This window comes from Vibrio sp., assembly GCF_038138445.1.
Taxonomy (GTDB): domain Bacteria; phylum Pseudomonadota; class Gammaproteobacteria; order Enterobacterales; family Vibrionaceae; genus Vibrio.
The window spans coordinates 1-42,578 of sequence record NZ_JAYQDQ010000029.1 but is presented as its reverse complement, the minus strand read 5'-3'; the positions used below and the strand labels follow the sequence as shown (position 1 = coordinate 42,578).

The following is a 42,578-nucleotide window of genomic DNA, read 5'->3' as shown; positions in this document are numbered from 1 at the left end:
ATACCGAATTTAAAAGGAAATGATTAGATGGGGTTTACCGCCAGCTTACTTTTGAATTGATCAAGATGGCCGCTTATGATCCCGCAGTAGAGCGTATTTTTGTTCACCCTGTGATTAAAGAGAAGCTCTGCGCCGACGAAATTCAAGAGCAGCGTGAATGGTTAAGGAAGGTTAGACCATGGTGGGGACACCATTACCACATGCATGTGAGGTTAAAATGTCCTTATGAAAATACCTCTTGCCGTCCTCAAGCAGCGCCACCAGAGGGCGATGGATGTGGGGCAGAGTTAATCAGTTGGCGTCCTCAACCTAAGCCCAAAGCATCGCAAAAAGCGAGCAAAAAAAAGCCCAAAGTGATGCCTGAGCAATGCCGGAAAATGCTAAACAATATCTAGATAAAAAGAAGCCGCTTGATTAGTCAGCGGCTTTTATTAATCCAATCAGGCTATGCTAGCCCTTGAATGATGACGAACTTTTCCAACAGCTGCTCGTCTGTTTCTACATGATTAGGATCTGTGATAATACATTTTGTGATTGGACATACTGACTGACAAGTCGGCTTTTCATAATGGCCTTTACATTCAGTGCAAAGATCGGGATCGATCTCAAAGATAGTGTCTCCCATCGAAATTGCCCCATTAGGGCATTCGGGATCGCACATATCACAGTTAATACACTTGTCGGTAATTAACAGTGCCATTGTTATTTGCCTGTTGGGTTGCGTGTGTCCTGACCACTATTGAGGTTACGCATCAGAAGTCCGTATTCTAAGTCCATATCTTGTGGTACAGGGATAAAGACAAAGTGGCCATTGCCTTTTGCATCGTCAACAGGTTGGGATTTTCTGTTTTCCATTGCTTCAAGAGTAAAAACAACATTGCCTTTTGGCGTCATAAGCTCAAGGCTGTCACCCAAGAGAAATTTATTCTTCACTTCAACTTCAGCAAGGTCGCCGCGACGTTTCCCTGTGAACTCTCCGACAAACTGTTGAGTATCAGAAATGGAATAACCGTAATCATAGTTTTGATAAGTATCATGGGTGTGACGGCGAAGGAAGCCTTCGGTATAACCACGATGAGCCAGACTTTCTAGGGTTCCCATCAGGCTTTGATCAAAGGGTTTTCCAGCAACAGCATCATCAATGGCTTTACGATAGACTTGAGCGGTGCGTGCACAGTAGTAGAAAGATTTAGTGCGGCCTTCAATTTTAAGTGAGTGTACGCCCATTTTTGCAAGGCGTTCAACGTGTTGAACCGCGCGCAGATCTTTGGAGTTCATGATATAGGTGCCATGCTCGTCTTCGAATGCGGCCATTTTCTCTTCAGGTTTGTGGCTTTCTGAGAGAAGTACTACCTCATCGGTTGGTTGACCCAAACCTAAGGTTGCTTGAGGTGCTTCATTTTGAACCTCAATTGTTTGCGCTTGCGCTGGGTCGAACTCTTCTACAATTTGTCCTGAGTCGTCTTCTTTGCCTTTTTCGACTTTGTATTCCCAGCGGCAGGCATTTGTGCAGGTGCCTTGGTTAGGATCTCTCTTATTCATGTAGCCTGATAGTAAGCAGCGTCCTGAGTAGGCCATGCAAAGTGCACCATGAACAAACACTTCTAGCTCGGTTTCAGGGCAATGTTGGCGAATTTCTTCGATTTCTTCTAGAGAAAGCTCGCGAGAGACAATGACGCGTTCAACCCCATTGGCAGCCCAGAACTTAACCGTTGCCCAGTTTACAGCGTTAGCTTGCACTGAGAGGTGAATAGGCATGTCAGGAAAGGACTCACGTACCATCATGATCAAGCCTGGATCTGACATGATCAGAGCATCAGGCCCCATTTCAACGACCGGCTTGAGATCTCGGATAAAAGTCTTGAGCTTAGAGTTATGCGGTTGGATATTACAGACCACGTAAAGTTTTTTGCCCAGAGCATGAGCTTCATCGATACCTATTTTCAGGTTTTCGTGGTTGAACTCGTTGTTACGTACACGCAAGCTATAACGAGGTTGCCCTGCATATACGGCATCTGCTCCATAGGCAAAAGCGTAACGCATGTTTTTTAAACTGCCCGCAGGGGACAATAGCTCTGGTACAAATGCTTTCTCAGTTGTCATGTTTTCATTCTCTCAGTCTGATCTCAAGTCAGGTCCATTCCACCTAATGGAATTGGGGCGAAAATTCTACGCTAAAACGTGACTTGTGACTAGGAAAAAGTCCATGAGGTAAATGTGGTAATTACCAGCGGGTACTTAACTAGGTTAAGTACCCGAGGAAAGTTTAGGCGTTTGCGTGAGGCAAACCACCAAGAGATTGGTACAAATTAGGAAGGAAAGCGCTAAGTTCACCGCACATTAGTGAGAAATCGGCATCAAATCGAGCTGCTTGGTCTTCTCTTGGAATATCATCATTTTGATCTTTCAGCTCATCAGAAAACTTAAGGCGTTTGATACTACCATCCTCGGCAAGAAGGAATTCGATTCGCTCTTGCCACCATAAAGCGAGCTTGGTGACGACTTTGTCAGCCTCGATATGGCTGCGGATCTCATCAGCAGTGAGTTCTTGTTTTTTACAGCGAATAACGCCACCTTCTTCAAGAACGGACTTTAGCTCTGCTTCATCAAGCATTTCCATCCCAGCAGGGGTATCACCTGTTTTGACCCATTCGGTCAATGTGGTTTCTAGCGCTTTTTCGGGAATGGCGGGTACAACTGGTAAACTGCCCATGGTTTTGCGCAGTAGTGCCAATACATCTTCCGCTTTTTTATAGCTGCTTGCATCGACCAATATGAAGCCTTCTTTGGGTAAGATAAGCACATAAGTATGGCTACTGCGGCTGAAAGCTCTTGGTAGCAGATCCATGACAATATCTTCTTTTAGGTTATCTTTCTCTTTTTTCTTAAGGGGTCTTCCCTCCTGTGCTTCCATGGCTTCAACTTTGGCACTCAGTGAGTCTTTGATTACAGAAGCGGGCAACATTTTTTCTTCTCTCTTTGCACAGATCAGGATGCGGTTTTCACTAACATGAGTCATCATGTCTCCATGCTTGCCCATAGCTGTCACCCAGCCGAATTTTTGTTTGTCCTGACTGCCACAAGGAGTAAAACGAAATTCACTCAGTTGTTTTTCCAATTCATCTGCTTGGAATTTTATATCTCGATTAAAACGGTAAACTAGACAGTTTTTAAACCACATACGCTTTCTCTATACCTAGGGTCTGTTGATCTTAAACTTTGGTTGCTCATCATAAAGACTTTTAGCGAGCTTGTCCCATTGCAACAACTCATCATTAAGATGAAACTTATATTAAAATTTGTTTTCAAGGGTCACAAAAGTGTCATAATTGATAGTGATAATGCCTTGGTCAATGCACGATTAAATTCCACTTACTCAAAGGTAATTCAATTATGTCGAGAAGGATTCTTGTTGTTGAAGACGAAGCGCCAATTCGCGAAATGCTTTGCTTTGTCCTTGAACAGAAAGGTTATCATGCGGTTGAAGCTGAAGATTATGATAGCGCAGTAACCAAGCTTTCCGAGCCTTTCCCAGATTTAGTTCTTCTAGACTGGATGCTGCCTGGTGGAAGTGGGATTAATTTTATTAAGCATATGAAGCGCGAAGAGCTGACTCGTAATATTCCAGTTGTGATGCTTACCGCTCGTGGCGAAGAAGAAGATAAGGTGCGTGGTTTGGAAGTTGGTGCTGATGACTACATTACAAAACCATTTTCTCCCAAAGAATTGGTTGCGCGTCTTAAAGCTGTGATTCGTCGAGTGACTCCAACTGCTTTGGAAGATGTGATTGATGTGCAAGGGTTGAGACTTGATCCTGTGTCTCACCGAGTGACGGCCAACGACCAAGCACTAGAAATGGGGCCAACAGAGTTTAAAATGCTGCACTTTTTCATGACCCACCAAGAGCGCGTCTATAGCCGTGAGCAGCTGCTGAATAACGTTTGGGGCACTAATGTTTACGTCGAGGACAGAACCGTGGATGTCCATATCCGCCGTCTGAGAAAAGCGCTTGAAGGTGCAGGACATGATAGGTTAGTTCAAACGGTGCGCGGTGCAGGCTATCGCTTTTCGACTAAAGCCTGAATCAAGTTTACCATCAGGAGAGGTAAGTGGTTGAACGGTTAACATGGAAAAAGCTAGCCAAAGAGCTAGTTTTTTTTTACACCCCTTGGGTCATTGTCGGATGGATCTTTGGCTATATGTCATGGCTTTTGTTGGCTGCAACCATATTGCAGCTCGTATGGCATTTACACAATCAAATGCGTCTTTCAGCGTGGCTATGGGATGAAAAGCGTTTAACTCCCCCTTCTGGCACCGGCCATTGGGAGTTTTTGTTTAACGGTATTTATCGTTTGCAGCAACGTCATCGGAGTAAACGCAAAGAACTGAGTAGCTTGATCCGCCGCTTCCGTAATGGCGCAGAATCGCTTCCTGATGCCGTGGTTGTTTTTCGTGGTGAGGGGAATATCGTATGGTGTAACAAGTTAGCTCAGCATCTACTTGGTTTTCGTTGGCCAGATGACTCTGGACAGCCGATTTCTAATCTACTCCGCACACCAGATTTTATTAAATACCTCAGTAAAAACGACTTTTCTCAGCCTTTAGAAATGCGCTCTCCACTCAATGTCGAACGTATGCTTGAACTTCGTATTGTGCCCTATACCGAAGGAGAGCATTTGATGGTGGTTCGTGATGTTTCTCAATTAAAACAATTGGAAGGAATGAGGCGTAACTTCTTTGCCAATGTATCCCATGAACTACGCACGCCCATGACGGTGTTACAAGGGTATCTGGAAATGACCGAAGACCCTGATATGGTCGTTGGCCCTATGTGGACCAAAGCGCATGGTGTTATGACTGAGCAGCTTAATCGCATGAATGGTTTGGTTAATCAGTTATTAACCTTGTCCAAAATTGAAGCCGCGCCTATGCATGAGCTGGAAGATGTGGTGAATGTTCCAGCTATGTTGGATGTGCTTGAAAAAGAAGCTCAGAGCCTGAGTGGCGAGCAGCAGCATAAGCTTAATTTCGACGTCGAAAGTGGCTTATTCGTGCTGGGTGATGAGGACCAGTTACGTAGCGCGATTTCTAATCTGGTTTATAACGCTGTGAAATACACCCCTGCTGGTGCTGATGTAAAAGTTCGCTGGTATTTATCTGCTCAAGGCGCGTGTCTAGAAGTTGAAGACAGTGGTGAAGGCATTGAGCCTCAACATTTGCACAGGTTGACTGAGCGTTTTTATCGAGTGGATAAAGCACGTTCAAGAGATACCGGAGGAAGTGGACTTGGTCTGGCGATTGTCAAACATGCCCTGACCCATCACGATTCTCATTTGGAAGTTCAGTCTGCAGTCGGAGTGGGGAGTAAGTTTTCGTTTATTTTGCCTCAACGCTTAGTGGTGGATAGATGAGGCTCGTCGCTTCCTGTGTATTACTTTTTATCGCTTTTTCTGGTTTTGCTCAAGAAACAAAGGCGCGCCATGAACACTATCACAAAGTGGCAAGCCTAAGCGGAAGCTTGACTACGGTTGGCTCAGATACGCTAGCGGGTATCACCACTTTGTGGGTCGAACAATTTAAACATTTATATCCCAGTGTTAATGGAGAAGTGCAGGCATCAGGCTCTGCTACAGCGCCTCCTGCTTTGACGGAAGGGACAGCGCAGTTTGGGCCTATGAGTCGACCCATGCGCCAGCGAGAAATTGAAGCCTTTGAACGTGAACATGGTTACAAACCAACTGAGCTTCGTATTGCGATTGATGCTGTTGGTGTGTTTGTTCACCGAGACAATCCAATCGCTGGGCTTAATTTTAAGCAGCTAGACAGTATTTTCTCTACGACTCTTCGTTGTGGGGCCACTCAGTCAGTATCCACATGGGCTGATTTAGGACTCAATTATCAATGGGCAAAGCGTAGTATGCAGCTGTTTGGCCGAAACTCTGTATCTGGTACCTATGGTTATTTCAAAAAAGCGGCTTTGTGTGGCGGTGATTTCAAAAATAATGTCAATGAACAGCCTGGCTCTGCATCCGTTGTTCAAGCGACTTCTTCCGCTATCAATACGATTGGTTATTCGGGAGTTGGTTATCAAGTATCTGGGGCAAAGCTTGTTCCTATCGCGAGGCAAGGCCAAGATTATGTTTATCCAAGCGAAAGTAATATTTTATCTGGGCGGTACCCTTTGTCACGTTATCTCTACCTCTACGTTAATAAGAATCCGTCGAGGCCTTTATCTAACATCATGAAAGAATTCATTCTTTTTATCTACTCTGAGCAAGGGCAGAGTATAGTGAAAAAAGCGGGTTATGTTCCCGTATCGGCTAATATGGCCATTGATGAGTTAAACAAAGTGGGAATTACGAGCGTTAACTAACTGTTTGACTTATTTGGTTTAAAAATGGAGATCCCAACCTGCATTACGCCAGTGCTTTTGTTCTGTTGTGAGGTCTGCATGTAGTAACTTATTGTTATTTATCCAATTTCTATCTTGTGAACTCAAGGTCCAAGTTGGGCCATCGGTATTGAGTTCCAATACTGGGAGTGGTTCGTTGCTGCGCTGGCCGTGGAGTATAATGGCAAGGCGCAAGATGCGAATTAAGCTAACCACATGTTTCTTCTTAAACAGGGTAAACTCTTCCATCTCATGTAACTTGAGAGCCTTACGCTGAAAGCGTACCAAATTGGCAAGTATGGTTTGTTGCTCACGGTTAAAGCCAGGCATATAGGTATGGCGAAGTATATAAGCTGAATGTCGATGAAAGGCTTGTAAACTGATACTCAAACCGACTTCGTGAAGTAATGCCCCCCATTCGAGTAAATCAAACAGCTCTGAATGTTGCTTAATACCAAGATCTTGGTGTATTTGTTGCAGAAACTGAGTGGCCTGCTTTCTTATTCTATCTGCATGCTCTAGATCTACCGCATGTTTACTGGCGAGGTTTTCAGTGGTCCTCATACGAATATCTGATCGTTGGAAACTGTCCTCCATTTGAAACAAAAGGCCTTCTCGCAAAGCGCCTTCTGATACGTGGAGTTCATTGACTCTAAGACTCGCGAGTATTGCTGCTAAAATGGCCACACCCGCTGGAAAAACTGATTGGCGCTCTGCAGTGAGTCCCACTAGATTGATATCATTGATTCGATTCCATTGGCAAAGTACATCGATCAATTTATCCAATCGTTTTGAGGTGATCAATCCATCATCAAAGCCCATACCAATCAGTACTTCTCGAATCGCTTTAATAGTGCCTGATGAACCAAAGGCGATATCCCAACCCTTTTTCTTGTAGTGATAGCCAATGGATTCTATCTTCTGCTCCGCGCCCAGTATGGCTCTAGCGAAGTTTTTCGGTGATAGCTTGCCCTTGGAAAAATACTGCTTTGTATAACTGACACACCCCATTTGTTTACTATTGACTAGCTCGGGCTCAAAACCTCGGCCAATAATAATTTCGGTACTCCCACCGCCAATATCGACTACGAGTTTTGAATCTGATTCGGGTTGGGTATGGGCAACGCCGAGATAAATTAATCTTGCTTCTTCGACCCCAGGAATAATTTCAATGGGAAATGGCAGCACTTCGCGTGCCCGCAGAAGAAAAAGATGAGCATTACTTGCTTGACGTAATGTATGGGTTGCAGCAATACGCACACTATCTTGATCAAAGCCATGCAAACGCTCAGCGAACATAGCTAGACAATCAAGTCCTCTTTCGATGGCATCATCATCGAGGTATTTCTGTCCTTTTAAGCCAGCGCCTAATCTTACCCTTTGTCTGTGGCGACTAATAAGCTGTAGCCCCTGTTCGACTACGCGAGCGACCACCATATGGAAGCTGTTTGAGCCAAGATCGATAGCGGCAATGTCACGAATCTGCGAGGACTTCTTCATGAATAAGGACTTGCTCCCTACGTTTTCTGGTCTGTTTTTCTACTTCTTTAAGATAGTCGTATATGGCGATTTGCGAACGGATTTTCTTGCGATTACCGCGTGGTACATATTTATTACTCATTTCTTTGTCTATGAGTCGTGCTTTTACGGTATCGGTAAAATGAATGTTGATTATATCAATAATGCGCCGTTTGAGCCTTGGATCGCGAACAGGAGCAGCGACTTCAATTCTGTAGTCTATGTTTCGCGTCATCCAATCTGCTGAAGAAATGAAGACTTTATGAGCACCATTATTGTGGAATATTAGTACTCTAGGGTGTTCTAAAAAACGGTCAACTATGCTGATGATGCGAATATTTTCGCTCACACCTTTTACACCAGGAACCAAGGAGCACATGCCTCGAATCACCATTTTGATTTTGACTCCGGCACTACTTGCCTCATAAAGCTTATTGATAAGGGCTTTATCGACCAAGTTGTTGACTTTGAGTGTAATGGCCGCTCGCTTACCTGCTTTAGCGTTAGTTATTTCTTCATCTATATGGTGATAAAGCTTTATTCTTGAGTTTCGAGGAGAGACGATAAGGTGTTCAAACTTTACTGGGCGATACGGATTTTCTATATAAGCAAACACATTTTGTACTTCATGGGTAATTTCGGGGTCTGCGGTCAACAAAGAGAAATCAGTATAGATGCGAGCGGTTTTTTCGTGGAAATTGCCAGTGCCAATGTGAGCGTATCGAACAATGTTGTTGTTTTCTCTTCGGCTGATGAGAAGCAGCTTAGAGTGAATCTTCAGTCCAGGAGTACCAAAAAGAACTTGAACTCCTGCTTCTGTTAACACTTTTGACCACTCAATATTAGCTTCTTCATCAAAGCGAGCTTGTAGCTCGACAACGACGGATACTTGCTTACCATTGTGCACGGCATCGATCAGAGAGTTCATTAAACGAGAATCTTTGGCTACTCGATAAATATTAATTTTAATACTTAATACTTTGGGATCGAATGAAGCCTGACGAACCAGTTCTGTAATGTGTTCAAATGTGTGGTAGGGGTAGTAAAGCAATATGTCCCGTTGTTTGATGGCGTCAAATTTGTTGGCATATCCATCGAAGTCTGAGCACTGTAATGGTGGTAACGGGCGGTTTTCGAGGTAATCTCGACCTACGTTTGGAAAATCGATAAAGTCTTTAAAGTTATGATATCGGCCCCCTGGGATGAGACTGTCGTAATTGGAAATTTTAAGCTTGTCGCACAGAAATGCGAGCATGGTTTGAGGCATCCCCATTTCGTAAATAAAACGTACCGGCATTGCGGTTAGGCGCTGACTGACTCCTTCGGACATCTGCTCAAGCAAGCTATGCTCAACCTCATGACTTAAATCATACTCAGCATCGCGAGTCATTTTCATCGCGTAACCTTTGAGCTCATCGTAGTCAAAGAAGCCATAGAAAAGCTCATCCAGGCAGTATCTGATGATATTGTCCAACAGAATAATGGTTTTTCGACCTCGACCTTTATCTTCAGGTACCATAACGAAGCGGGGTAAGTGACCGGTGGGAATTTCAATCAATGCATATTGGCTATGCTCGGCTTTTTTAAGGTCAACGGTCAGGTAGGTGTATTCATCTTTGAGAAACTCGAGTACATCAATGTCATCTCTTAAAAGAAGCGGAGTAATATGGGGCTGGACTTGTTTTCGAAAGTAATCGCGTACCCATATCTGCTGTGGTTCGCTGAGCTGAGTTTCGTTGATGAGGAAAATTTGACGTCGTGCCATCTCCCGAATAAGTTCTGAGTATAAATCGTTGAATTTATCATTAAGTTTAAGCGCTTTGCTTTGCATCTTAGTTAGCAAGTGTTTTGAATTGCCATTGCCCCCACGCTCTTGGTTGATTAAGATGCGTCTCTTAACATCGGCAAAGCGTACTTTGTAAAACTCATCCAAGTTGTTGGAAAAAATACCTAGAAATCGAATCCGTTCGATGAGTGGTACTTTTTTATCTCCGGCTTCTTGTAAGACACGTTCATTGAAAGAAAGCCAACTGAGTTCCTTTTCAATATACAGCTTTTCTGTGCTCATGATTTTTCCTATTGACCGACTGACGAAGTTGACTTGTGGAGTCATACTCTGAAGGAGTGCAACTTAAGGAGATGCAGAGTCTGCCTTAATTGAGTTAATGCATTGTTTTCAGTTGTTTAATCCGCTATGTAATATAATTGTCACCTAATCGAAATATTATACATCTGGGGACTTCTAGATAAGTGAGTGAAATGGCCAAAGCCGATTTTTCATTGCGAGAACGTGATCGCAAGCGACTAATTAAAGACAGGTTTGCTCGTTGGTTGGTATCAGCTGGCGGAATCACTGTGTTAGCGGCTCTGGTTTTGCTATTTGTTTATCTTTTGGCAGTGGTTTTACCTTTATTCTCTGACGCTAAACTGACGCCAAATGTATCGATTGAGTCGATAACAACCGAAAAACCTGTAATTATTGGTGTCAGTGACAGTGGAGAGCATGCTTATCTTGTATCAAAGTTGGGCTATGTGGACTTTTGGTCTTTAGGCAATAGCTCGATAACACCAAGCCAAACAGTTGAATTAGGTAGCCGTTACCGTTTTCATCGCTCAAATCGTTTTGCTCATGGGTGGTTAGGGGCGGCAAGTGCTTCTGGGGAAGTGTTGTTGTACAAACCCCATTTAAGTACTGCTATTAAAAACGAGAAACGCGTATTTTCACCTAAAGTTGAGCGTATTTCCCAATCTTTCGACCTTAAATTTTCTGACGGGCCTTCTCTCAAGAGCTTTGATTACGCAATAGATTCTAATGTGACCTTAGCTGGTTATTATGACGACCATCGAGTTCGAGTTCGCTGGCAAGATAGTGAGCAAGATGTACATTCATATCAGTTTTCTCAGCCATTTGAGCACTTGGAACAACTTATTATCACACCTGATGGTAATACTCTCTATCTTCGTTCTGGTTCAGAGTTGGTTATTGCTAAAAAAGAGGCTAAGGGCTTTAGTGTTCGAGAAGTTGTTGACCTCAATCTTGGTCAAGATAAAGCTGTGGTTGAAAATATAAACCTTCTTTCTGGTGGCCACTCTTTGCTTGTGACTTATCAAGGTGGTTTGGTGGCACAATGGTTTGATACTGTGAGCAATGGTCAGCGAATCTTGACTCACATTCGAGATTTTCAATTAGCTTCTCAGCTGACGTTTTTGCTTCCGGACACATACCGCAAAGGTTTTTACAGTTTTTATGCGAATGGGACGGTACAAAGTCATTATACAACCAGTGAAAAACTGGTTATTTTCCAGCGTATTTATGACAAATCGCCGCAACTTGCTGCCATGTCCAATAATGAACACTATTTATTAACCTTATCTGATAATGAATTACGATTGGCTTATGTTGATAATGCCTTCCCTGAGGTGTCATGGTCTTCTCTTTGGCAAAAAGTATGGTACGAGAGTTACCCAGAGCCGGATTATGTTTGGCAAACCTCATCGGCTGATGATGAATTCGAAGCCAAGTTTAGTCTAGTTCCTATTGCGTTTGGGACACTCAAGGCTGCAGCTTTTGCTATGATGTTTGCAGTGCCCATAGCTGTGTTAGGGGCTATTTATACCGCTTATTTCATGACACCGGCGATGCGCCGAGTGGTTAAGCCTTCGATTGAGCTGATGGAAGCTCTACCTACAGTGATTATCGGTTTTCTTGCAGGCCTTTGGTTTGCTCCTATGGTCGAAAGTCACCTTTCTGCAGTGGTTGCATTAATCTTGCTGCTGCCTTTATCGACCATAGTGGTTGCTGGGCTATGGAACTGGCTTCCTCGTGTATGGGTTTCAAGATTACCTAATGGGTTACATGTCTTAATCTTAATGCCGTTAATGGTCTTGCTTACTGCTTTTATATGGAGTCAGAGCACCAATATCGAGTGGTGGCTATTTGATGGTGATGTTCGGGTTTATCTTGCAGAGCGAGGAATTGGTTTTGATCAACGCAATGCTTTGGTGGTGGGTTTTGCTATGGGATTTGCCGTTATTCCAACGATTTTTACGATTGCTGAAGATGCCATTTTCTCCGTGCCTAAACATTTGTCTGATGGTTCTTTAGCACTGGGAGCTACCCCTTGGCAAACTTTGATTTATGTTGTGTTATTGACTGCCAGTCCGGGTATTTTCTCTGCAATTATGATGGGACTTGGTAGGGCTGTGGGTGAAACCATGATTGTTCTAATGGCAACGGGCAATACGCCGATAATGGATTGGAATATTCTTGAAGGTATGCGTACTTTGTCAGCCACTATAGCTGTTGAAATGCCAGAATCAGAGGTGGGAAGTTCTCATTTTAGAATTCTATTTTTAGCTGCTTTGATTTTATTAGTGTTTACCTTTGTTGTGAATTCACTAGCTGAGTGGGTTCGCCAGAGGTTGAGAGAAAAGTACCGTGCGCTATAAATGCTTTCAGTTAGGGGTATTTGATGGAATTTAAGTGGTTCAGATCTGGCTCTCCATGGATATGGCTAACTGGTGGTGCCGTTAGTGTGAGCTTGCTATCTGTACTTGGTTTATTGCTATTTATTGGCTGGAAAGGTTTATCTTATTTTTGGCCTTCACCACTATATCAGTGGACCAATAAGCAAGGCGAGGTTATTGTCGGGCAGCTTTACGCTCGTGAATCAGTATCGATTAGCCATTTGAAGCAGATGAAAGTAGATTTGCCGCTTGATATAGAAAAGGAAAGTGATATTGAGAGGTTGGATATTAAGATAGCCAACCGCGATATTTATCCCGCCGATTTTATTTCTGTTATGACGAAAGACCTACTTGAGCCATCAATACCCAAAATGTGGGCAGTGATTGAACGTACCCAAGGTGGCGATTTTTACGGTAAGCCGACAGGTTACTTTACTCCAGCAGGGAAGAGTGAGGCGAACTTAACTGTTGAAGAGACAATCAAGCAAGCTCTGATATTTGCCAATGCTCAGAGAATGAAAATCGAACGTTTAGTTGAAAAGCAGATTCGAGTGATCAGCGCTCAGTACAATAAGCTCAAGTTAGAGAAAAAAAAGCGTCAAATAAATGGTCAGCTTGATAGTGAATTTGTTAAACGTTACGACAATCAGTCTCGAATATTTCGCCGGCAACTCATGGAAATGGAGACCGAGTTAGATACGCTGAGGCAGGAGTTAGAACAGCAAGGTCTCATTGTTGAAGACATGAAAGGTAATGATTACCAAATTTCACTTAGTGAGATACTGGATGTTTGGTATCCCAACCAAATGTCTATATGGCAAAAAACTCACCATTGGTTCAATCAAGTATGGAAGTTTTTGACTACTGATCCCAGAGAATCCAACTCTGAGGGCGGCGTGTTTCCCGCTATTTTCGGTACTGTTCTACTGGTTTTAATCATGTCGATTATCGTCATGCCGTTAGGTGTTATTGCCGCAATTTATTTGCATGAATACGCCAAGAACAATACTCTAACTCGTTTAATTCGAGTCGCTGTGATTAATCTCGCGGGTGTGCCATCGATTGTTTATGGGGTATTTGGTTTAGGTTTTTTTGTGTATACCCTTGGGGGCTCAATTGATGATTTGTTTTACTCGGAAAAACTTCCTGCTCCAACATTTGGCACGCCAGGCTTGTTATGGTCGGCATTGACACTTGCTGTATTAACACTTCCGGTTGTTATTGTTTCAACTGAAGAAGGGCTTACCAGAATTCCTAATTCAGTACGCAACGGATCATTAGCGCTTGGGGCCACTCAGTTTGAGACTATATGGAGAATTGTACTCCCCATGGCGAGCCCTGCGATTATTACTGGGCTTATCTTAGCTGTGGCTCGGGCGGCAGGGGAAGTGGCTCCTTTAATGCTAGTGGGCGCTGTGAAATTGGCTTCAAGCTTACCTCTTGATAGCCAGTTCCCATTTTTACATTTGGATCGAAAGTTCATGCATTTAGGCTTCCATATCTATGATGTTGGCTTCCAAACGACTAACATAGAAAGTGCAAGACCCTTGGTTTATGCCACGTCGTTTTTGCTGGTGTGCGTGATTGTTGGATTGAATTTAACCGCGATCAGTATTCGTAATCGTTTGCGCGAGAAATACCGAACTTTAGGGCAAGATTAAAATATGTTTTCAGTTGATCAAACTTTGGGCTATCCAACACCGCTTGACGTAAATAACCTCACTGATGAACAGACCGCAATTAGTATTGAAAAGCTAAATCTATTTTATCAGAGTACTCAGGCGCTTATGGATATTTCTATGCGGATCCCTAAAGGCCAAGTGACGGCATTTATTGGTCCTTCTGGGTGTGGCAAGTCGACCTTATTACGTTGTATTAACCGAATGAATGATCTGGTAGAAGGATGTCGCGTGGAAGGGCAGGTGAAACTGCATGGTAGCAATATCTATCATTCGCAAGTGGATGTGCCTACCTTGCGTAGGCGAGTTGGAATGGTGTTTCAGCGGCCTAATCCTTTCCCCAAGTCTATTTATGAAAATGTGGTTTACGGTTTGCGCCTGCAAGGAGTTAAAAATAGTCGTAGTTTGGATGATGCTGCGGAAGCATCTCTTCGCGCTGCCGCCTTGTGGGATGAAGTTAAAGATCGTCTTCATGAGAATGCATTTGGCTTATCAGGCGGACAGCAACAACGTTTAGTGATTGCCAGAGCAATAGCGATTGAGCCAGAGGTTATACTTCTTGATGAACCTACATCGGCATTGGATCCGATATCAACATTGACCATTGAAGAGTTGATCAGTGAGCTTAAGACAAAATATACAGTCGTTATAGTCACTCACAACATGCAACAAGCAGCAAGAGTGAGTGATCACACTGCTTTTATTCATATGGGAAAGTTGGTCGAGTATGCTGATACGGATTCAATTTTTACCTCACCGCGCCAAAAACAAACGGAAGATTATATTACTGGTCGTTATGGGTAATATTGGAGTGAAACTATTGTCATGAACTTTGGACGTCACATATCAGGTCAATTTAATGTTGAGCTAGAATCTATTCGCACCCATGTTCTTACTATGGGGGGATTGGTGGAGCAGCAACTTTCATTTGCGATGCAAGCTTTGCATAAAGAAGACATTGAGCTTGCGCGTAAAGTTGTCCGAGAAGATCACAAAGTTAATGCAATGGAAGTTTCTATTGATGAAGCTTGCACTCGTATTATTGCCAAGCGTCAGCCTACAGCGAAAGATTTACGTTTGATCATGGCGATCATCAAAACCATCACTGACCTTGAACGCATTGGTGATGTGGCAACGCGCATGGCTTATGTTGCCATTGAAAGCCCTTCATCGAAAGAGCGCCAGTTTCAAATATCCCTTGAGCCTCTTTGTCGTCAGGCCATTGACATGTTGCATCAGGCTCTTGATGCTTTTGCGCGCATGGATGTAGAGTCTGCTGCTCAAGTACATAAATTGGATGATAAAATCGATGCCGAGTACGAAGCGGTGATTCGCCAGTTAATGACTTATATGATGGAAGATCCGAAAAATATTCCTCATATACTTCAAGTCATGTGGTCTGCTCGCGCGATTGAACGTGTGGGCGATCGCTGCCAAAATATTTGTGAGTACATTATTTACTTTGTTAAAGGTAAAGATGTACGTCATCTGGGTGACCAAAGCATTGATGATGCCTTACGTTAGATAACACAGAGCGCTAGTATTTAGCTGGTACAAAGGTTTGTGCTTCTATGGGAGAGCGGTCATAGCCAGCTTTTTTTAGTTCAGGTAATACTATTTCGGGATAGTTAATACTCTGATAGTCAATTTGATTAAGCAGATGGCTAATACAATTTAATCTGGCTTGTTTCTTATTGTCTGATGGCACTACCCACCATGGACAATGTCCAGTATCTGTGTGAGCGAACATCTTATCTTTGGCTTGTGAATATTCTGCCCAGCGCTGGCGTGATTCAAGATCCATTGGACTAAACTTCCAACGTTTGATGGGAGTATGAATTCTTTCGAGGAAGCGTTTTTCTTGTTCTTCATCAGAAACCGAAAACCAATATTTGATTAAGATAATCCCAGAACGCTGCAACATATGCTCAAATTCAGGGCAAGAACGCAGAAATTCCGTATACTGCTCTTCGGTGCAAAAATTCATTACACGCTCAACTCCAGCCCTGTTATACCAACTTCGATCAAAGAGGACGATTTCTCCTGCAGAGGGCAAATGAGCAACATAACGTTGGAAGTACCATTGTGTTTTTTCTTTTTCAGTCGGTGTGGGCAGGGCCGCGATACGGCATACACGTGGGTTTAGCTTTTCAGTGATGCGTTTTATCACGCCCCCTTTGCCAGCAGCGTCACGACCTTCAAAAATAACAACGACTTTTAGCCCTTCTTGCTTGACCCACTCTTGAAGCTTCACCAATTCGGTTTGAAGTCTAGAGAGCTCTTTTTTATAGAGTTTTTTATTCATTTTATCTTCGCCCATGAGGTTTCCTTTTCAGTCAAGGCTATCACTTTGAGCATGGGTAGAAGAGAGTCGAAACTAAGAACTGAGAGCTTTTACTACCTTTTCAATCGCGAGCGAATTAGTGATAGGAATAACAAAATCATCTAGGCTTTGCTGACCCATTTGGGCATTGCTTGAGAAATTTTGCATTTTACTGGTGCGGGTGGACTTTCCAGATAAATGGACTTCGGTTATTTGAGTTTTATCGACGATCGTGTTGACATTTTCTGCGTTTAGTCCCGAACCTGCAATAATGGTCAGTCTTCCTTTGGCGAGCGTTACCATGTCGCATAATGTATCAAGACCTTGTTCAACGTTGGCGCTTAAACCTGATGTTAGAACTCGTTCGCAGCCAAGTTCAGCAATATCATTGATAGCTTGTCGATAATCCACGCATTGATCGATGGCGCGATGAAAAGTAACCTCTAACTCGTGATGCTTGGCTTTATTGATCAGTCGACGGCTATGTTCCATATTTATATGTCCTTTAGAGTTTAAGACGCCAAATACCACGCCGTTCATTCCGGTATGTGCTGCGGCTTCTATATCCATTAGCATGCTTTCAATATCATCTTGGTCGTAGAGAAAGTCTCCTTGACGAGGGCGTATCATGGCAAAAACAGGAACAGACGATAGTTTAGCTGCTTGCTTCATCATGCCATAGCTTGGGGTTAATCCACCAAGAGCCAAAGAGGAACATAGCTCGATGCGTGTTGCGCCGCCTTCTATTGCATTGTGGAGAGATTCAAGATTATCGATACAAACTTCAACAACATAGCTCATGGTTACTGACTCAAACTCAAAATTGAGTCACCATGATAAATGAAGCGCAAGGAATTTATTAGGGTAAAAATAGCGAAATGAGTTTTCCCCAAAGCAGACGTAGTCATGAGGAGAGGACGTGTTAACTCAAAGTATCACTGACTTAAGTCAACACGGCCATATTATAGAGAAGTAAGAATACTTAGGCTGCGTCGTCTTGAGCTGGAGCCTCATTGATTTCTTCGACCGACTCTACCGCTTTTTTCTTTGCCGCTGGTTTGCGTTTAGCACCAAGGGCGAATAGCAGATCTTCTTTGTGTTGTGCCAAGAACATGGCTAAGTCTTCTTGCTTAGCTTCATCTTCTAGCAATTCGCTTTTACCTAATAGCTCAAAAAGCTCATCAGCCATATCAAGCATTTTGTCATAGGCATCAGCTTCCGCTTTAGAGGTAAAAGTCATTTTTTCTTCTCCATTACGTTCTACCACGTACTTGACGATTACAGCCATGGTTGGTCCTCTAGCTCAAAAAATTAGTTGGATTATTTACTGTCTTTTTATACAGCCTTTACTCTATTAAGTCCAGATTGGATGTGAGTTTAAAGCTTAAAACTATCTACTTTGCTGCCATGAATGACAAAAATCAATAAAGGACTTTAGTAGAGGGCTTTGATATTTTTCTTTGTGCAGCAAAAGCCAAAAACGCCTTTTCATATCCAGAGGGGGTGTTAACTCAACGACTCGACCATTATGTATGGCGGGCTGCGCAGAAAGGCGGGATAGGCAGCTTAGTCCTAAGCCTGCCGAAACACTATTAATCAGTGCTTCCGTTGTATTGAGCTGAAAGCTTTCCTGCCAGTGCTCGAGTCTTGGCGCTATGGTGCGAAGAAAAAACTCTCGCGAGCCTGACCCCGGCTCGCGCAAAGCCCATTCACTTCCTTCTAATGCATCTAAAGAGATTTGTTTTTTCTTCACCAGAGGTGAGTCAGGGGAGCAAATGACACACATTTCATCTTGGCTAAACTGATTTGAAATTAATAAAGGATGACTTGTTTTTCCCTCGATTAGCGCAATATCGAGTTCATAATCGATGAGTTTTTCACAAATCAAAGCAGAGTTAGATATAAAAAGGCTCTGAGATTTGTGCATAGTTTGCTTGCGAAAATCACTTAATAAATAAGGAGCGACTTGATTACCAATTGTATCACTGGCTCCAATACGTAGTTCCCCAGTTAGAGTTTTACCTCCATCAAACAGCTGATTAATATCCTGAGCACGATGCAGTAACTCATCAGCGAGAGGTAAGAGTTTTTGTCCTTCTTGGTTGAGAATGAGGCGGTTATTAACACGATCAAATAAAGAATGGCCAATCTGTTTTTCAAGCTCTGAAAGGGCCATACTCACCGCCGCCTTTGACAAAAACAGCGCCTCCGAGGCTGCGGTAAGCGTGTCATGCTGAGTAATGGATATAAATACTTTCAGTTGCTTAAGAGAAATATTGGCGGCCATAAGGTCTTGTTAATTTAATCTGAACATGTGTTTTAAATAATCAGATATAATCGAACAGATATCAAGAGTATTATGCCTAAAGAGATACAAAGTAAGATAGTGAGGCAATGATGATAAAAGCGACAAAAGCAAAAGTGATGGGAGCCCCCACACCAATGGCAGGATTAGCGCTAGGGATTGCCAGTTTAGGGTGGTGCTGGGAGAATTTTGCACCTTTGCATGGTTATGGTCAGCTGTTTAGTGCATGTATCGCAACAGTATTACTGGTGGTATTAGCAGTGAAATTTCTTTTTCACGGTCATTTGCTTGGGCAAGATCTTGCGCACCCAGTCGTCGGCAGTGTAGTACCTACCTTTGCAATGGCGACCATGGTGGTGTCGAATTCTCTTGGCCACTTTTCCCCCATGCTTGGTGACATGCTCTGGCTTGCAGCTGTCGGTTTACATATTATTTTTCTTGTCAGTTTTGTTTACCACAGAGCAAAAGAGTTTGAGCTACATCATATGGTGCCGAGTTGGTTCGTTCCACCAGTAGGCATAATCGTTGCTGATGTGTCTTTTTCGGGGAACCCAGATTTATTGTTCATTGCTAATGGCACTTTAATATTTGGTATGCTCGCCTATGCTGTCATGTTGCCTATGATGATTTATCGCTTTATGTTTACTCATCAAGTACCCGATGCAGCTAAACCAACGCTTGCGATTATGGCGGCTCCTGCCAGTCTTTCGCTAGCCGGTTATTTAACCGTGGTGTCTCAACCTTCACCAGTGATTGTGGGGCTGCTATTTGGTATTGGAGTGTTAATGACCGCCATTATTTATCTCGCTTTCTTTAAGTTATTGAGACTGCCTTTTAGCCCTGGTTATGCTGCTTTTACTTTCCCTATGGCAATAGGAGCAACCGCGTTATTTAAGCTTGCCAATTGGATGCAAACATCTGGATTAGATAGTCAGTATGTGCATCAAATTTATACGCTAGCAGGCTTTGAGTTATTGGTTGCAACAGGTATTATTGCTTATGTGGCAATCAGGTACTTTAACTTTTATCAACCTCATAAAGTGATAGTGCGTAATGCATAACCTTTTGGTGGATTGATTTGTGTTTAATACTCAAGAAAGTAATGCACTTATGCTAATCTGAAGCCAATTGCGGCAATGATAGTGTGAGTGCGCTTTGTTTACTGTCTACCATTCCAACCAAGTTGATGTTTTAAAATCCCTGCTTGTCGAATTGGTTCGCTTGAACCCTTTAGATAACCCCTTTGAACAAGAACAGATTTTGGTTCAGAGCCCTGGTATGTCCCAGTGGCTGAAAATAGAGTTAGCTAAAGAATTCGGTGTTGCGGCAAATATCACTTTTCCTCTCCCCGCAACTTTTATATGGGATATGTTTACCCAAGTTCTGACTGATGTCCCTCAGCGCAGCGCATTTAACAAAGAGGCGATGACTTGGAAGTTAATGCAAACGCTTCCTCGGTTGCTAGATAATGCAGAGTTTTCTGCCTTAAAACACTATCTGCAAGGTGATGACGATCAGAGCAAACTTTATCAGCTCGCGGAGAAAATTGCTGACATCTATGATGGCTACCTAGTTTATCGACCAGAATGGATTGCCAGTTGGGAATTGGAACAAGAGGTGCTGGAGCTACAAGGAGAGCACAATTGGCAGCCGATTTTATGGCGAGCTTTATATGAGCACACCACTTCTTTAGGTCAATCTCCCTATCATAGAGCGAATCTCTATCAGGATTTTATTTCTAGGTTAGAAAATAGTAATCATCATTTTGAACAGTTGCCTAAGCGTTTGTTTGTCTTTGGTATCACGTCTTTGCCACCGCGCTATATGGACGCGCTTAAAGCCATGGGTAAGCACATTGATGTGCATTTAATGTTTACTAATCCTTGTCGTTACTACTGGGGCGAAGTTCGTGATCGAAAGTATCTTGCCCGCCTTGCTGCTCGGCACCGCCAACATTTGGTGTGGAAAGAAGACCACTCTGAACTTGAAGGTGAAACGCATCAGCTTAAAGGGGATATTGATCAGAACTTAGATGACGAGCTTCACACCAATGCTATTGGCAATAGCTTGCTTGCCTCTATGGGGAAACTTGGCAGAGACAATATGTTTTTGCTATCACAGCTCGACTCTCATGAAATTGAAGCCTTTGTGGATATCGATAGAGACTCTCTGCTACATAATGTGCAGGCGGACATTCTCAATCTTGAAGAGCAGCAAAATGATCAATTGATTGATTCTAGTGCCCACAAGCACAGGGTTGAGCCTCAAGATGACTCTATCAGTTTACATGTTTGCCACAGTGCAATGCGAGAAGTCGAGGTGTTGCATGATCAATTACTGTCTATGTTTGATCGACAGCCGAGTTTAAAACCACGCGACATTATCGTTATGGTGGCGGATATCAATGCCTATAGTCCAGCGATTCAAGCTGTATTTGGTAATGCGCCGGGAGAGCGGTTTATTCCTTATTCGATCTCAGATAGAACCGCAGATCAAGAAAGTCCTATTTTGCACTCTTTCATGCAAGTAGTGAACTTACCCAACACCCGTTGTCTTGCCTCAGAGCTACTCGAGCTTTTGGAAACTCCCGCCATACTTGCTCGGTTCGGTCTTAGTGCTGAGGAGTTTGTGCAAGCTAAACTCTGGGTAGAGGAGTCGGGTATTCGCTGGGGACTAAACCTCAGTACTGGAGAAGAATTCGATTTGCCTCAAACGGCGCAAAATACATGGCAATTCGGTATCCAGCGTATGTTACTTGGGTATGCAATGTCTGAGTCTGCTGGATTACTAGAAACTCAGAGTGGTTTGCTTGCCCCTTACAATCAAGTTCAAGGCATGAATGCCGAGCTTGCGGGAAAATTGGCTCACTTTATTCAAACCGTTAGTGATTATCGCAGCAAGTTGTCTGTATCTCAGCCTATTGAAAAATGGCGTGAAGTATTGACCTTGGCCTTGGATGATTTCTTTGCGGTAGATATCGAGGGAGAAGCGGCGCTTAAGTCAATTCGTGATACCTTATCTGGGTTACATGAGCAGATTAAAGAGGCAGCCTATCAGCAAGACTTGACGCCAAATATTGTCTCACAGTACCTCAAAAAGAAGCTTTCAACGACTCGAGTCAGCCAGCGTTTTCTTGCAGGGCAGGTCAACTTTTGTACATTGATGCCAATGCGATCAATTCCGTTTCACATCGTATGCCTATTAGGTATGAATGATGGCGTATATCCGCGGACCGTCGCGCCAGAAGGTTTTGATCTTATGAATGGTAGGGCTCGACCCGGTGACCGTTCGCGCCGTGATGATGATAGGTATCTTTTTCTAGAGGCTTTGTTGTCTGCACAGCAAAAGCTTTACATCAGTTATGTTGGTCGCTCAATTCAAGATAACACTGAACGAGTACCCTCAGTTTTGGTCTCCGAGCTGATGGAATATTGCCAACACAACTATTGCTTGGCGGGAGATGAAGGCTTGGACTCCGATCAATCTGGCCAACAATTGCTGGCATGGATACAACGTCTACATCCCATGGTGCCTTTTAGCGTGAATGCGTTTACCAATGGTAATGTTAGCTATGCCAAAGAATGGCTTCCAGCTGTTAATCGTCAAGGCCATAGTAGCGGTGAGTTTAATCGTCAGTTAAGTGATTATTTGCTTGATGCTGTCTATCCGTTAGATTTGAATTTAGTTGAATTACAACGATTTTGGCGATTGCCGGTGCAATACTTCTTTAATCGGCGTTTAAAAGTGGTGTTTGAGCCCCCTTTACCCGTAACCCAAGACGATGAACCTTTTGCCCTTAATGGCCTAGAAAGCTATCAAATGCGAGACAGTTTGCTTGAAGTTTTACTTGAGGCGCAACATAAAGGGGATCTCGAGCAACAAGTTATTATCGACGATTTTATTGCAGAGCAAAGAGCTCAGGGAAAATTACCAGTGGGCGCTTTTGGAGATATTGAGTTTGAAACCAATCGGGTCCAAGCGCAGGAATTAGTTGAAAAGCTAGCTTGGCTTTGTTGTGATGAAAAAGAAGATCATGAAGTAAAGTTGTCGTTTGACGTATTAGGTGAGGGACGAGTTGTTGAACTTAGTGGTTGGTTAACACAAAACTATCGTTCAGGTTTGGTGCGCTTTCGCAGTGGTCGCATAAGAGCTCAAGATTACTTATCCGCTTGGATAGATCATCTAGCTATCAATGCTATGGGCCAAAACCAGCCGACCCATCTGCTTGGTTATGATCGTAAAGAGGGTGTCGTACACTTAAGCTTTCCTTCAATCGCTGACACTTCAATGGCTCAATCTCATCTTGGTGAGTTGATTCGACTGTATTATCAAGGAATGACCACGCCCTTAGCTTATTTTCCAAATACCGCCTTAGCTTGTGTCGAAGCAGGCTTTAGTCGAGGCAATTGGTCTGAAAACCAAGAAAAGTCGTTTAAGAAGATGGCGGAGGTGTTCAACGATGGCTATTTCAACAAAGGTGAAGGTGCGAATACTTATATTAATAGGATTTGGCCCCAGTGGAGTGATGAGCTTGCAAGTCAAGTGTTGGAGTTAGCGGCTTTGGTTATCCAAGCTCCGAGATTAGCTGTACAAGCCGATGACGAGAAGTAACCGGTTAAGGTGTTTAATAATGTCAATTATCACGAGCCTGAGCGGCTTTTTTATGTGCAAGTTAAGGGTGGAAAATAGTGACATCTAGACCGGTAGCAACATCGCTTAATACCATGACTTTTCCACTCCATGGCGCTCGCTTAATTGAGGCATCTGCAGGAACCGGAAAAACTTTTACTATAGCTGGCTTATACCTACGGCTACTTCTTGGTCATGGTAGCGCAGAGACCAAACATCAACAGCCATTGACTGTAGACCAAATATTAGTGGTCACTTTTACCGAAGCGGCAACGGCTGAGCTGCGCGATCGTATTCGAGCTCGTATTCATGATGCGAGGCTCGCGTTTTCGAGAGGAAAAAGCACTGATCCTGTTATCGCACCCTTATTGAATCAAGTAGACGGCCATCGCCAAGCTGCGGAGATTCTTTTGCAAGCCGAAAGACAAATGGATGAAGCGGCGGTTTTTACCATTCACGGTTTTTGCCAGAGAATGCTCACTCAAAATGCATTTGAATCGGGCAGTCGTTTTGACAACGAATTTATTACTGATGAAAGCCGGCTTAAAGCTCAGGTAGTCGCGGATTATTGGCGGCGTAATTTTTATCCATTACCGCTGAATTTAGCGGGAGAGGTTCGCCGTCTTTGGGGCAATCCTAGTGAGTTATTAAGGAAAATTAGCCCATATTTGACTGGTTCTCCACTCCGAATTTCTGTGCCTGTTATGCAAGGGAGTTTAGCTGAACTCCATGCTGAAAATGTTAATAAGCTTAATAAGCTTAAAGCACTTTGGTTGTCTGGTAAGGACGATTACCTCACTCTAATTAGTGACTCAGGAATTAATAAACGCAGCTACAGTAAAAAATCTTTGCCTGCATGGCTTGAAGCGGTCGATGCTTGGGCATCTACAGACACAACTGGCTACGATTATCCCGATAAGCTGGAAAAGTTTGCCCAAAATATTTTGCAAGAAAAAACTCCGAGTGGTGATGTGCCTTGCCACCCCGTATTTGTTGCGATAGAGCAATTTCTCTCCAATCCCATCAGTTTAGAAGCGCCGATATTAGCCCATGCAATAGACCAATGTCGTGACATGCTGAGCAAAGCCAAGCAGCAGAAACAGTGGTTGTCGTTTGATGATCTACTGACTCAGCTTTCGGCCGCGATAGATGATGACGATACTGAACAGCTTGCTTCGCGGATACGAACATTATATCCGGTTGCGATGATCGATGAGTTTCAAGATACTGACCCGTTGCAGTATAGTATTTTCAGTCGTATTTATCTGAATGAACCACAATGTGGTTTGTTTATGATTGGTGATCCTAAACAGGCGATATATGGTTTTCGAGGGGCTGATATTTTTACTTATATCAAGGCTCGTAACCAGGTGTCATCTCATTTTACTTTGGGAACAAACTGGCGTTCAAGTAAAGATATGGTCACTGCGGTGAACCAGTTATTCCACACGCCAGATTGCCCATTTATATACGATGATGATATTCCTTTTTTGCCCGTTGATGCTAGCCCAAAGGCAGATAAACGCCAGTGGCTGTTAAATGGTAAAACGCAACCTGCTTTGACTTTTTGGCTACAAGAAACCGAAAACACCCCTATTACTAAGGGTGAATACCAACAAGCAATGGCGCAAGCATGCGCGCAAGAAATTCATCATATTTTAGCCTTGGCTCAGCAATCACACGCGGTATTTGATAATGGAAAATCTCAGCACGATATTCAAGCTGGAGATATTGCTGTATTGGTAAGAACGGGTAGTGAAGGACGTCTTATCAAGCAAGCATTAGCGGCGAAGGGCATTTCCAGCGTCTATCTATCAAACCGTGATAATGTGTTTACTTCACCAGTTGCGCAAGATATGCAACGTTTATTGCAAGCCGTACTGACACCAGAAAATGAACGAGCGCTACGAGCCAGTATCGCTTCTGAGTTATTTGCACTAGACGCAGGATCACTAGATAAACTCAATAATGATGAAATTGAATGGGAAACCATCATCAATGAGTTTAGAGAATATCGGCATTTATGGATGCAGCGCGGTGTGTTGCCCATGCTTCGCAGCGTAATTAGTAAACGGCATATTGCAGAGCGCTTATTAGAAGAAGACAGTGGCGAGCGCTTTCTAACTGATTTGATGCACATTGGCGAGTTACTGCAACAAGCGAGTATCGAGTTAGACAGTGACCATGCACTTTTACGTTGGCTAGCCCAATCCATCATTGATGCTGAAGCAGGCTTTGGCGGCAGTGAAGAACAGATTCAGCGTTTGGAATCTGAGCGTAACTTGGTACAAATCATTACTATCCACAAATCCAAAGGGTTGGAATATGACCTAGTCTTTTTGCCATTTGTGTTTTCTTATCGTCAAACTAGTGAAGCCAAGTATTATGATAGTCAATTGGATCAAACCATACTTGATATCAGGGCGCAGGAGGCGTCACTTCAACAAGCTGATAAAGAGAGGTTGGCCGAAGATCTACGTCTCCTTTATGTTGCGCTGACGCGAGCTGTCTATGGCTGTTTTGTTGGCGCGGCGCCAATTAGAGATGGTCGTTCTAGTAAAGAGCCCACAGGCGTTCATCGCAGCGCTATAGGTCATTTATTGCAAAATGGTCAGCAAGGCGGTGTGGCTGATTTGACGGCTGCATTGGATCAACAAGCCAATACACAGCCTTGTATAAAGCTTGTCTCCTTGCCTGAATTTAATAGCGAAAAGTTAATCACTGAGCAAACTGAGCAAGTAAAATTAACAGCCAAAGAATTGCAAGCAAGTATCGACCGAAATTGGCGAATTACCAGCTATTCTGGGCTGGTTAAGCAAGGGGCTAGTCACGCATTTAATGAGGCAGCAACAGACATATTGACCTTGGATCTGGACTCTTTTGATGACAAAGAGGTTGAGAACGAACTCGAACCTCAAAAAAATATCTTTACCTTTCCTAAAGGTGCGAGAGCCGGTACTTTTTTACATACTGTATTTGAAGATATCGAGTTTACCGAGCCTGCGACAAGTGCCACTAACACTCAAATCATTACTAACTTGATGGAAGGTGAGCAATTAGACTCTGGATGGCTCCCCGTATTACAGGGCTTGGTGGAGATAGTATTGACCACCCCTCTCGATGGTAAAAAGCTGAAACTTAATCAAAAAAGCTTATCTTCGCGCCTTGTTGAAATGGAGTTTTTACTTCCAATTGAGGTGCTTACTGCGCCAGCTTTAAACCGCGTTACTCAGCGTTATGATCCTTTATCTGCCAAAGCGGGCGATCTGGGTTTTCATTCAGTACAAGGCATGCTTAAAGGCTTTATCGATTTAGTGTTCGAACATCAAGGCCAATATTTTATTCTCGATTGGAAATCAAATTATCTTGGTGACAGCGTCAGTGACTATCATGGGGATGCGCTAAACGATGCGATGGCTGAGCATAGGTATGATTTGCAATACCAAATTTATGCTTTGGCATTGCATCGATTCTTGTGCTCTCGTTTGCCCGATTATGATTATCATGCTCATTTTGGTGGGGTTTATTATTTGTTTTTACGTGGTATGGATGGCCAAAGCGATCATGGGGTTTTTTATGCTCGCCCTTCGTTGGCTCTGTTGAATGATTTAGACAGTTTAATTGACGGGCATTCGATAGAACCAAAACAAACCGATTCAGGACAGATGGAGTTAATATAGGACACTAGTTATGCAAAGTCTGTTTTCATTCCTAAAACCACTGGTAGATAAAGGCGTAATACGGCAGATAGACTACCAATTTGCTCGATTTGCTCGAGAACAAAGTAGCAATGACAATATTGCCTTTATTACTGCAATTGTTAGCTGTGAGTTAGGGCATGGCCATATTTGCCTGCCTTTAATCGACAAATATGGTCAGATATCTGATTTGGTAGCCAAACTGGGTGTATTTGGTGATTTAGCTGACCAGCTTCATCATGTTTTGCGTAAAATTGATTGGTCATGCGAGTTACAGAACTCTCCTTTTGTTGGAACGACTGACCAGAGTCTACCTATGACTTTCGATGGAGAAAGGCTCTATCTTCATCGCTATTGGCATTATGAATCTGTGCTGGCGAAGCGATTGAAGAGCTTAGGGGCACCAATGATCATAAAGCCTAATGATGGTCAAAAGCTTGCTCAATGGTTAAATCATCTGTTTGCTAGAGACTACCATTACCTTTTCAGCGCTTTAGCCACATTGCAATCTGACTCGGCACCACAGGTGGCTAGACAACAACTTATCTGTGACCATCTTGATGTGGTGAATAGTGAAGTCCTTGATTGGGAGACCATAGACCAAAAGCTCGTGAGTGCTTCAAAAATTTCGCACCTTGATGTGCTAGATGAACTAGTGCCTTTATCTGTATGTGTGAATTGGCAAAAAGTGGCAGCGGCGGTAGCTTTAACAAGACGTTTTGCCGTCATTTCTGGTGGACCAGGAACCGGAAAAACAACCACGGTAACTAAGTTACTTGCCGCGTTAAATGTGCAGGCTCAACAAGTCGGTGAATCGCCAGTGATTAAATTGGTGGCACCAACGGGGAAAGCCGCTGCACGGTTAACTGAGTCTATAGGAAAAGCGGTTGCTAGGCTTCCTGTTGAGCCAAGTATCAAAGCCTTGATACCAACTAGCGCGAGTACTTTGCATCGTCTGCTTGGCGCAATACCAAACAGTGCTGAGTTTCGTCACAACCAACAAAACCCTCTTCATCTAGACATACTTGTTGTTGACGAAGCCTCTATGGTTGATCTGCCTATGATGTATAAACTGGTGGATGCTCTACCCAGACATGCAAGATTGATATTACTGGGTGATAAGGACCAACTTGCTTCTGTAGAGGCGGGCGCTGTGCTCGGTGATATTTGCTCTTTTAATCAACATGGCTATAGCTTTGAGCAAGCCAAGTTAGTAAGTCAGTTAACGGGTTTTGCATCCTTGAATAACCATAATAGTCAGTCTGCTAGTATTGCCGACAGTTTATGTATGTTACAAAAAAGCTATCGCTTTGACGCCCGTTCTGGAATAGGTCAATTAGCTAAGGCCATCAATTCTGGATCTAAGACTAAGGTTGATCTTGTTTGGCAAAAAGACTTCGATGATATTGCTCACTTTCCCGTTGATGCCGTTCATTATCGGCAGATGATACAAACCTTAGTGGCGGAATATAGCCACTACTTAAATCGTATTAAGCCAGCAATGCAGGGGATTGATGACGAGCCAATTTATGATGTTGCAAGAGAAGCTTTACAGCTTTTCTCTCAGTGTCGCTTGCTGTGTGCCGTTAGAGAAGGCGACTTTGGTATTACTGGACTCAATCATAGTGTGGAACGAGCACTTAAGGCGCGTAAACTCATCAAGGTACAAGATGAGCTTTGGTACCATGGCCGACCTGTGATGATAGTGCGTAATGATTATGCACTAGGCCTCTACAATGGTGATATTGGTTTGTGCTTGCTTGACAGCTCTGAGGGCGAGGCGAGGCTGAAAGTATTTTTTGAGCTTACAGATGGTTCAATCAAAGCAGTGCTGCCAAGCCGAGTACCTGAGCATGAAACCGCTTATGCGATGACGATTCACAAATCCCAAGGCAGCGAGTTTGAACATACTTTGATGGTGTTACCACCAGATCATAACCCGATATTGACCCGTGAGCTTATCTACACTGGTGTAACTCGAGCTAAGAAGAAATTGAGTTTATTTGTTGATGATAGAGTGATGGCTCGCGGGATAAAAGTTCGCACTCAAAGAGCCAGTGGTTTAGTCGAAAGGCTTACCGAATAATGCCCATTTTTCTGGGCATTATCAAAAATCAAGCTTTATAGCTCAATGGCTAAAATTTTCGATTTACGTTGGAAGTTGTATAGATTTTGCTTCTGCGAAGGCAAACATTCAACGGGCATTTCCTCAAAGCCTTGTTCACGAAACCAGTGAATACTGCGCGTAGTAAGGACAAAAATATGTTTTATTCCTTGTGCCTTCGATTGCAACTTAATGTGTTTAAGCAATAAAACTCCTCGATTGCCATCTCTGTACTCTGGGTGAATGGCGACACAAGCCATTTCGGCCATTTTCTCATTGGTATAAGGATAGAGGGCAGCACAGCCGATAATTAAACCGTCTTTTTCAATAATGGTGAATTGGTGGATTTCTTGTTCCAGTTGTTCTCGTGATCGTCTGACAAGTACACCTTGTTGTTCAAGAGGGCGAATTAAATCCAAAATACCGCCAATATCGTCAATTTGGGCCTGACGAACTTGTTCTGTGCTTGCTTTAGATATCTGGGTGCCAATACCGTCGATAGAAAAGAGTTCCTGAATTAATGCGCCATCAAGCTTATAACTGATTAAGTGGCTACGAGGCACTCCAGCCCGGCATGCGGTTGTTGCTGCTCTTAAAAAACCTTGTGTCCCTGAGCTATCTTCGCCTGCTTGTTCTAACTGCTCGAGGATCTGCTCTGCATCACGCGGAAACAATTCAGCAACAGCACTGCCACTGGCGTCGATTACTCCCTGCTCAGAACAAAAACAAATCAGCTTATCTGCACCAAGTTTTATCGCTACCTGAGTTGCTACCTCTTCAGAAAGCAAATTGAACGATTCACCTGTCACTGAGCTAGCAATTGGGCCAAGTAGAACAATGGAACCTTGTTCTAGTGCTCGGTTGACTCCTTGGGTATCTATGCGTCGAATTCGGCCGCTGTGACAGTAATCAACCCCTTCGTCGATACCCAATGGTTGCGCAGTGACAAAATTACCACTCACCACATTGAGTTGCGTGCCTGCCATAGGGGTATTGGCAAGACTCATCGACAATTGAGCTGTAATAGTCAGTTGAAGCTGACCTGATGCCTGCATAACGATATTCAGACTTTGTTGATCAGTTATTCGAATGCCTTTGTGATATGGGCTGATATGCCTTACTTGATCCAGCATGTGATTTATCTGCGGTCTGGCGCCATGGACCACGACAATATTGACCCCTAGGCTATGAAGTAGAGCAATGTCATTGATAATGTTAGAAAAATTTTCATCGGCAACGACTTCACCACCAAGCATGATAACCATAGTTTTACCCCGATGGGCGTTCACATATGGAGCAGATTGCCGAAAGCCTTTGACCAAATCTGTGTTGCGTATTTTCATATCTTACATTTCTATGAGTTTATATGTTTCAATATTGCATTTTTATTCTAATTTATTCAAGGGTTTTATTGGCTAAATATTTAGTAGTTTTTCGGGGCATGAATTCAGCCTGTCAGAAGTTATTAAAAATCACGTTTATACACACATACTTGATTGCGCTTGTCGTTCGAGTTTGTCATCCTTAGTCACAGTTCAATAAGGAATTCTTCTCGTGTTTAAAAAATATCTTCCTCTTGTTGCCGCCAGTGTTTTGTTTGGTTGTGCACAGCCTACCGATCGTGCCCAGCAGTATCTTGATGGTGAATTTGCAGCAACTCTCAATAAAAGTACGACGATTGACTCTAATAAACCTAAGGACTTCACAGAGTTTGCTAAGCAATCGCAGCAAGTTATTGAAAACTCGCCTTCAATGGCAGGTTTGTATCAGCCGCTATATGATCAATTAAATGAATGGGCGTTACAAAGTGGAGACCCTGCTCAACTGGCGAATTTTGGTATTCAGGCTGCTCAATTAGGTGGCGGGGATAAAAAAGGCAATGTCTTATTTACCGGGTACTTTTCTCCTGTGATGGAACTGCGTCATGAGCCCGATGATAAGTATCGCTACCCAGTGTATGCCAAACCTGATTGTGAAGCAGAATGCCCAACTCGCGCGCAAATTTATGATGGGGCATTAAGTGGCTTAGGGCTGGAACTTGGTTATTCAGCCAATATGATCGATCCATTTATGATGGAAGTGCAAGGCAGTGGCTTTGTTCATTTTGAAGATGACGATACGCTGGAATACTTTGCTTATGGCGGAAAAAACAACAAAGCTTATGTCAGCATAGGTAAGGTACTGATTGAAAGAGGTCTCGTTGCTCGGGAGAAAATGTCACTAAAGGCGATTAAAGATTGGGTTCTTGCCAATGATGACCAAACGGTGCGTGAGCTGTTAGAGCAAAATCCATCTTATGTCTTTTTTGAGCCAAGAGCGGATGCACCAGTGACAGGCACTGCAGGTATTCCATTGCTACCAATGGCTTCAGTAGCTGGCGATCCTGCAATTTTCCCAATGGGCACCCCGATTCTTGCTGAGGTACCATTACTCAATGCCGATGGCAGTTGGAGTGGGGCACATCAACTGCGGTTATTGATTGTCCTTGATACTGGGGGCGCAGTTAAACAAAACCATTTAGATTTATATCATGGAATGGGCCCTAGAGCAGGAACCGAAGCAGGCCATTACAAGCATTTCGGCCGTGTATGGAAGTTAGGACTCGAGAACTCGGCAACTCAGGCTCCGTGGGCACTGCCGCCTGAAAAATTAGAATAGTTATTGTTGGCTAGACTTTTTAACAAAGAGTGCGTATAAAACGCACTCTTTGTGTTTAACCCTCATTTAGCGGAACAAAACATCATGCGTGAACTTGATACTCCAGCTTCAGACAGCTACGACCAACGTTTTGGTGGAACCCGTCGCCTTTATGGCCACTCACAAGTTGAAGTTCTTCGCGCTGCACACGTGTGTGTGATCGGTATTGGTGGCGTGGGTTCATGGGCGGTTGAAGCTTTGGCTCGAACGGGTATTGGTCAATTAACATTGATTGATATGGATGACATATGTGTGACTAACGTTAATCGTCAAATTCATGCTCTAAGCGGCAATATTGGTCAAAGCAAAGTCGAAGTGATGGCAGAAAGAGTCAAGCTCATCAACCCTGACTGTCAGGTCAATGTAATAGATGATTTTATTACGCCTGATAACCAGCATGAGTATCTGACTAAAGATTTTGATTATGTGCTTGATGCCATCGATAGTGTGAAAGCAAAAGCGTCACTTCTTGCGTATTGCCGCAGCAACAAGATTAAAGTCATTACTACCGGTGGTGCTGGCGGACAAGTTGACCCAACCCAGATACAAGTTGCTGATTTAACCAAAACGATTCAAGATCCTTTAGCAAAGAAAATCAAAGATACGCTGCGACGTCATCATAACTTTCCCAAAAAACCTCAACGAAAGTTTGGTATAGAATGTGTTTTTTCCACAGAGCAGTTGAAGTATCCACAGCCAGATGGCTCGGTGTGTAACATGAAAGCGACTGCTGAGGGGCCAAAACGTATGGATTGTGCTATAGGCTTTGGGGCGGCGACTGTTGTCACTGCGACGTTCGGCTTTGTTGCCGTATCACGTATTGTTGAAAAGCTGATTCAAAAATACAGTCAGTAAGTTTTAATTTTGGAGCCTGTTTATGTCTTCTTTCCCCAAGTCACCGTTCGGTAGCGAGATAACTGTCGCAGACATAGTTTCGACAATGCAGAATTTAAAAGGCTGGGAAGAGCGTTACCGTCAAGTTATCCTTTGGGGAAAACAGCTTCCCGTCATGTCTGAAAGTCTTAAGTCAGAGCAAGTAAAAGTATCGGGTTGTGAAAGCCAAGTGTGGTTAGTAAGTGAAAAGGTTGATGATGTTTGGCATTTCAGTGCTGATTCTGATGCTCGTATTGTCAGAGGGCTTATTGCGCTTGTCTTAACTCCTTTTGATGGTAAAACCTCGCAGCAGATCCAAACTTTTGATGTTGAAGAGTACTTTGATAGTTTAGGGCTTATCTCTCATCTCAGCCCTTCGCGCGGTAATGGTCTTAAGGCCATCGTAGAGCAAATCAAGCAGATAACCCGAGAAAATTAATTTTGGTTAATTTTTAATCATAATGATATTAATGCCTTATAAAATACAGGGTGTTAGAGCTCTTGTTGTTGCTGAGTAAAGGCTGTACAATTCGCGCCCTTAAATAACGTTACGTCGTTTCGTGAGGCACCATGAGCACTGAAAAAATTAATCTACTCGATTTTGATCGTAAAGGAATGCGTAAACTTTTTGCTGAAGAACTTGGTGAAAAAGCATTTCGTGCCGATCAAGTGATGAAGTGGATCTACCATTTTGGTGTCGATAACTTCGAAAACATGAGCAACATTAATAAAAAGTTGCGTGAAAAGCTCATGCAGCGTTGCGAAATTAAAGCGCCTGTTGTAGCTGAGGCCCAACATTCTTCTGATGGCACCATAAAATGGGCAATGAAGGTAGGCGATCAAGATGTTGAGACGGTTTATATTCCTGAAGATGATAGAGCTACATTGTGTGTTTCTTCTCAGGTGGGCTGTGCTCTAGAATGTAAATTTTGCTCAACGGCACAACAAGGTTTCAACCGCAACCTCAAAGTCTCTGAAATTATTGGTCAAGTTTGGCGTGCCGCACGTGAAGTCGGATTAGAAAAAGAAACGGGTCGACGCCCAATAACTAACGTAGTCATGATGGGTATGGGCGAGCCTTTACTCAATATGAAAAACCTGATCCCTGCTCTTGAACTTATGCTGGATGATCTTGGTTTTGGCTTGTCCAAACGTCGAGTTACTGTCTCAACCTCTGGTGTTGTTTCCGGTTTGGATCAAATGACTGGTCAGATAGACGTTGCGCTCGCTATCTCGTTGCATGCACCGAATGATAAGCTGCGTAGTGAAATTATGCCTATCAATGACCGTTGGGACATTGAAGATTTCCTGGCTTCAGTGCGTCGTTATATTGCTTCTTCTAATGCTAATAGAGGTAAAGTGACGGTTGAGTATGTGCTGCTTGATCATGTTAATGATGACATGGATCACGCTCGCGAGCTTGCTGAGTTACTCAAAGACACACCATGTAAAATTAACCTGATTCCATTTAACCCTTATCCTGGTTCTCCGTACAAAAAACCAAGTAATTCACGAATTGACCGTTTTCAAAAGACGTTAATGCAGTATGAGCATACGGTGACCGTACGCAAAACGCGCGGCGATGATATTGACGCGGCTTGTGGTCAGTTGGTGGGAGATGTGATTGATCGAACTAAGCGTACTGCAGCTATTCGCGCTGCAAAAGGTGAAACAATAGCGGTTAAAGCGGTCTAAATTATTTGCTTTTATTGGTAGAAACCAGAGCTCAGCTCTGGTTTTTTTTAAACTGATTGAGCTAAATAATGTCAAAATATGGAAAAACCTTGAGCTGGTTGTGAATTATACGTGTTTTCTATGTTGTTTCATCTCTGATATCTATTAGAATTAAACTTTAGTGCTTTAGAGATAATATCTCTATTACTTGGGTGAAGTGCTTTACACACTTTGGTGAGGGATTTTCCTCAGAATATAAGATTTTCATTAAAGACAGTGCAACTAACGAAAAATAATAAATGTGCGTTTGGCGTGGAATCCTGCAAAAAGAGACGTTTATAGAATGAGTGCTGAACAAACACCTCAAATGGAAGAAGAGACAAAGCTTGAAGTAAAGCTTGAAGCCGGTGCCATTTTAAGGCAAAAACGGGAAGAACTTGGTTTAAGTTTGGAGCAGGTTGCGAATCGGTTGCGTCTGCGCCGTTCAATTATCGAAAATATTGAATCGAATCAGTTTGAAAGTGAACAGGTCGCCACTTTTACTCGTGGGTATTTACGCTCTTATGCGCGTGTCGTTGGGATAGAAGAATCCGTTGTATTATGTGCTCTTGATGATAATGGAGAAGCCCAACATCAAGAGCATGAAATGCAAAGTTTTTCGCAAAAAACTAGTCAAGAGAAGCACGATAACCGAATAATGATACTGACATGGGGTATTTCTGCCATTATTGTCGGTATTTCCTGTGTGTGGTGGTGGCAAAATCAAGAAAATACTGCAGTTGAGTTGACCTCTACCACTGAACAAGAACAAAAAATAGAGAAAGAGCTGGCAGAAAAAACTGACTTGGATTTTGCTGTGGTTGAATCACAGCCTTCAAGCGAAATTCAACCGCAAGAGTCAAAGCTTGTGGAGCAGCCCTTAGAAGAGGTAACCACACAAGTGACCTCTCAAGCTCAGCCTGAGAAAACGGTTGAGGCCGTAAAAAATTCGAAGCAAGAGACTCCTATAGAGTCAAACGAAGCTGAGCCTGTGGTGTCTAGTTCTCCAGCTCCAGTAGCAGCAGACGAAACTTCCGACCCGGCTAAAATTGCCTCGACTGGACCAGAAATACAGCCTCAGCCAGAGCAAGCAGCAGCTACCATAGTGGCTAATTTGTTGGAAATGTCATTTAGTGACGATTGCTGGATTCAAGTTAAGGGCTCGACTGGTAAGACGCTTGCAACTGGAATTAAAAAAGCAGGTCAAGGTATCCAGCTTAGCGGCAATCCTCCTTACAAAGTTATTTTGGGAGCGCCGGAAAATGTATCAATAACTTTATCAAGTGAACCTATTGACCTTTCTGGGTATACTTCTGGTAAAGTAGCAAGGTTCACCTTACCCTAGAAGTAACTATGCAATACCAATCTCCTATCAAACGTCGCCCGTCTACTCGTGTATACGTAGGCGATGTACCCATCGGCGATGGCGCTCCAATTGCTGTGCAGTCGATGACAAACACAAGAACAACAGATGTTGAAGCAACTGTTGCACAAATTAAATCGCTGGAAAATGTTGGTGCGGATATCGTACGCGTTTCAGTCCCTACCATGGAAGCGGCTGAGGCTTTTAAACATATAAAGCAGCAAGTGTCTGTTCCATTAGTCGCCGATATTCATTTTGACTATCGAATTGCTCTGCAAGTAGCAGAATACGGTGTGGACTGTTTGCGTATCAACCCAGGTAATATTGGTAAGGAAGACCGTATTAGAGCCGTTGTAGATTGCGCGCGTGATAAAAATATCCCGATCCGAATTGGTGTCAATGGTGGATCATTAGAAAAAGATATCCAAATGAAATATGGAGAGCCAACGCCGGAAGCTTTGGTCGAATCTGCCATGCGACATGTGGATATTTTAGATCGTCTTAACTTTGACCAATTTAAAGTCAGTGTAAAGGCATCGGATGTTTTCCTTGCAGTAGACTCATACCGTTTGTTAGCAAAAAAAATCGATCAACCGCTTCATCTCGGGATTACAGAAGCTGGTGGTGCTAGAGCGGGAGCGGTAAAATCTTCCGTTGGACTAGGGATGCTGTTAGCTGAAGGTATTGGCGATACGTTACGTATTTCTCTGGCTGCTGACCCTGTTGAAGAAATCAAAGTTGGGTTTGATATACTTAAGTCGCTACGAATTCGCTCTAGAGGTATTAACTTTATCGCTTGCCCTAGCTGTTCTCGTCAGGAGTTTGATGTTATCAACACGGTTAATGCATTGGAAGAGCGGCTCGAGGACATCATCACTCCTATGGATGTCTCCATTATTGGCTGTGTGGTTAACGGACCAGGTGAAGCTGAAGTTTCTCATCTTGGTCTTGCTGGCAGTAACAAAAAAAGTGCCTTTTATGAAGACGGTAAACGTCAAAAAGAGCGCTTTGATAACGATGATTTAGTTAATCAGTTAGAAGCAAAAATTCGTGCAAAAGCTTCTGTTATGGACACACAAAATCGCATTGATGTGAAAGTCAAAGATTAATCTCAGGTCACCTAAATTACGGTAAATATTGTGGTAAAAAAAATCCAAGCAATTCGAGGCATGAATGACTGCCTTCCGACCCAGTCTGCGCTGTGGCAAAAATTAGAAAACGCAGTCAAGAAAGTCGTTAGTTCTTATGGGTGTACCGAAATACGTATGCCAATTGTTGAGATGACACATCTCTTTAGTAGAGCAATCGGTGAAGTAACCGATGTGGTTGAAAAAGAAATGTATACCTTTGATGACCGTAATGGTGACAGCCTGACCCTTCGTCCTGAAGGAACTGCTGGCTGTGTGCGAGCATGTATTGAAAATAGCTTGATTGATCGCTCAGAGCAGCGCTTGTGGTATATGGGGCCTATGTTCCGCCATGAAAGGCCACAGAAAGGACGCTATCGTCAGTTCCACCAATGTGGAGTAGAATTGTTTGGTTTAGACGGTCCTGATGTTGATGCTGAACTTATCATGATGACTGCCCGCTTATGGCGAGAGTTAGGCATTGATAAGCATGTACGTTTAGAGCTCAACTCGATTGGTTCATCCGAAGATCGCGCCAGCTACCGTATGGCTTTAGTCGCGTTTTTAGAGCAACATATCGATGTTTTAGATGACGATTGTAAACGTCGCATGCATACTAACCCACTTCGTGTTCTGGATAGCAAGAACTCGCAGGTGCAAGCAATGTTGACTGATGCCCCGAGGCTTTCTGATTACCTCAGTGAAGAATCAAAACAACACTTTTCAGGCTTGTGTGAACTTCTTGACGCAGCAGGCATCGAATACAGAGTCAATGAGCGCTTAGTTCGTGGACTGGATTACTACAACCGCACAGTATTTGAATGGGTAACTGAGAATCTGGGTGCTCAAGGAACAGTATGTGCGGGTGGCCGTTATGATGGTCTCGTTGAGCAGTTAGGTGGTAAGTCAACGCCAGCTGTGGGTTTTGCTATGGGATTGGAGCGACTAGTTCTAATGCTAGAAACGCTTGAACTTACAGATGTGCGTCGTGCTGTCGATGTCTATATGGTCACTGCGGGTGAAGGCACTATGATGGCAGGTATGAAGCTTGCCGAGGATCTTCGCGAACGTATTGATGGCCTTCGAGTGATGAGCCATTTTGGCGGCGGTAACTTTAAGAAGCAGTTTAAACGGGCGGATAAAGTCGGTGCTGTGGTTGCTTTGGTGCTGGGTGAGAATGAAGTAGCAGAAAACACCGTAGTCCTGAAAGATTTACTGGGTGGTACTCAAGAGACCTATAAGCAAAGTGATGTCGCGACTAAATTGGCAGAACTAATTTAAATACAATTTCACATCAAAAGTGGCGACTGATGTCGCCATTTTTTAGATTTATGAGGACAGGAAGTGGAACTCTACGATACTGAAGAACAACAGGTTGAGGCGATTAAAGACTGGTGGAAAGAAAACGGTAAATCAGTCATTTTAGGCGCAGTTATTGGTCTGGGTGGGCTATTTGGTTGGCGCTATTATCAAGACTCAGTGACAGTTGCTCAAGAAGCTGCTTCTGAAAGTTATACCAAGGCTGTTCAGCAGTTAGCAGAGAACAATACTGATGGTGAAGCTGCTTTACAAGCTTTCATTGATGCTAATAACGATAGTCAATATGCGGTTCTAGCGGCACTTCAACTGGCCAAAGTTCAAGTGGAAGCGGGTGAATTCGATGAAGCGTTAGCGCAACTAGAGTGGGCTAAGTCAGCGACAGAAGATCAAGCTTTATCTTCTGTGATTACCTTTCGCCTTGCTCGCTTAAAGTTAGAGCAAAGTGACTTTGATGCTGCTTTGGCTGAGCTGTCTTCTATTACTGATGAAAGTTGGGCTGGAAGAGTGGCTGAATTGAAAGGAGATATCCTGCTTCGTAAAGGTGACTCAGAGAGTGCCTATACAGCTTATGTTGAAGCTCAGCAGGCTGAAGATGCTAGTCAGACATTACAAATGAAACTGGATGATCTGGCGAAATAAGGGTGCAGTGCATGAGAAAAATGCTTAAGCGGGCTATAGCATCTGCAGCAATTGTCGGTATTCTCGCTGGTTGTGCTAGTGAAGAAGATACCGTCATAATGGCGCCAGTACCAAAAGTAAACAGTGAATTCACTCCTAAAAGTCTGTGGAGTGCCAGTGTTGGTGATGGCGTTGAGCAGTACTTTTCGAAGCTGGTTCCAGAATATGCTTATGGCAAGGTTTTTGTTGCAAGTCGAGAAGGCTTGGTTAAAGCACTTAATCCTGAAAATGGACGAACTCTTTGGCAACAAGATCTTGAGCAAGAAGTTCCTGCTCGTTTATCTGGTGGAATTACCGCTGGCTATAGTCAAATCTTCATCGGTAGTGAAAATGGTCAGGTTATTGCGTTAGATGAAGAGACAGGCGCGGTAAACTGGCGAGTGGATGTTGAAGGTGAAGTGCTAGCCGCTCCAGCAACGGACGACAACCTAGTCATGGTTCATACCACGACAGGTATGCTTATCGCTCTTGAACAATCGACTGGTGATGTAAAGTGGACGATCAGTACAGAAGTTCCTAACTTAACTTTGCGCGGCAATAGTGCGCCTGTAACTGTTTCTGGTGGTGTTTTCTGGGGTACTGCAGGCGGTCGTTTAGCTGCTGCGATTGTAGAACGAGGCCAGCTAATTTGGCAGCAACCTATAGGCACAGCTCAAGGGGCGACAGAAATTGATCGTTTGGTCGATGTGGATGCATCACCACTTATCTTAGGTAGCACCTTATATATTGTGGGTTATAACGGCCAATTGATCGCTTTGGATTTACGTTCAGGCAAACCAGTTTGGAAGCGTAAATATTCCTCATCGACTGATTTAGCCACTGATACAAGACGTATTTATCTAGTAACGGACAAAGATCATCTTGTTGCTGTGGACGCAAGAAGTGGTACTGAGTTGTGGACCAATGAACAACTGGAAAACCGTTTATTGACCGCACCAGCTATCATAGATAACTATTTAGTTGTGGGTGATACAGAAGGTTACCTGCACTGGCTAGACAGAGAATCTGGAGACTTTGTTGCGCAGCAGAAAATCAATAGTAGTGGCTTTGCTGTGGCACCGATCAAGGTGGATGATGGGTATCTTATTGTGACCAGAAATGGCCAAGTAAAGAAACTGACCCTGACTAAGTGATCATGTGATACAATTCACAATCGGCTCCTTTCTGGCGACAGTTTGGAGCCGTTTGTTTGTTTTAGAGATTTATAGATTAATGTGGTTATAGGTAACAGTCTCATTGAAGGTGTTGGCTTGAGTTGTTACCTATAACTACATAAAGAAAAGAATATTGTAGAGGTTGTTATGGTTCCTGTAGTTGCTCTGGTAGGGCGTCCAAACGTTGGTAAATCGACGTTGTTTAACCGACTAACTCGTACTCGCGATGCCTTGGTTGCGGATTTCCCTGGTTTAACTCGTGACCGTAAATATGGGCAAGCCAAGCTTGGTGAACACGAATTTATTGTGATTGATACTGGTGGTATCGATGGCACTGAAGAAGGCGTGGAAACTAAGATGGCTGAGCAGTCACTGGCAGCTATTGATGAAGCTGACGTTGTGCTGTTTATGGTTGATGGCCGAGCGGGTTTAACCCCAGCTGACATTGCTATTTCAAACCATTTGAGAAAAATTGAAAAGCCATCAATGCTAGTGGTCAATAAAGTTGATGGTATTGATGCTGATGCCGCTTCGGCTGATTTTTGGCAACTCGGCGTCGAACAAATGTATCAAATTGCAGCGGCTCATGGTCGTGGTGTGGGAGCTTTGATCGACCGTGCTCTAAACCCATTTGCAGAGAAAATGGCAGAGGAAGCAAACGGTGAAATAGAAGATCTGACCGACTTTATCGACGAAGATGAAGAGAAGCTAGATTACACCGAGGAAGAAGCAGAAGAAGAGTTTAAACGCCTTCAAGATCAGCCCATAAAGCTAGCGATTATTGGCCGCCCCAATGTAGGTAAATCGACCCTAACTAACCGTATTTTGGGTGAAGAGCGTGTGGTTGTTTACGATATGCCAGGAACGACTCGTGATTCGATTTATATCCCAATGGAGCGAGATGACCGCGAATACGTTTTAATCGATACAGCAGGTGTTCGTCGTCGTAAGCGTATCAACGAAACGGTGGAAAAATTCTCCGTGGTTAAAACGCTGAAAGCCGTTGAAGATGCGAACGTAGTTTTATTGATTATCGATGCGCGTGAAAACATCTCTGACCAAGATCTAAGTTTATTGGGCTTTGCATTAAATGCTGGGCGTTCAATCGTGATTGCGGTAAATAAATGGGATGGATTAGAATCGGATGTAAAAGAGCATGTGAAAAAAGAGCTCGATCGCCGTTTAGGCTTTGTTGATTTTGCGCGCATTCACTTTATTTCTGCACTCCATGGCACTGGAGTTGGGCATTTATTCGAATCAGTTCAAGAAGCCTACAAATCAGCAACGACACGTGTTGGCACTTCGGTATTGACACGTATTATGAAGATGGCAACTGAAGATCATCAGCCGCCTTTAGTTCGTGGTCGTCGAGTAAAACTTAAGTATGCCCACGCCGGCGGATACAACCCACCGATAGTCGTGATTCATGGTAACCAAGTGAACGAGCTTCCAGACTCTTACAAACGTTATCTGATGAATTATTACCGTAAGTCACTCGAGATCATGGGGACGCCAATTCGAATTCAGTTCCAAAGCAGTGAAAACCCTTTCGAGGGTAAATCGAATAAGATGACATTATCCCAAGAGCGTAAACGCAAACGCCTAGTGGGCATGATGAAAAATCGAAAGAAATAGTGAGAAGCGCCTAATACAACAGGCGCTTTTTTCGTTTAGGAGACCCTATGTCAGTAACACCCACAGTTATTCACTTTTGTCATGATATTTGGAGTTTGAGCTCACCGGTTCAGACGATAGAAAGTGATGAAAACTATTGCTATGTCGTAACCCAAGCAACACCTTTCCATCCAGTCAGCCATCTTTGGCCTGATCACCCAGCAGACAAAGGGTGGTTAGAAGAGTCCCCTGTTCTTGATTGTCTTGTTGGAGCGGTTGACTTATCGAGCGGAGAATTATTTATAGGCACTGAGATACCTGTACGACGTGATGAAGAGGGTTGGAGTTTTGTCGTGGTACATTGCTTGGAAAAGAACAAGGTGAATTTATCCATAGGCCAGTCAGTGTTATTAAAGGTGGATAAAGCGTATCAGCAAGCGCTGAGCCGAGGACATAGCGCGGGTCATATTGCTTCTCTTGCTCTTAATAAAGCTCTTGCTGTGCAAGGGTATTGGCGTAAAGATGCAGAACGTAAAGATACTCATGGATATTATGATTTTAATAGTTACGCGCAGCAATCAAGTTTTGTCACACCAGAGCAGTGTCATGATACGTATCGTTTGGGCAAGACGTTGCGTAAAAGAGGGCTAAACAGTGCAGAGTTTCTCGACAATCTTAAAGATATTGAAGTTGCAGTGAACCACCAAATAGCACAATGGCTAACTCTTAAGGCTGAAATTAGTATGAAATGCTGTGGTGACACTTTGACAGACTCTCGTTATTGGCAATGCGATCTAGGTGAGAGTCGTATTGCCGAGATACCTTGTGGAGGAACACATGTGCGAAACTTGCAGGAATATAAGCAGATTCAAGGTAAGCTGGCGGTAAACCCCATCTAATCATTTCCTTTTAAATTCGGTATTGT

At 43.4% G+C, this 42,578-nt stretch carries 32 protein-coding genes and 1 pseudogene; 23 read left to right on the top strand and 10 right to left on the bottom strand.

The window, feature by feature from the left end:
- Positions 1–41: 41 nt before the first annotated feature.
- A pseudogene (locus AAFM34_RS09940) lies at positions 42–395 on the top strand (penicillin-insensitive murein endopeptidase); the annotation flags it as partial.
- 50 nt (positions 396–445) lie between these two features.
- Here AAFM34_RS09940 and AAFM34_RS09935 read toward each other — a convergent pair.
- The 3 genes from AAFM34_RS09935 to rdgC all read right to left on the bottom strand — a co-directional run bounded on the left by AAFM34_RS09935 (position 446) and on the right by rdgC (position 3,181).
- Positions 446–700: a YfhL family 4Fe-4S dicluster ferredoxin gene (locus AAFM34_RS09935; protein ID WP_152429662.1), complete on the bottom strand. Its 255-nt coding sequence runs from the start codon at positions 698–700 to the stop codon at positions 446–448.
- Between the two features lie 2 nt (positions 701–702).
- Positions 703–2,103, bottom strand: a complete 1,401-nt coding sequence (yegQ, locus tag AAFM34_RS09930; protein ID WP_341662372.1) for a tRNA 5-hydroxyuridine modification protein YegQ — start codon at positions 2,101–2,103, stop codon at positions 703–705.
- A gap of 163 nt (positions 2,104–2,266) precedes the next feature.
- Positions 2,267–3,181 carry a recombination-associated protein RdgC gene (rdgC, locus tag AAFM34_RS09925; RefSeq protein WP_341662370.1) on the bottom strand — a complete coding sequence of 305 codons (915 nt, stop codon included), beginning with the start codon at positions 3,179–3,181 and terminating at the stop codon, positions 2,267–2,269.
- Positions 3,182–3,393: 212 nt separating this feature from the next.
- Here rdgC and phoB point away from each other — a divergent pair, with 212 nt between their 5' ends.
- From phoB to AAFM34_RS09910, 3 genes are read left to right on the top strand one after another with little or no spacing between them, the layout of a single operon-like run.
- Positions 3,394–4,083 (top strand): phosphate regulon transcriptional regulator PhoB, encoded by a 690-nt coding sequence (phoB, locus tag AAFM34_RS09920; RefSeq protein ID WP_152429665.1) that lies wholly within the window; start codon positions 3,394–3,396, stop codon positions 4,081–4,083.
- 26 nt (positions 4,084–4,109) lie between these two features.
- The gene (gene phoR, locus AAFM34_RS09915) at positions 4,110–5,411 is read left to right on the top strand and encodes a phosphate regulon sensor histidine kinase PhoR (protein ID WP_341662368.1); all 1,302 of its coding nucleotides are present in this window, start codon (positions 4,110–4,112) and stop codon (positions 5,409–5,411) included.
- Positions 5,408–6,373, top strand: coding sequence for a phosphate ABC transporter substrate-binding protein (locus tag AAFM34_RS09910; protein WP_341662365.1), 966 nt, complete (start codon positions 5,408–5,410; stop codon positions 6,371–6,373). The genes phoR and AAFM34_RS09910 overlap by 4 nt, the downstream gene beginning before the upstream one ends.
- An 18-nt stretch (positions 6,374–6,391) precedes the next feature.
- Here the strand turns inward: AAFM34_RS09910 and ppx are convergent, their stop codons facing one another.
- Positions 6,392–7,891: an exopolyphosphatase gene (gene ppx, locus AAFM34_RS09905; protein ID WP_341662363.1), complete on the bottom strand. Its 1,500-nt coding sequence runs from the start codon at positions 7,889–7,891 to the stop codon at positions 6,392–6,394.
- The gene (gene ppk1 / locus AAFM34_RS09900) at positions 7,866–9,977 is read right to left on the bottom strand and encodes a polyphosphate kinase 1 (protein WP_341662361.1); all 2,112 of its coding nucleotides are present in this window, start codon (positions 9,975–9,977) and stop codon (positions 7,866–7,868) included. The genes ppx and ppk1 overlap by 26 nt, the downstream gene beginning before the upstream one ends.
- 191 nt (positions 9,978–10,168) lie before the next feature.
- Here ppk1 and AAFM34_RS09895 point away from each other — a divergent pair, with 191 nt between their 5' ends.
- The 4 genes from AAFM34_RS09895 to phoU are packed head-to-tail and all read left to right on the top strand — an operon-like array spanning position 10,169 to position 15,579.
- Entirely contained in the window at positions 10,169–12,358 is a 2,190-nt protein-coding gene (locus tag AAFM34_RS09895; protein ID WP_341662359.1) for an ABC transporter permease subunit, read from the top strand.
- Positions 12,359–12,381: 23 nt separating this feature from the next.
- The gene (pstA, locus tag AAFM34_RS09890) at positions 12,382–14,037 is read left to right on the top strand and encodes a phosphate ABC transporter permease PstA (RefSeq protein WP_341662357.1); all 1,656 of its coding nucleotides are present in this window, start codon (positions 12,382–12,384) and stop codon (positions 14,035–14,037) included.
- 3 nt (positions 14,038–14,040) lie between these two features.
- A complete protein-coding gene (gene pstB, locus AAFM34_RS09885) occupies positions 14,041–14,859 on the top strand; it encodes a phosphate ABC transporter ATP-binding protein PstB (RefSeq protein WP_341662355.1) in 819 nt (272 codons plus the stop codon).
- 21 nt (positions 14,860–14,880) lie between these two features.
- Positions 14,881–15,579: a phosphate signaling complex protein PhoU gene (phoU, locus tag AAFM34_RS09880; protein ID WP_341662354.1), complete on the top strand. Its 699-nt coding sequence runs from the start codon at positions 14,881–14,883 to the stop codon at positions 15,577–15,579.
- 13 nt (positions 15,580–15,592) lie between these two features.
- Here the strand turns inward: phoU and ppk2 are convergent, their stop codons facing one another.
- From ppk2 to AAFM34_RS09860, 4 genes are all read right to left on the bottom strand, one after another.
- The gene (gene ppk2 / locus AAFM34_RS09875; protein ID WP_341662352.1) at positions 15,593–16,375 is read right to left on the bottom strand and encodes a polyphosphate kinase 2; all 783 of its coding nucleotides are present in this window, start codon (positions 16,373–16,375) and stop codon (positions 15,593–15,595) included.
- Between the two features lie 57 nt (positions 16,376–16,432).
- Entirely contained in the window at positions 16,433–17,179 is a 747-nt protein-coding gene (locus tag AAFM34_RS09870; protein WP_341662350.1) for a copper homeostasis protein CutC, read from the bottom strand.
- A gap of 181 nt (positions 17,180–17,360) precedes the next feature.
- Positions 17,361–17,666 (bottom strand): YebG family protein, encoded by a 306-nt coding sequence (locus AAFM34_RS09865; protein WP_114786470.1) that lies wholly within the window; start codon positions 17,664–17,666, stop codon positions 17,361–17,363.
- 102 nt (positions 17,667–17,768) lie between these two features.
- On the bottom strand, positions 17,769–18,665 hold the full coding sequence (locus tag AAFM34_RS09860; RefSeq protein WP_341662346.1) for a LysR substrate-binding domain-containing protein: 897 nt from the start codon (positions 18,663–18,665) through the stop codon (positions 17,769–17,771).
- Between the two features lie 110 nt (positions 18,666–18,775).
- On the opposite strand from AAFM34_RS09860, the gene AAFM34_RS09855 reads away from it, so the two are divergent.
- The 4 genes from AAFM34_RS09855 to recD all read left to right on the top strand — a co-directional run bounded on the left by AAFM34_RS09855 (position 18,776) and on the right by recD (position 29,096).
- Positions 18,776–19,744 carry a TDT family transporter gene (locus AAFM34_RS09855; protein WP_341662376.1) on the top strand — a complete coding sequence of 323 codons (969 nt, stop codon included), beginning with the start codon at positions 18,776–18,778 and terminating at the stop codon, positions 19,742–19,744.
- A gap of 94 nt (positions 19,745–19,838) precedes the next feature.
- A complete protein-coding gene (gene recC, locus AAFM34_RS09850) occupies positions 19,839–23,294 on the top strand; it encodes an exodeoxyribonuclease V subunit gamma (RefSeq protein ID WP_341662344.1) in 3,456 nt (1,151 codons plus the stop codon).
- A 113-nt stretch (positions 23,295–23,407) separates the two neighbouring features.
- Positions 23,408–26,992: an exodeoxyribonuclease V subunit beta gene (gene recB / locus AAFM34_RS09845; protein ID WP_341662374.1), complete on the top strand. Its 3,585-nt coding sequence runs from the start codon at positions 23,408–23,410 to the stop codon at positions 26,990–26,992.
- Between the two features lie 10 nt (positions 26,993–27,002).
- A complete protein-coding gene (gene recD, locus AAFM34_RS09840) occupies positions 27,003–29,096 on the top strand; it encodes an exodeoxyribonuclease V subunit alpha (RefSeq protein WP_341662342.1) in 2,094 nt (697 codons plus the stop codon).
- 35 nt (positions 29,097–29,131) lie between these two features.
- On the opposite strand, the gene argA is transcribed toward recD, so the two are convergent.
- Positions 29,132–30,457, bottom strand: coding sequence for an amino-acid N-acetyltransferase (gene argA, locus AAFM34_RS09835; RefSeq protein ID WP_341662339.1), 1,326 nt, complete (start codon positions 30,455–30,457; stop codon positions 29,132–29,134).
- Between the two features lie 211 nt (positions 30,458–30,668).
- Here argA and mltA point away from each other — a divergent pair, with 211 nt between their 5' ends.
- From mltA to AAFM34_RS09780, 11 genes are all read left to right on the top strand, one after another.
- Entirely contained in the window at positions 30,669–31,772 is a 1,104-nt protein-coding gene (mltA, locus tag AAFM34_RS09830) for a murein transglycosylase A (protein ID WP_341662336.1), read from the top strand.
- An 84-nt stretch (positions 31,773–31,856) separates the two neighbouring features.
- Positions 31,857–32,666, top strand: a complete 810-nt coding sequence (gene tcdA, locus AAFM34_RS09825; RefSeq protein ID WP_341662334.1) for a tRNA cyclic N6-threonylcarbamoyladenosine(37) synthase TcdA — start codon at positions 31,857–31,859, stop codon at positions 32,664–32,666.
- 22 nt (positions 32,667–32,688) lie between these two features.
- Positions 32,689–33,123, top strand: a complete 435-nt coding sequence (gene csdE / locus AAFM34_RS09820) for a cysteine desulfurase sulfur acceptor subunit CsdE (protein WP_341662332.1) — start codon at positions 32,689–32,691, stop codon at positions 33,121–33,123.
- A 131-nt stretch (positions 33,124–33,254) separates the two neighbouring features.
- Complete coding sequence (locus AAFM34_RS09815; RefSeq protein ID WP_341662330.1) at positions 33,255–34,379, top strand: bifunctional tRNA (adenosine(37)-C2)-methyltransferase TrmG/ribosomal RNA large subunit methyltransferase RlmN; 1,125 nt, start codon at positions 33,255–33,257, stop codon at positions 34,377–34,379.
- A 322-nt stretch (positions 34,380–34,701) separates the two neighbouring features.
- A complete protein-coding gene (gene rodZ, locus AAFM34_RS09810) occupies positions 34,702–35,742 on the top strand; it encodes a cytoskeleton protein RodZ (RefSeq protein ID WP_341662328.1) in 1,041 nt (346 codons plus the stop codon).
- A gap of 8 nt (positions 35,743–35,750) precedes the next feature.
- A complete protein-coding gene (gene ispG / locus AAFM34_RS09805; RefSeq protein ID WP_341662326.1) occupies positions 35,751–36,869 on the top strand; it encodes a flavodoxin-dependent (E)-4-hydroxy-3-methylbut-2-enyl-diphosphate synthase in 1,119 nt (372 codons plus the stop codon).
- A 30-nt stretch (positions 36,870–36,899) separates the two neighbouring features.
- Positions 36,900–38,168 (top strand): histidine--tRNA ligase, encoded by a 1,269-nt coding sequence (hisS, locus tag AAFM34_RS09800; RefSeq protein WP_341662324.1) that lies wholly within the window; start codon positions 36,900–36,902, stop codon positions 38,166–38,168.
- A gap of 63 nt (positions 38,169–38,231) precedes the next feature.
- Positions 38,232–38,846 (top strand): YfgM family protein, encoded by a 615-nt coding sequence (locus tag AAFM34_RS09795; protein ID WP_341662322.1) that lies wholly within the window; start codon positions 38,232–38,234, stop codon positions 38,844–38,846.
- Between the two features lie 11 nt (positions 38,847–38,857).
- On the top strand, positions 38,858–40,018 hold the full coding sequence (gene bamB, locus AAFM34_RS09790) for an outer membrane protein assembly factor BamB (RefSeq protein ID WP_341662320.1): 1,161 nt from the start codon (positions 38,858–38,860) through the stop codon (positions 40,016–40,018).
- Positions 40,019–40,186: 168 nt separating this feature from the next.
- Entirely contained in the window at positions 40,187–41,674 is a 1,488-nt protein-coding gene (gene der / locus AAFM34_RS09785; protein ID WP_160926018.1) for a ribosome biogenesis GTPase Der, read from the top strand.
- Positions 41,675–41,721: 47 nt separating this feature from the next.
- A complete protein-coding gene (locus AAFM34_RS09780; protein WP_341662317.1) occupies positions 41,722–42,552 on the top strand; it encodes an alanyl-tRNA editing protein in 831 nt (276 codons plus the stop codon).
- The last annotated feature ends 26 nt before the right edge of the window (positions 42,553–42,578 follow it).

Coding starts and splice junctions, on each gene's coding strand:
- AAFM34_RS09935 (WP_152429662.1), bottom strand. CDS start 700: ATGGCACTGTTAATTACCGACAAGTGTATTAACTGTGATATGTGCGAT.
- yegQ (WP_341662372.1), bottom strand. CDS start 2,103: ATGACAACTGAGAAAGCATTTGTACCAGAGCTATTGTCCCCTGCGGGC.
- rdgC (WP_341662370.1), bottom strand. CDS start 3,181: ATGTGGTTTAAAAACTGTCTAGTTTACCGTTTTAATCGAGATATAAAA.
- phoB (WP_152429665.1), top strand. CDS start 3,394: ATGTCGAGAAGGATTCTTGTTGTTGAAGACGAAGCGCCAATTCGCGAA.
- AAFM34_RS09910 (WP_341662365.1), top strand. CDS start 5,408: ATGAGGCTCGTCGCTTCCTGTGTATTACTTTTTATCGCTTTTTCTGGT.
- ppx (WP_341662363.1), bottom strand. CDS start 7,891: ATGAAGAAGTCCTCGCAGATTCGTGACATTGCCGCTATCGATCTTGGC.
- ppk1 (WP_341662361.1), bottom strand. CDS start 9,977: ATGAGCACAGAAAAGCTGTATATTGAAAAGGAACTCAGTTGGCTTTCT.
- AAFM34_RS09895 (WP_341662359.1), top strand. CDS start 10,169: ATGGCCAAAGCCGATTTTTCATTGCGAGAACGTGATCGCAAGCGACTA.
- pstA (WP_341662357.1), top strand. CDS start 12,382: ATGGAATTTAAGTGGTTCAGATCTGGCTCTCCATGGATATGGCTAACT.
- pstB (WP_341662355.1), top strand. CDS start 14,041: ATGTTTTCAGTTGATCAAACTTTGGGCTATCCAACACCGCTTGACGTA.
- phoU (WP_341662354.1), top strand. CDS start 14,881: ATGAACTTTGGACGTCACATATCAGGTCAATTTAATGTTGAGCTAGAA.
- ppk2 (WP_341662352.1), bottom strand. CDS start 16,375: ATGGGCGAAGATAAAATGAATAAAAAACTCTATAAAAAAGAGCTCTCT.
- AAFM34_RS09870 (WP_341662350.1), bottom strand. CDS start 17,179: ATGAGCTATGTTGTTGAAGTTTGTATCGATAATCTTGAATCTCTCCAC.
- AAFM34_RS09865 (WP_114786470.1), bottom strand. CDS start 17,666: ATGGCTGTAATCGTCAAGTACGTGGTAGAACGTAATGGAGAAGAAAAA.
- AAFM34_RS09860 (WP_341662346.1), bottom strand. CDS start 18,665: ATGGCCGCCAATATTTCTCTTAAGCAACTGAAAGTATTTATATCCATT.
- AAFM34_RS09855 (WP_341662376.1), top strand. CDS start 18,776: ATGATAAAAGCGACAAAAGCAAAAGTGATGGGAGCCCCCACACCAATG.
- recB (WP_341662374.1), top strand. CDS start 23,408: ATGACTTTTCCACTCCATGGCGCTCGCTTAATTGAGGCATCTGCAGGA.
- recD (WP_341662342.1), top strand. CDS start 27,003: ATGCAAAGTCTGTTTTCATTCCTAAAACCACTGGTAGATAAAGGCGTA.
- argA (WP_341662339.1), bottom strand. CDS start 30,457: ATGAAAATACGCAACACAGATTTGGTCAAAGGCTTTCGGCAATCTGCT.
- tcdA (WP_341662334.1), top strand. CDS start 31,857: ATGCGTGAACTTGATACTCCAGCTTCAGACAGCTACGACCAACGTTTT.
- csdE (WP_341662332.1), top strand. CDS start 32,689: ATGTCTTCTTTCCCCAAGTCACCGTTCGGTAGCGAGATAACTGTCGCA.
- AAFM34_RS09815 (WP_341662330.1), top strand. CDS start 33,255: ATGAGCACTGAAAAAATTAATCTACTCGATTTTGATCGTAAAGGAATG.
- rodZ (WP_341662328.1), top strand. CDS start 34,702: ATGAGTGCTGAACAAACACCTCAAATGGAAGAAGAGACAAAGCTTGAA.
- ispG (WP_341662326.1), top strand. CDS start 35,751: ATGCAATACCAATCTCCTATCAAACGTCGCCCGTCTACTCGTGTATAC.
- bamB (WP_341662320.1), top strand. CDS start 38,858: ATGAGAAAAATGCTTAAGCGGGCTATAGCATCTGCAGCAATTGTCGGT.
- der (WP_160926018.1), top strand. CDS start 40,187: ATGGTTCCTGTAGTTGCTCTGGTAGGGCGTCCAAACGTTGGTAAATCG.
- AAFM34_RS09780 (WP_341662317.1), top strand. CDS start 41,722: ATGTCAGTAACACCCACAGTTATTCACTTTTGTCATGATATTTGGAGT.